The following is a 50,470-nucleotide window of genomic DNA, read 5'->3' as shown; positions in this document are numbered from 1 at the left end:
GGTGTCGTGCCCGGTGTCGTGCCCGGTGTCGTGCCCGGTGTCGTGCCCGCCGCCGTAATGGCCGCCGTGCCCTTTGCCGTGAGTGTCAGTTCGTTCGCGGCTGTTACCGAGTACTTCAGCGTCAGCGTATATTCTCCCGCGACGGCTTTGGCCGGCGTGCCGGAAATGACGCATTTGCCCCTGTCGTCCGACAGATTGGCGGAAAGACCCGCTATGCCCGTGAGCGTGCAGGACACAATATTGGCTTTTCCGGGATTGTTTATGGCAATCTGCGTATCTGCCGCCTTCACACCCGTTTTCCCTGTAATTTGGGGCAGAGTGCCCAAGGTGGGCGGAACGGAACATCCCTCCGTGTTTACTTTCGCCCCGGCGGGAGTATTCGGACATTTGTCGTCGGTGTCGGAAACCCCGTCGCCGTCGGTGTCCTTATCCGGAGTAACTGCCCTGATGTAGGCGCGAATCATAAAGTTGCCTTTTTCGCTTGGCTCGTTGAATGCGCCGTTAATCATCTTGAAGGATGTTTCTCCCACGCCGGGATGCGAATCCGTGGCGAGCAGAGCCACACCGTCTGCCGGTTCATCCTGCTGAATATAGGAAACGAAGAAGTCGCCTTTCACTGTGATCGCAGTGGGGAGGGTTATCTCCGTCCAGGGGTTGTCTGCCGTCGGGTGTGCCTTTGCCGTAAACGGTCCGGAAAGAACTTTCGTGGGCAGGCCGTCTGCGTCGTTCGCGCCCCAAACGGCCCATTTGAAGGTTGTTTCTTTGGCGTTTCCGCTGAGTGTTCCCATTCGGAATCTGATTTTTTCGATCCTGCCGAGCTGTGCCGCGTTAAATTTGACGGCGACCTGCTGACCGGACCTGAGCGTGTTCAGCACGCCTGCGGCAGTTCCGTTGTCGTTCTTTACCTCGGCGGGCGCATCTGGGGAAACAACAGCTTTTTGCAGCTGTGCTTTCACTGCGTTGTGCGCGGCGTCAACGGTGATTTCCTTTTCGTAGGGCAGATAGCCTTCCGCTTCCGCGCGCAGAGTGTATTTTCCTTCCGCCAGAGTCGTGGCGGCTGTTTCGGATTTATCGCTGCACGAGAAAACCGGTTCGCTCTGTCCTTTGGCGTAAACAGAGATCTGAGCCTTAACGGCCTGTCCCCGGGCGTCGGTAACGGTCACGGAAAGAGGCTTGGAAGCCAGTTTCTTTAACCGGAAATCCTGCGTTACGGTTTCTCCGGCTTTAAGCGTGACCTTCTTTTGCTGAACTTCGTATCCCGGAACATCTGCTTCCAGGGTGACTTCTCCGGCCTTGCCGCGAAGTGTGTACGCGCCGCTGCCGATTTGCGGGGAAACGCCGTTTCCTTCTCCCAGGATTCTGATTTTTCCGGTTCCGGCCGGAATCCACGACTCGCTTTCCGTGGCAGATGTGCTGCCCGACAGAGTATGTGAAGTGCCGGTGTTCGGCACACCGGGGCGCAGATCCGCACCGGAGACATTCGGATTGTAGATGTTTTGCGGGTTGGGATCGACAAACGAAATATCGTCGAGATACCAGCCGCCCGAATAGTCGTCGTAGTTATCCGTGCCCGTTTCCAACACGAAACGGATTTGGGTTGTCGGCGACAGATATTCTTTGGGCAGCTCAACATGATCCAGATACCATGCGTTTCTTGTGCGCAGTTTTCCGTTTTCCGCCTCAATCGTCTGTGCGTTCAGATCGAAAATCTTATGCCATGACGTGCCGTCCCTGCTGATTTCGATTTTCCCCAGATCGTTGTTGTCTATGCCGTATTCCCCGCTTCCCCTGCGGCCCGCTGTGTTGTACCAGTTTTGCCAGTAAAGAGTGATCTTTTCGTGTCCGCTCAGATCAACCTTGGGGGAAGTGAGTGTATATGTGGCATTCGTCTTGCGGTACGTGTTCAGTTCGGTGGCAAAGACGTAATCTCCCGGGTTCTTTCCCTTAGACTGATATTTTGTCGGTGCCTGTCCCTGGTTTTGGTCGTCGGCCAGGGTTTGCTTTCCGCGCTCGAATTTGTGGCCTTTGGCGTCGGGAGTGCTGAACCAGCCCTCGTCGCCGCTTTCAAAATCGAACTTCTTTACCGTTTTCCCCACACTGAAAACGTGTGTCATGAGTGCGGAGCGGTCGGATTCGGCACTGCCGGAAAGGGCAGTCACATAGTAGCTGTAGCTTCCTTCCTGCGGTATCGGATAATCGGTCATGCGTACCGAATACCTGCCTGCTTTGGACTTGTCCAAAACGGATATTTTTTGGAAATCCCCGTTGTTGTGCGCACGGTAAAGCGCATATCCCGTGATCTGTTCGCCGCTTACGGGCTCGAAACTGATCACTGTCCGTCCCCCCGGATATGCACGCAGTTCCAGATCTTTGGTGACGGGTGCCGGCTTGTCCGCCGCAGCCTGTTCAATGGCGATATCGTCGATAAACCATCCTGCGGTTGCCTGCTTGGACAGCCATCCGCCGCGCATTCCGAACATAACCCGAATCTTTTTCCCTTTGTATGCCGAAAGGTCAATATATTCGCGTTTGAATGATTTTTGGCTGTTTCTGTAGATCCGCTTCGGTTCCGCTTCCCATTTCACGCTGTTGTCTGCGGGGCTGACTTCCCCGATCCAGACTTCCGCGGTGTCGAAGAACGCGTTCTCGCCGTTGTCCAGATCGTAGTAGTGCCGGAACGTCAGTGCAGCGGGCTTGGTTTCGGCAGTCAGATCAATGGGCGGCATAAGGAGTGTGGATTCTTTCAGTCCCCTGTATCCGGCCGCGTCAACGCCCACACCGATTACTTTCTTTCCCGAGGGGGCGGCGGCTGTGGCCGGTGCGGCGCCGATTTTCCACAGCGGAGTCTGCCCGCCGTTTTCAAATCCGTCGCTGCCGGCTTCAAAATTCTCTTTGTATCCGATACCCACGCCGGCTTTTATTTTAACGGCATACGTCTCTGTGGAAGTTTCCTTTCCTTCCTGATCTGTGGCGGTAATGCGGTATGAGAAGGATGCTTTTTCAAGATCTTTCGCTCCCGGCGAGAAGGAATATGTGCCTTTTTGCCGCGTTCCGGCCTGCAGCTTCATTTCCCTTTCTTCCCATTTGTCGGCACCGTCGAATTTAAGCGAGACGGTGACTTTCTTAATCCCGGTGTCGTCGGAAACTTCGGCCGAAATCTCGGTTTCGCTGCCCCGGTAAATATTTTTCAGCGCGGTGTGTGCGATCTTCGGTGCTTCGGTATCCGTGCCCGGAATATACACATGCCCGGAAACGGTTCCCGCTGCGGGTGCGCTGCCCGCGTCCTCCAGTGCTTTCTCCACTGCCAGACGGGCATTTATTTTTCCCGCTCCGTAGCCGTTGTTGGGTGACGAGACGTAAACTTCGTCGGTGAGCGGCGTAGCCGTCTGCATGATAATTTCCTGCAGACGGTCCACAGTCAGATTCGGGTTTGCCTGCAGTATCATTGCCGCCACGCCCGACACGTGGGGTGCGGCCATGGAAGTACCCGTGCGCAGTCCGTATTTCCCGCCCGGCAGAGACGAACGGATATTGACGCCCGGAGCTGAAATATCCGGTTTTTTCCGGTCGGTAAACTTCGACGGGCCGCGCAGCGAGAATTTGGCGACGCGGTCGTCTGCGCGCAGTGCCCCCACTGCGAAAGCTTCGGGGAACGACGCGGGCGTGGCAATCGATCCTTCTCCGCCCCCGTTGTAATCCGTGATGTTTCCCGCGGAAAACACGGGAAGAATTCCCGCTTTGCGCCACTGCTGCATAACGGGACGGAAGAACTGGCTTTCCGAAGATCCTCCCCAGGAGCTGTTGATGATTTTCGGAGCCAGTTCGGGATGGGCTTTGCCGGCCGCGTCCACGGGGGCAAGCATCCACTGTGCCGCCTGAAGCAGACGCGAATCGCTGGTCTCGCCGTGTTCGTCGAATACGCGGGCTGCGATCCACTGTGCGCCGCGGGCAATGCCGATTCCGGAACCCAAAATCGTTCCCGCCACGTGTGTGCCGTGACCCGTGGAATCTACCGGCGTGGGCGTGTTTGCTACCGGATCATACCAGCTTGTGTGGGGATCTGCGGATTTTCCGCGCCATGCCGCCGCAATCTCCGGGTGTGTTGCGTCAACGCCGGAATCGATAATTCCCACCGTAACGCCTTTGCCGCTGTATTTTTCCCGCAGTTCGGGCGTGACCGAGACAGATATCAGATTCCAGGGCAGCCGGGCGGAGGCATTTTCCGTTGCGGAAGAACGTGTGCTGAAAGTGAGTGCGGATCTTGCCGTGCGTACTTTACCTTTGGTTTCCGTGCCCTCCCTGACAGGATCCATCATGCGCGTGGCGTCCGGAACGATTTTTTCCACTTCCGGGAGCTGTGCCGCGCGCAGGAGCGTGCTTTTCGGCACGGTTGCGCCAACGCTGTTGACGATGAAGAATGGCCGGATGTTCTTTGCTTTTTCTCCGTTCAGCAGCTGCATGAGACGCTGCTGTGATTCCTGTGCGGTTTTCGCCAAAGAACGTACATAATTTTTCCCGTCTGCGGGCGGGGTGCTGTTTTTCAGTACAAAAATTACGGGAACTTCTTTATCTTCCGTTATTTTTGCAATCCGGGAGTCTATTTTTTCCGCAGGCTTTTGCGTTTCGGAAGCCGCGGCGGACAAAGTGCCGCCGAGACACATTCCGAGCGCGGCAAAAACTGCCGGAAACAGTCGGAGATGTCGTTTCATTGTTCTCTTTTCTGATGTTTGTGAAAGACCGGCCGAAAACGGCCGTAGACGCCGTAGTCAAATAACTGATAATGGTATCGTCCTGTCGTTAGAGCGATATCTTCCGCGTCGGCGGAACAGACTAATTGTAGTTCATTAAAATTAGGGTAGGCAAACATAATACATGGGAAAAGACGGGATCCGGCCGGTGCGTGCGGGCGAAGTTTGCGTCAGTCGCGGCGTGGACGGTGCGATTTTTTTCATTTCGTTTTAGTGTGGGAAAGTGGTATCAAAAAATCAGGATAAGTCCCGTATGCCGCGCCCCGTGCCGAAGCGCGATTCCCGCGCCCGCGGGGAAGAGGCAAAACGGATCCGGCGTCCGCAGGCGCAGGCGGAATCCGGCCGGCGCCCGGTTCGGGAAAAGCCGGGCGCCGGCGCGGGAAATGTGCGCCGCCCGAAATATGCCGGGTCCGCCGGCCGGCTTGTGGGCAGGCGAAATGTTTCTCCCCGTTTTTCTTCGCGGGGCGCCGGCGGAAAACGCCGGGGCGCAAAAGATTTTCCCGGCTCGCTTCTCACCTCCCGGGTGCTGTTTTATGCTTTGCGCAGATACAGAAAACCGCTGGCTGCGCTCGTGGTGGTTGTGTTTGTTGCCGCGTGTGCGCTTGCGGTGTCCAGGCTGACGGCACGTTCTTTGGTCTCGTTGGACAATAAACGCCGGGCGGCTGCGCAGCAGACAAAAATTTTCGAACCGGTTGCCTGCACTCCGCAAATGCTTGATTATCGGATAACCTATACGGGCGACGCAGCGGGGAAGCCGGTCACTTTCCGGCTTGATATTACCAACACCGGTCAGCGGCCGTGTTTTACGGATGTCGGTTATGAAAACGTTTCGCTTCAGGTGCGCAGCGGAAGTGCCGAGGTATGGAATTCTTCCGCGTGCCGGATCCCCGAGGCGAAAAAAATGTTTCTTCTTGACAGAAGATTTACCGGACGAAGTTCCTATACATGGCCGGGAACCGCGGCCGGGGAAAAATGCGCGGGAGGTTCCCCTGTTCGCCCCGGCACTTATCTGGTGCGGGCAACGGTCGGCGGGAAAACAGTGGTTCCCGATCAGCCTTTTGAATTGCACCCCGCAGGTTTTCGGGGTGGGGAAGGTGTTTCTCCCGGTTCCCAAGGCGGTCCTCAAGGCAGTCCTCAAGGCGGTTCCCAAGACGGGAAAAGTGCTCCTTCGGGCGCGGGGGCCGGTTCTTCCGGAAAAAATATGACGGCGGACGTTCCGAAAAAATAGCCGCGGATGAAAATCTGTACGTAAAAGCCGTGCTCCGCGGCGTGCATGAAGATGCTTGGAAAATTTTCCAAGCCGGGAACGGGATTGCGCATTTCGCGGTGTGCACGGAAACGCTGTGTTGCGGCGGGAGTTGCTGATCTGCGTGCGGGATTAGGTGGTGCACAGAGCGGCTTTGGCTGCGCCATTCAGATCCGCAACGGGTTTCAGCACCATTTTCGGGGGCACTTTCACGGTTTCGCTCTGCGCGGGAATAACCGCGGCAGTGAATCCCAGTCTGGCCGCTTCGTTCAGTCTCCGCTGCAGCCCCGCAATCGGACGCAGTTCCCCGGTTAAAGACACTTCGCCCAGGGCGACTGTTCCCGGGGCAACCGGCAGATCTGCCGCAGCTGAAGCAAGCGCCAGAGAAACCGCAAGATCGGCAGCGGGTTCCGGTGTTTTGGCTCCGCCGACGGTGGAAACGAAGACATCATTTTTCTCGCACGCGATGCCCAGCCGGGAGCGGATAACTGCCAGCATCATTGACACCCGTGAAAAGTCGAGCCCCGAAGTTGTGCGTTTGGGCGGCCCTGCCGCGGGGACGATCAGCGCCTGAACTTCCACAGGCATCGGTCTTCTGCCTTCCAAAGTGACGGTTACGCAGGTGCCCGGAACACTGCTGCTGCGCGCCGACAAAAACACTCCCGAAGGGTCGCTCAGCTCGCGGATTCCGGATTCGCCCATTTCGAAACATCCGATTTCGTCCGTGGGTCCGAAGCGGTTTTTCACTGCCCGGATCATTCGCAGCTGTGAATGTCTGTCTCCCTCAAACTGGCAGACGGTATCCACGAGGTGCTCCAAAGTGCGCGGCCCGGCGATTGCGCCTTCTTTGGTAACGTGCCCGACAAGGATTAGGGGGACGGCGGAGGTTTTTGCGTAGTTCACGAGAGCGGCTGTAACCGCCCGGACCTGGGCAACTCCGCCGGCTGTGCCTTCGGTTTGCGGATCGGAGACTGTCTGTACCGAATCGATGACCGCCAAATCCGGGTGAACCGCATTTAAGTGGCCGAGAACTGCGGGGAGGCTGCTTTCCGAAGCGAGAAGAAGTCTGTTTTCCAGCGCCCCGATCCGTTCCGCTCTGGCACGCACCTGAGGCGCGGATTCCTCCCCGCTTATATACAGCACCGATGCTCCGCCGCCCGTTTTTGCCGCTTTGGCGGCGACATCGAGAAGCAGTGTCGATTTTCCGATCCCGGGTTCCCCGGCCAGCAGAATCACCATTCCGGGGACCGTGCCCCCGCCCAGCGCCCGATCCAGTTCGCCGACGCCTGTGGGAGTTTTCGTGCTCGCCTGCGCCGATATTTCGGTGATTGCCCGTGCCGGGGTGCCGGGTGCGGCCGGTCCGCCGCCGGAAGCGGATACGGGCTGTGCGGCAACCGTGCCCCACGATTTGCACCCGCCGCAGCGTCCGATCCATTTTGCGCTGCCCCAGCCGCATTCCGTGCAGATGTAACGAATACTGTTTTTAACCATAACCCAAATATAGAAGATGCTCCCACAGGAATTTTCTCTCCGGACGCGCGCTTCGGAGTGTTAGGCCGTCCGCGCCGCCTGTTTTCGCCGTTTTGTATCTTCTGATCCGCTGCGGCGGGGATTGTCGGGAAGGGCGGCAATGCGCCGGCCGGGTGCCCGTTGGCACTTAACGGCAACTGCAGGGCGGGAAACGGACGCACTTTTTCCGGGTAAGTATTTTCGCCCCCGGCAGGAGGGATGTGTGCGTACGGCGTTAAAACAGATGAGAAAGGAGAGGGAGATACGAAACCGTGTGGGATGTGATACAAAAGTAATTTTTGAGTTTTATGTGACATATGGCAACTATTTCGTTATCATAAAGAGTGTTTCCGGGGTGCTTTGCGCCCGGAACTGTTTATACAGTAGCGAACAGGGGAAACACAGGATTTTGCACAGCCGGCACGGATCATTTAAAGGATGGTTAAGATGGCTCAACTTTCGGCAGCAGCGCCACAGTTCCTAACAGTGGCCGAAGTGGCACAGTTAGCCCGTGTTTCCAGAATGACCATTTACCGCATGGTCCACTCGGGAGAACTGCCCGCCGTGCGTGTCGGAAGTTCGTACCGTGTGCCGATGTCTGCGGTGCAGCAGCTGCTTGCCGGCAGCTCCGAAATACAGGCTGCGGGTGAGTAGATAAACTTTTGTACGCATAATTGCCGGTTTCGGTTAAAAATAAGGTACTATTTCTACTTGTTAAGAAATTTTCGGGATAACCGTTTAATACCAATCGTGGAGGTGACCTCTTGGGTTCCGTAGTAAAGAAGCGTCGCAAGCGCATGTCGAAGAAAAAGCATCGTAAGCTGCTGCGTAAGACGCGTCATCAGCGCCGTAACAAGAAATAACGTGTGAAAGGGATTTGGGTTTAAAAACGCAAATCCCTTTTTTCCCGATTTATCCCCGGATTCATTCCCGCTTTTGCCCCGCAGGGCGCGGATTCGTTTTTACAGGAGTATGCATGACTGATCTGACCACGGTGCATTTGGTACGGCACGGAGAAGTGGACAATCCGACGGGAATTCTCTACGGCAGACAGCCCGGATTTCATCTTACCCGGCTTGGAAGGGAAATGGCTGCCGGTCTGGGGGAAGCCTTTGCCGACCGTGATGTGCGCGCGGTTATCACCTCCCCGCTGGAGAGGGCCTGCGAAACGGGACTGCCTACGGCGCGCAGATTCTCTCTGAATGCGCAAACCGATCCGGCACTGATTGAAGCCGACAACAAATTTGAGGGAATCGCGGTGAACGACAGCAGGTGGGTACTCCTTAATCCGAAGTTTATCCCGCTGTACGCGAATCCGTTCCGTCCCTCATGGGGAGAACCGTATACACAAATCGTGACGCGAATGTCGGCGGCGGTAAGAAGGGCGCTGAGGGCGGCGCGCGGCGGAGAGGCGGTTCTCGTATCCCACCAGCTGCCGATTTGGGTCTTCCGCCGTTTCGTGGAGGGGAAACATCCCGCACACGATCCGCGCAAAAGGCAGTGCGCACTTGCTTCGGTGACGTCGTTCTGCTTTACGGGCGATGTGCTTACGTCGTGGAACTATTGGGAGCCGGTCGGGGATCTGCTGCGCGAAGCCGGGGATATGGTACCGGGGACGTCTGCGGCAAAAACGAAGAAAAGCGGAATTCAGCCGTAAAGCCCCCGGGAAGTGTCGTCTTCGTCTTCCGTTCCGCTATTTTTTTCTTCCCGCTTCTGTGGTTTTTCCGCGGACTTACGCTGTTCGTATGCCCGCCGGCGGTTGCGCGCCTCCAGACGCGCGAGAAAATCCGGATCGTCGTCCGGTGCCGCAGGGGTCTCGGGCGCGTTTCCGTTTCCCCATTTTGCGCCGTATCCTCCCGCGCTGTTAAGCGGATTGGAACTGCTCAGCAGATCCCGGTATTTCATCAGCATCCAGCCCGCAGGTCCGATCAGGGGAACGACGGCAATGAATATAACCCACAGCGGTTTTGAAATTTTCCCCGGGATCTGTTCTCTTTCCGTGCGGCAGCAGTCAATCAGCGTATAGATTGAAAACGCGAGCAGAAACAGTACCAAAAAAACTCTTGCCATATTTTTATATTAGTCCGGGATGCGAAGCATTCATAACACATATGCTATCGGCAAAGGCGGTGTGTGCGCAGACCCGCCTGCGGAACAGCCAGGCACAGCAGCGCCAAAAATACGGGTGCCGCACCCGGAACGCCCGGAACGGAACCGGGGAAGAAGCGGGCCGTTGCCGTAATTCCCGCAGAGAGAACCAGGGCAAAAGTGAGCTCGTATATTCCGGTCTGTTTCAAAACCGGAATCAGATCCGCGCCCTCGGCCTTTTTTCTCCTTCCCCTGCCGGTCACGGGAGCGCAGATCGCGATAATCTGTGGGAGAAGAACAGGCAGAATCAGCAGAAACGGATAAAGGAAACCAAGCAGCACGCCCAGGGCAAGGGGAAGGGTGAGCATAAAAACAAAAATGCCGCGCGCGCGTCTGTCGCCCAAAAAGACGGCGAGAGTGTGTTTGCCCGCTGCCGTATCGGTGGGAATGTCGCGGATATTGTTGATCATCAGCAGCGCGCAGGCAATCAGTCCGACCGCCGCCGCGGCAACCCACACCTGCGCCGGGGCGGATCCCGTTTGGGTGTATGCAGTGCCGACGGTGGCCACGAAGCCGAAAAAAACAAATACGAATACTTCTCCCAGGCCGCAGTAGCCGTAGGGGTGCCTGCCTCCCGTGTAAAACCAGGCCGCGGCCACGGCCGCGCCGCCGATTCCCGTCAGCCACCATTTTCCGCTCAGCCAAACCAAAAGAAAGCCCGCCGCACATGCCAGTGCGAAACACAGACAGGCCGCTGCCAGCACCGTTTTTGGGTTGGCTTTTCCCCCTCCGGTAAGCCGCGGCGGTCCGGAGCGGAAAGTATCGGTTCCGCGGATTCCGTCGGAATAATCGTTTGAAAAATTTACCCCGATTTGGAAAAAGAGAGCGGTCAGAGCGGCAGAGAGCGTGCGCAGCGGCGAAAAGAGGCCCGCGTCGGCGGCGAACGCCGCCCCCACCGCCACCGGGGCAAGCGCGGCGGGCAGTGTCCTGATCCGCAGGCCTTCGGCCCAATCCCGTATGCACGCCATAAAAAGTCCTTTCACGCAGCGCGTCCGCCTCCTGCGGCGGACAGTCCCCGTTTATTCTACCCGACGCCCTGTTCCCGTTTTGCATATAATCGTTATTGTGAAAGCAGGAAAACAGTCCGAAATGCCCGGGCACGGCCGCACCTTCCGGAAAACATCCGGGAAATGTCCAAAATCTCTCAAACCGTGTATTTTACACTGTGGCTGAATGCAGGAATATAAGCGAGAAAGCATACTGAGACGGAAGATGCCCGGAGCGGCAAAATTTCGGGAAAGAGAAGCAGATGAACGAAGAAAATCGGTATGAACAGGGAAAAGACGGTTTAGACGGGGAGAGGGACGTGAATTTCGTGCTCCGGCGGGATCCCGATGATCTGCCGCCGGCCCCGCCGGCCTGCGAAGAAAACCGCACCTGCGACAGCACATTTCATCCGGGAAGTGCCTCCGGCGCTCCTCTTCCTGCGGATGCCGGGTCCCACCGCACCGCGGAAACGGACTGCCCGCCGCAGCCGGAAGCGGCGGACCCGAATGCCGGAAAAGCCAAAAAACGGAAAACTCCCGGCTGGTCCGCACTGGTCGGTGCGGTGGCGGTTGCCGCGCTGCTGGGCGGGGCGCTGGGCGTAGGGGTGATGACACTGCGTTATGACGGCACGCGCCCGGCAGGCATTGCCGAGCCTGCGGGGCCGACCGTGGCCCCGGTTGTGAAATCTTCCCCGTCCGCGGCCGCAAACTGGCAGACAGTGGCAAAGACGGTCGGTCCGTCCGTGGTGGCAATCAGTACCGAATCGAATCGCGGCGCGGCGCAGGGCTCCGGCGTCATTATCGATGTGAAAGGGCATATCCTGACCAATAACCACGTGATTGCGGGGGCGAAGGAAATAATGGTGACGCTTTCGGACGGGCGTCTGTACGAGGCAAAGCTCGTGGGAACCGATGCCGCCACGGATCTGGCGGTTATCCGGCTGAAGAACCCCCCGAAGAATCTCACCGTTGCCGCGCTCGGCAACTCTTCGGATCTGCGGGTCGGACAGCCGGTTGCCGCAATAGGAAATCCGCTCGGTCTTTCGTTTACCGTTACCACCGGGATAGTTTCGGCTTTGGACCGCCCGGTGCAGACGGTGAATCAGGAAGCGCGTTCCATGGCCGATGCACGGGTGGTCACAAATGCGGTACAGATTGACGCGGCGGTAAATCCGGGTAATTCGGGAGGTCCGGTGTTCGACGCCGGGGGGAGAGTAATCGGCATCGCCTCTTCGATCGCCACGATCTCCTCCGCGGAAGGAAAACAGGGCGGTTCGATCGGTCTGGGATTTGCCATTCCGATTAATCTTGCCAAACACGTGGCCGAACAGCTGATCGCAAAGGGCGTGGCGGAGCACGCATATCTGGGCGTGACGGTTTCCAACGGCGTGGCGGAATACGGAAACAATTCGCGTCTGGGTGCAACCGTGGAGTCAATTCAGCCGGACACTCCCGCGGCGCGGGCGCGGCTGCGCAGGGGAGATGTGATTACCGCAGTGAACGGGCGCAGCGTGGTTTCCGGCGTGTCGCTGACCGGTTATATCCGTCAGTACAGATCCGGGGAGAAAGTTACGCTGACGATTGCCAGAAACGGAGAATTGCAGGAACTGGACGTCACTCTTGCCACCAAAGTGGACGACAGCCGCGGATAAACCGAAACCGAAGCGTATCGCGGGCATTGCGGAAACGCCCGCAGCGGCGTGTAAACTAAACACAGTTGCGAAACAGAGGAAGAAAGCAGGAATCCGATGACCCGTGCCGGTCTTGAAAAAAATCCCGGGGAAATAGCGGCGATGTTTAACGATGTGGCCCGAAGATACGATTTTATGAATACTCTGCTCACCGGGGGACTGGTAAAAACATGGCGAAAATCTGCCGTGAGGGCTCTGGAAATCGTCCCCGGGGAAAAAATTCTCGACGTGGCCGCGGGCACGGGCACTTCCGCGGCGGCGTATGCGGCGGCGGGTGCGCAGGTGGTTGCGTGCGACATTGCCCGGGAGATGATTGCCCGGGGCAGAAGACGCTACCCCGGAATAGAATTCAGAACCGCGGATGCGATGAATCTGCCTTTTGCCGACGAATCCTTTGACGCCGTAACAATTTCCTACGGGATACGCAACATTCCCGATCCGAAAAAGGCTTTGGAGGAGATGCTCAGAGTAACGAAACCGGGAGGGAGACTGGTTGTATGCGAGTTTTCAAAACCCGTGAATCCGCTTTTTGCCCGGCTGTACGCACTGTTTCTGCGCCGTTTGATGCCCCGGCTTTCGGCACTGTTTTCCTCCGATGCCCCGGCTTACGACTATCTTGCCGAATCCATTGCGTGCTGGTACGGGCAGCGGGAATTTGGCTCTCTGATCAGGGAGGTAGGCTGGAGCGACGTGTACTGCAAAAATCTTACGAACGGAATTGTGGCCCTGCACAGGGCACGGAAAATGTAACCGTTGATTTTTACGGTCTCCGGGCAGGGAAATTAACCGGAGCCATTCGGAAAAATGTATTACGCACGCAATTTGTTGCGTAATAAGGCCTCCCGAAAGTGTCATTAGTGCATAAAACAACGTAAAATTTCTAAGGATAAGGATATACAAAAGAGCGGAAATTGCGTTGGAAGTGGTGAGTGATGGCCTTCGGCGAGATGGCTGATGTGGTGATTGTGGGTGCCGGCCCGGCCGGTTCTTCCGCCGCACACTATCTCGCGCAGTACGGTCTGGATGTGCTCGTCCTGGAAAAAGCCGTGTTTCCGCGCGATAAAATATGCGGCGACGGCCTTACCCCGCGGGCCGTGTCGGAACTGATTCGGATGGCATTTCCGATTCCCGAGTCCGAAGGGTGGGTGCGCAATTACGGCGTACGTGCCTACGGCGGCGGGCATATGATCGAAGTTCCCTGGCCCGATCTTGTTTCGCAGCCCAATTACGGCTCGGCCGTCCCCCGCCTGGATTTTGACTGCCGTCTCATCCGCCATGCGCAGAAATCGGGCGCCCGGCTGCGCGAAGGGGTAACGGTTACGTCCGTTGTGAAAGACAGCCGCAGCGGGCGGGTAATCGGCGTAAAAGCCCGCAATACGGCGGAAAAGGGCACGGAATTTACCGTTCGGGCACGCTATGTGGTAGACGCGGGCGGTGTTTCGGCGCGGATTGCCACGGCTGCCGGAAGGGAAAAGAATCCCCGCCGTCCGATGGGCGTGGCGGTAAGAACCTATTTTGAATCGCCTCTTGCCTCCACAGACATGATGGAATCCCATCTCGAACTGTGGGCGGGCAAACCGGGCAGCTCGGAACTGCTTCCCGGATACGGATGGGTGTTTGCCGTGGGGAACGGATTGGTGAATGTCGGCCTGGGAACGCTTTCGTCCACCGCCAAACCGACCGGAATAGATTACCGCAAAATTTTCCGGACATGGATCGAAAACGTACCCGAAGAGTGGGGACTGAACGAAGAAACCCGGCGCGGAAAACTGCGCTCGGCCGCTCTTCCGATGGCTTTTAACCGTAAACCGCATTACGCGGACGGGCTGGCGCTGGTCGGAGACGCGGGGGGAATGGTTTCCCCGTTCAACGGGGAGGGAATTGCCTATGCCCTGGCCTCCGGCAGAATACTGGCCGGATATATTGCCCAGTCCCTGGGACGGATGACGCTCTCCCGGCAGGACAGAGTAATGCGCGAGTATCCGCGGGAACTGCGCGCGGAATTGGGCGGATACTATACGCTGGGCAGGGTTTTTGCCGCACTTATCGGGCGTCCGGAGATTATGCATCTGTGCGTGAAATACGGCCTGCCGCATCCGACGCTGATGAAACTGGTGATGAAGCTGCTTTCGGATACCTACGACAGGCACGACGGCGATTGGATGGACAAACTGATTACCGCGCTCACAAAGGCGGTGCCAAAAGCATGAATATACGAAAGACGGTTAAAGAGATACCCGTAGCGACAAAATTGGTGGAGGCATGATGAATCCTTACGTTCCGCTGTTGATTATGATTGCGGCGGCGGCGGCGGTCGCCGTCGGCGGTTTGGTTGCCTCGGCACTGCTCGGCCCGAAAAAAGCCAACCGGGTAAAGGTGCTGAACTACGAATGCGGTCTGGAAGCGACTCCCGGCGGCGGCAGCTCCAGACGTTTTCCGATCAAGTATTTTCTCACGGCAATGACTTTTATCGTTTTCGATATCGAAGTTGTGTTTCTCTATCCGTGGGCGGTAAGCCACGAACGGTTCGGCCTTTTCGGACTGGCCGCAATTGCCTCTTTCGTGGTTCTGATTACGATTCCCTTCATTTACGAGTGGCGCCGCGGCGGATTGGATTGGAGCGAATAAATGGGTCTGGAGGAAAAACTGCCCCAGGGCATTGCCCTGACCACGATGGAAGCCGTGCTCGGCTGGGCGCGCGCGCGTTCGCCGTGGCCCGTGACGATGGGTTTGGCCTGCTGTGCGATTGAGATGATGTCTTTCGGCGCGGTGCGTTACGACGCCTCGCGAATCGGCATGGAAGTTTTCCGTGCCTCTCCCCGCCATGCGGATCTGATGATCGTCTCCGGGAGAGTGAGCCATAAAATGGCTCCCGTTGTGCGAAACGTATACGACCAGATGGCCGAACCCAAATGGGTTATCTCGATGGGGGCGTGCGCATCCTCCGGCGGGATATTCAACAATTATGCCGTGGTGCAGGGAATAGACCATATTGTTCCCGTGGATATTTATCTGCCCGGCTGTCCCCCGCGCCCGGAAATGCTGATTAACGCCGTATTTGAGCTGCGGCGGCAGGTGATGGAAAAAGCACCGCTGGGCAAAGACCGGATCGATATGTGCAGGGCGGCGGAAGCGGCGGCACTGAAGGCCGAGCCGCTCGAAGACCGGAAAGGGCTGTTGGCATGAGTGAAGAGAACGAATTATCCGTACCCCACTCCGCCGCGGAAAACGCTGCGCCGCCCGCGGAAACAATTGCCCTGCGCAAAGGGATGTGGGGAGTCTCCGGCCAGCCCGACACAACCGGGTTTTCGCAGCAGAGGGAAACGGTGGGGATTTCCGCTCCGTCCGCCCGTCCCTACGGCGGATGGTTCGACGAAGCCGTGGATATCATTTTGGAGCTGGCGGCGCACGACGGACTGAAAGCGGGAGACGTTATCGAAAAAGTTGTTGTGGACCGGGATCAGCTGGTGATTTTTGTTCCGCGCGGCGCGGTTCTTACCGTGGCGAAATACCTGCGTGACGATCGGGATCTGCGTTTTGAAATGTGTCTCGGTGTTTCGGCCGTCCATTATCCGCACGACCGGGGCAGGGAACTGCACGCGTATATTCCCTTCTTTTCCATTACGCACAACCGGCTTCTTGCCCTGGAAGTGGCAATCCCCGAATCCGATCCGCATATGCCCTCCCTTACCTGCGTGTACCCCGGAGACAACTGGCCGGAACGCGAGGCATTTGATCTGATGGGAATTATTTTCGACGGGCACCCGGGTCTTTCCCGTTCCGCACTGCCCGACGATTGGGTCGGACACCCGCAGCGCAAGGACTATCCGCTGGGAGGGATCCCCGTTGAATACAAGGGAGCGGTGGTTCCGCCCGCCGATACCCGGAGGGAGTATAACTGATGGCACGCACACCCCATGCAACAGGGGCTTTTATCGAAGACCCGAACAATCCCTATCCCGAGTTTGAAGCCGTCGGCGGGGACTGGGACAAACTGGTCAAAGAAGCGGAAGAAAACAGCGACGAACACGTGGTGATCAATCTCGGGCCCGTTCACCCGGCAACCCACGGTGTGTTGCGTCTGCAGGTGGACCTGGACGGAGAGACAGTTGAGGAAGTCCGTGCCGCCACTGGATTTCTGCACACCGGTATTGAGAAAAACATGGAGTACCGCACGTGGACGCAAGGCGTTGCCTACTGCACGAGAATGGACTACGTGGCACCGATTTTTCAGGAAGTTGCCTATTGCCTGGCGGTGGAGAAGCTGCTGGGAATCACCGACAAAATTCCTCCGCGGGCGAATGCGATCCGCGTGCTGCTGATGGAAATCGGCAGGATCAATTCACACGTGGTGGCCATCGGATCCGGGGGAAACGAGCTGGGCGCAACCACCATGCTGACTCTGGGTTTTAGGGCGCGCGAAGACTGCCTGCGGATTTACGAAGATATCACCGGTCTGCGGATGAACCACGAGTTTATCCGCCCGGGCGGGGTATTGGAAGACCTTCCCGCCGGCGGGATCGGGTATATCCGTGAGCTGCTTCCGAAAATCCGCAGAACCGTATCGGAAATGCAGGATCTGACGATGCAGAATCCGATTTTCAAACTGCGGCACGTGAACGTGGCCGTTTCCCCGCTGTCTTCGATGATGGCCCTTTCCATGACCGGCCCGTCGGTGCGCGCCGCCGGCCTGCCGTGGGATCTGCGCAAATCCAGGCCCTACTGCGGATACGAAAAATATAATTTCGATATCCCCGTGGGAGACAAAGCCGATGCGTACAACAGGGTAAAAGTCCGGTTTGAGGAATGCTACCAGTCGCTGCGGATCATCTATCAGGTGCTGGACGAGCTGGAAAAAACCGAGGGCGAACCTGTGATGATAGACGACAGAAAAATTGCCTGGCCTGCCCGGCTTTCCATTATGGGAGACGGACAGGGACAGTCCGCGGAGCACGTACGGGAAATCATGACCGAGTCGATGGAATCGCTGATTCACCACTTTAAGCTGGTAACAGAGGGATTTAGGGTGCCGGCCGGTCAGGTGTATCAGATGATTGAGCATCCGAAAGGCCTGATGGGCGTACATCTCGTTTCCGCAGGCGGAACGAAACCCTACAGAGCGCATTTCCGTGATGCTTCGTACAGTAATTTACAGTCTTTAAGCGTGATGGCAGAGGGCGGAATGCTTGCCGATCTGATTGTTGCGCTGGCAATGATTGATCCCGTGATGGGAGGGGTGGACCGCTGATGAACGAAACTTATTCCGCACAGACGGAGGCACGTCTGCGTGCCGATGCCGCCGAAGTTGTGGCACGTTATCCTCATTCCCGCTCGGCGATTATGCCGCTGCTGCATTTAATCCAGTCCGAAGACGGTTTCTGCTCGCCGCGCGGAATTGCCCTGGTAGCGGATATTCTGGGACTTACGAAGGCCGAAGTTTCCGCTGTGGCTACTTTCTACTCGCAGTACCGGCGTCATCCCAACGGCGAATATAACGTCGGCGTGTGCACGAATGCCCTGTGCGCGGTGATGGGCGGAGACATAATCTGGGACGAGCTGACCGAGTACGTGGGCGTGGGGCATGACCAGACCTCCGCCGACGGGAAAATCACGCTGGAACGTCTGGAATGCAATGCCGGGTGCGATTATGCGCCGGTGATCATGGTCAACTGGGAATTTTTCGACAATCAGACTCCGGCTTCGGCGAAACAGATTGTGGACGATATTCGCGCCGGCAGGGATATTCATCCCACCCGCGGAGCCGCCAAAGCCCATACCTTCAGGGAAACAGAACGTGTGCTGGCCGGTTTTGAAGACGGTCATGCCGACGAGGGCGTTTCCGCGGGTGAGGCTTCGCTGCGGGGACTGAAAATTGCCCGCGAACATAACTGGACTGCTCCGCAGGCGCAGGAAGGAGAAGAAAAGTGAAAGAATTTTCCGCTCCGGGTCTGCTTGCGCCGGTTTTAAGCGATATCTGGGACCGGGACCGTTCCTGGACGCTGGACGTGTACCGGGCGCACGGCGGTTACCGGGCAATCGGCAAAGCCTGGGAGATGAAATCCGGGGACGATTCGGCAATTACGAATTTCATCAAGGAATCGGGACTGCGCGGGCGCGGGGGAGCCGGTTTTCCCACCGGTCTGAAATGGTCGTTTCTTCCCGCGCCGGACGGCGGGCCGCGTTACCTGGTGGTGAATGCGGACGAGTCCGAGCCCGGAACCTGCAAGGATATGCCGTTTTTGATGGCGAATCCGCATCTTCTGCTGGAAGGAATGATGATCTGTATGCTCGCGATCGGCGGGCACAGAGGGTTCGTTTATCTGCGCGGCGAGGTCGTGCACGTTTACCGCAGACTTCTGGCTGCCGTGCGCGAAGCGCGGGAAGCCGGGATTCTGGGCACCGGGCGCGGTCCGAACGGCGATTACGATCTGGATATTACGGTCCATGCCGGGGCGGGTGCTTATATCTGCGGCGAGGAAACCGCGCTGCTGGATTCCCTGGAAGGGTATCGCGGCCAGCCCCGTCTGAAACCGCCGTTCCCCGCGGTGGCAGGTCTGTATGCCCGTCCCACGGTGATCAACAATGTCGAATCCATTGCCTCGCTGCCCGGAATTATCAATAACGGAGTGCAGTGGTTTACCGCAATGGGCGCGCAGACGAAAAATTCCAGCGGGCACGGTATTTTCTCCGTGTCGGGGCATGTGCGCAACCCCGGTCAGTTCGAGGCACCGTTTGGAATTACAATGCGTGAAATTCTGGATCTCGCCGGCGGAATCCGCCCCGGGCATAAACTGAAATTCTTCGTGGTAGGCGGATCGTCCGTGCCGATTTGGACGGCGGAGAAGCTGGATATTCCCCTTGGCTACGAAGAAGTGATGGGCGGCGGGTCGATGCTTGCCACCCGTGCAATTCAGATTTTTGACGAAACCGTTTCGGTAGTGCGCGTGATTTCCCGCTGGGCCGATTTCTACCAGCATGAGTCATGCGGAAAATGTACGCCCTGCCGCGAGGGCACATTCTGGATGAGACAGATCATGCACCGGCTGGAGGCGGGCAAAGGAAAAGAAGGCGATGTGGATCTCCTTTACGAAATTGCCTGTAATATCGCCGGAAGGTCTTTCTGCGCATTGGGAGACGCGGCGTCCACCCCGATCCGTTCGGGAATCGAAAATTTCCGCGAAGAATTTGAGCTCGGATACCATACGCCGGCCGAAGAACTGTTTCCGCGCGCGAAGTCCGCTCTGTTTGGTGAGGTAGGTGTGAAATGACGGGAACCGACACACTAACGGATTTGATTACGGTCCGGATTGACGGAAAGGAAATCAGTGTGCCCAAGGGGACTCTGATTATTCGTGCGGCGGAAAAAGCCGGCGTGCATATTCCGCGTTTCTGCGATCATCCGCTGCTCAAACCTGTTGCCGCCTGCCGGCAGTGTCTGGTGGAAGTCGCCATGCCCAACAGGCAGGGCGAAGTGGCAAAAATGCCGAAGCCGCAGCCGGCGTGCGCCATGACGGTAGCCCCGAAAATGGAGGTTTATACGGCGGCGGCCTCGCCCGTTTCGCGCAAAGCACAGCATGGCGTGATGGAGTTTTTGCTGATCAACCATCCGATGGACTGCCCGGTCTGCGACAAGGCCGGTGAATGCCCGCTGCAGAACCAGGCTCTGGGGGAGGGGCGCACTTCGTCGCGTTTTACCGATGTGAAACGCACATATCCAAAACCGGTTGCCCTTTCGCCGCAGATTCTTCTGGACCGTGACCGCTGTATTCTGTGCCAGCGGTGTACGCGCTTTTCCCGGCAGATTGCGGGGGATGTGTTTATCCAGCTCCAGGGACGCGGCGGCGGTACGCCGGGAATGGCAATACACAGTCTGAACGGCTCGCAGATCGGCAGTTTCGATGCCGCAACGCTGAACTTCTCCGATTCGAACGGCACGCAGGGGCAAAAACCCGGCTGTGAGTATGTGGGTGCCGACGGGCATCGCGGAGTCCGGGGAGGATGCATGGCCGGACCTGTGAATCCGGCGGATGCGGACGTGGAGGGAAAGCCGTTTGCCTCCTACTTCTCCGGCAATGTGATTCAGATCTGCCCCGTGGGCGCACTGACGTCGGCTTCATACCGCTTCCGTGCCCGGCCCTTTGATCTGGTTTCCGTGCCTTCGGTGACCGAGCATGACGCTTCCGGCGCGGCAATTCGCGTGGATTACCGCCGCGGAACGGTTGTCCGCCGTCTGGCGGGAGAAGATCCCGAAGTGAACGAAGACTGGATCACAGACAAAGACCGGTTTGCCTTCCGCTGGCAAAACGGCCCGGACCGTCTGCGTCATCCCCGTGTTTCCGGCGTGGGTGACGTCTCCTGGCCGGATGCCCTGGAAACCGCTGCCGCCGGGCTGCGCCGGGCAAAGAACCCGGGCGTGATTATCGGCGGACGCCTGACGCTGGAAGACGCATACGCCTATGCGAAATTTGCCCGCGTTGTTTTGGGCACAAACAATATAGATTTTCGCACGCGCGCCGGCAGTACGGAGGAAAATGATTTTCTTGCCGCCGCTGTTGCGGGCAGAGGCCTGGGCGTGACGTATGCCGATGTGGAATCTGCGGGGCACGTGGCGGCAGTAGGCCTGGAGGCGGAAGACGAATGCGGTTCGCTTTTCCTTAGGCTGCGCAAAGGCGTACTGGCGGGAAAGACCTCCGTGACGGTGATCTCCGCATACGAAACCGCAGGCACAAAAAAGATGCGGGCGCGTTTTATCCCCGCCGCGCCGGGGGACGAAGCCCGAATACTGAACGATGTTACCGAAGGGCGCACGGATATACAGGGTGAGCTCTATTCCGATCTGTGCAGGGAAAATTCTGTTTTGCTGATCGGGGAGCGCACGGCTTTGGTGCCGGGTGCGCTGAGCGCGGCCCTTGACCTTGCCCGGCGCACGGGTGCGAAACCGGTCTGGGTGCCCCGGCGTGCGGGAGACAGAGGCGCGGTCGATGCAGGCGCGCTGCCAAACCTTCTGCCCGGCGGACGTCCGGTGACGGATCGCGCCGCGTGTGTCGATACGGCTGCGGTATGGGGTGTGGACAGTATTCCACAGACTCCCGGCATGACCACCGGCGAAATGCTGAAAGCAGCCAAAGCAGGCGAAATCGATGCCCTGCTGTTGGCGGGTGTGGAAGACGATGATCTGCCGCAGGGAGCGCCTGAGGCAATGGCCAATACCTATGTGGTGCAGCTGGAGGTGCGTGACACGCCGACCGCGAAACGCGCGGATGTGCTGATTCCCGTTGCCCCGCCGGCCGAAAAGGGCGGTACGTTTGTGAACTGGGAAGGGCGGATGCGTCCCTTCGGACAGGTGCTCGCTTCCGTATTCCTTCCCGACCGGCAGGTAATTAACGAACTGGCTGCCGAAATGGGTGTGGATCTGCATTTGGAAACGCTTGCCGACGTTGTGCGCGAATATGTGCAGCTGCAGGCATGGGACGGCGCACGTGTGCAGCCTCCTTCGGTGCCGCCGCGAAGTGCGGAGAAACATTCCGTGGTCCTGGCTACGTGGAAGCAGATGCTCGACGGAGGGTCGCTGCAGTCTTTCGAACCCCACCTGGCGCGCAGCGCACGTCTCCCGGTTGCCGTGATGTCGCCCGAGACGGGGGAAAATGCGCATGTGGGCAGACGTGTGGAAGTAGTCGGCCGCCGCGGAAGTTTTACATACGACACGGTGTTCGCGCCGATGCCCCCGGGCGTAGTCTGGGTGCCGCAGAATGCGGTCGGCCGTTGTCTGGCGGAGATCGGAATCGCGGCAGGCGACTGCGTGGAAATCAAGAATGCGGAGGTGGCGTAGATGAATCCGGCGACGGGTCTTGCAGCGGCGAATCAGGTGGCTGATTTTTCCCGCGACACATGGTGGATTTGGGTAATAAAAGCCGTGTTCATCATCGTATTTCTGATTTTTTCGGTGATTTTTGCGCTGTGGTTTGAACGCAGACTGGTGGCGAAAATGCAAAACCGTCTGGGGCCCAACACCGTCGGCCCCCTGGGTCTGCTGCAGTCTTTCCCCGATGCAATTAAGCTGCTTTTCAAAGAGGATTTTAATCTGAAAGGCGCCGACCGGTTCGTCTATCTGACCGCTCCGGCGATTTCGGCGCTGTGTTCCTTCACTCTGATGGCAGTAATTCCGATGGGGCCGCAGGTTTCCGTTTTCGGAATCCGCACGCCCCTGCAGCTGACCGATACCCCGGTCTCCATGCTCTTTATCCTGGCTGTTGCGGCTCTCGGGGAATACGGTTTGGTGCTCGGCGGATGGTCGGCAAGGTCCACTCTGCCCCTTTACGGTTCGGTGCGTTCGGCAACACAGATGATTTCCTACGAATTGGCGCAGGGTCTTTCTCTGGTGACGGTGTTTATTCTCAGCCGGACGATGGCGACATCCGGAATCGTTTCCTCACAGGCCGAGCTGTGGAATGTGCTTCTTCTTCTGCCGGCTTTCCTGGTCTATCTGGTAACGATGTTCGGCGAGTCGAACCGGCTGCCCTTTGATCTGCCGGAAGCGGAAGGCGAAATTGTGGCAGGTGCGCACACCGAATATTCTTCGATGAAGTTCGGCTGGTATTATCTTTCGGAATACGTGAATATGCTGAATCTGTCGATGGTGGCGACCACGCTGTTTTTCGGCGGCTGGCGTGCCGGTCCGGTGCTGACATGGATTTATTCGCTGTGGGGCGGAGACCCGAATACGGGATGGATCCCCATGCTTTGGTTCGTGCTGAAAATGTGGACGTTTATGGGCGTGTTTGTGTGGGCGCGCGGCACCCTGCTCCGGTTCCGCTACGACCAGTTCATGCGTCTTGGCTGGCGCGGACTGATCCCCGCCGCGCTCATCTGGCTCGCAATCGTGATGACGGTGATCGGGATCGACATGGTGTTTCCGCTGAACGTGCACAGCGTGCTGATTATCCTTTCGCTTGGATATTCCGCCATTTTGCTGATTTGGGCTCTGGGAGACGACACCGTAAAGCCTTCGCAGGCGGATCTGATCCGGATGCGCGGAGAAGAGGAATTTACCGGTTTTGAATACGGTTATCCCGTTCCGCCGCTGCCCGGGCAGCATCTGCCGCCATCGAAACGGGAAACCGTGCGCGGCAGTGCGGCGGATATTTCCGTAACGGAAGAATTGGAGACGAAGAATGTCTGAGAACCGGGAATACGGCTTTGAACAGCCGGATACTGAATTGTACGGACCGATCCGCAAGAGCGCGCTCGGCCGGATTGCGGCTCCGGTGGCAGGTTTTGGCGTCACGCTGTCCACGATTTTCCGTCCGACGGTAACCGAGCAGTATCCGTATGAAAAAATTCCGCCGCGTCCGCGCTATCATGGTCTGCACAGGCTCAACCGCTATGCGGACGGCCTGGAAAAGTGCGTCGGCTGCGAACTGTGCGCATGGGCGTGCCCGGCGGATGCTATTTTTGTTGAGGCGGCGCCGAACCGGGAAGGGGCACAGTATTCTCCCGGTGAGCGTTTCGGACGTGTATATCAGATAAATTATCTGCGCTGCGTGTTCTGCGGTTACTGTATCCAGGCCTGCCCGACACGGGCACTGACGATGTCCACGGAGTTCGAGATTGCCGACCGGCACCGTGAAAACATGATTTACGAAAAGAAAGACCTGCTGGTTCCCCTGTCCGAGGGGATGCTCAATCCTCCGCATCCGATGCCCGAGGGGACGACCGACGCGGATTATTACCGCGGCAGAATCACCGGTCCGACCGCGGATCAGGTGGAGTGGATGAAAAAGAACCGGCCGGGCGACGAATCCCTGAATGCGGCTTCGGCTGCGGTAAGCGAACTGCGGGAGGCGGAAATAAAATGAACCCGATGCTTCAGCCCGTGGATATCTCCGTGGGGGAAACGATTTTGTTTGTGCTGCTTGCGGTGTCTATGACGGCAGTGGCGTTTTACGGACTGCTGATTACCCGCCGGGCGGTGTACACGATTATTTCGGTAATTTTCGTAATGGTATGTCTGGCATTTTTGTATACGATGCTGGAGGCTCCGTTTATGGGAGTTGCCCAGGTGGTTGTGTATACCGGCGCAATTTTGATGATGTTTTTGTTTGTACTGATGCTGATCGGCGTGGACAGTGCGGATTCGGCGCATGAAACGCTGCGTTCGCAGAAAATTATCGCCGCCGTGGGCGGATTGGGTATTCTGGGCGTAATCGGCGGACTGATGCTGACGCGCTACAGCTCGAATATGGCGGGTCTGAAAGAGGCAAATGCGCAGACCAATCCCGTCGGGGTGGCAAAACTGATTTTTTCAAATCATGTTCTGACGCTTGAGCTGACCGGTACGCTGCTGATTGTGGCGGCTTTGGGGGCGATGACCCTCACGCACCGCGACGCCGTCAAAAAACGCAGAACACAGGAAGATCTGGCAAAAGAGAAAATGCTTTCCTTTGCCGCGGCGGGTAAATCTCCGTGCGTGCTTCCCAATTCCGGCGTGTATGCCGAATCGAATTCATCGGTCAATCCCGCGCTTACGGCTTTTGGCAGACCGCTGATCAATTCCGTGAACAAAGTGCTCAGAATACGCGGACAGATGCGTTCGGTAGCGGAGATTTCCCCCGCCACGGCAGAGCGTATTAAGCGGAATGATATTTCCGGGCCGGCAACATACGGGCAGATCGGCCGGGCGCAGACTGCCGGAATGCCGGGCGGGGCCGCGCCGGACTATGCGGCGGCGGAAGCGGAGTTTAACGCCTGCGGAAAACTCCGTGCCCGTACGGAGGAAACATCTGTTTCGGAGGTTGAATCCGCCGCGGAGCAGAGCGCGAAGACGAAGGAGAATGAGTGATGAATCCTATCTGGTATGTGATTCTGGCGCTGGTGCTTTTTGCAATCGGCGGCGCGGCCGTGCTGATCAGGCGCAATGCGGTGATTGCTCTGCTGGGCGTGGAGATGATGCTTAACTCCTGCAATCTTGTGTTCGTCACGTTCTCCCGCATCTGGGGCAATCTGGAAGGCCAGGTATTTTCTTTCTTTGTAATGGTCGTGGCTGCCGCGGAAGTTGTGGTGGGCCTGGCAATAGTAATTTCGATCTTTCAGAGCCGCCGGTCGTCTTCTCTTGACCGTGCCAATCTGATGAAGAACTAGGAAGGGGCGTATATCCGATGAACGGACTTCTTCCGCTGTGGACTGCGCAGCCGGTTTCCGTGGGCGAGGCCGCGGGCGCGGCGGGTTTTATCTGGCTTGCCGCGGCGATTCCGCTGTGCAGCTGCGCATTGCTGCTTCTGCTCGGCCGTCGGGCAGACAAATGGGGCCACCTGCCCGCAACCGCCGCTTCCTTCGCTTCGTTCTGTATCGGTCTTGCGGCCGCCGTGCAGCTTCTGGGAATGGATCCCGGGCAGCGGGTGGCGGAGTCCTTACTGTACAGATGGGTGGCGGTTCCCGGGCTGACTGTTGATCTGGGCACCCGCACGGATCCTCTTTCGGTTACTTTCGTGCTGCTTGTGACGTTCGTGGGAACACTGATCCATATTTATGCCGTCGCCTACATGGCACACGATACGGATCGCCGCCGTTTCTTTGCCTACCTGAATTTCTTCGTCGCTTCGATGCTGCTTCTTGTGCTCGGCAACTCCTATCTTGTTCTCTTTGTCGGATGGGAAGGCGTCGGACTGGCTTCGTATCTTCTGATTTCGTTTTGGAATTTTGTGCCCGAATATGCGGTGGCGGGCAAGAAAGCATTTGTGATGAACCGTGTCGGTGATTTGGGAATGCTGATTGCGATGATGGCAATGGTCGCTTCCGTCGGATCGGTGAAGTTTACGGACGTATCTGCCGGGGCGCCGGCGATGAGCCCGGCGACGGCCACATTCATCGGCATTTTTCTTCTGCTTGCCGCCTGCGGCAAGTCCGCGCAGTTTCCGCTGCAGGCATGGCTGGGCGACGCGATGGCCGGCCCGACTCCGGTGTCTGCCCTGATTCACGCGGCCACGATGGTTACGGCGGGCGTTTATCTGATGGTTCGCTCGGGTGCGGTGTATGCCGCCTCTCCCCATGCCGCGGCGGCGGTGACGGTCGTGGGCCTGATCACGCTCACGGTCGGTGCGGTAATCGGTGCCGCGAAGGACGATATGAAAAAGGTGCTGGCCGCTTCGACGATGTCGCAGATCGGATATATGATGCTTGCCGCCGGTCTGGGGCCCCTCGGCGCCGGATTTGCCATCTTCCACCTTGTTACGCACGGTTTCTTCAAGGCGAATATGTTCCTCGGAGCAGGTGCGGTAATGCATGCGATGGACGACGGGGTAAATATGCGTAAATTCGGTGCGCTGCGCGGAAAGATGCCCCTTACTTTCTACACTTTCATGGCCGGTTATCTGGCGATTATCGGATTTCCGTTCCTCTCCGGCTATTTTTCAAAAGACAAAATTATTGAGGCGGCCTTTACGGGAGCGGGCGCCGGCCCCTGGATTTTCGGCCCGGTCACCGTGGCCGTTGCGGGTCTGACGGCGTTCTACATGTCCAGGCTGGTGTTTATGATTTTCTTCGGTGCTCCGCGGTGGAAAAAAGAGGGCGCGGGGGCAATGCATCCCCATGATCCTTCGCCCCTGATGTGGGTGCCGATGGCTGTTTTGGCAGTCGGATCACTGGTTCTGGGCGCGGTTTTGAATTTTGTCGGATTCCTTGACTGGCTTGCGCCGGTGATCGGATCGCCCGCGCACGGCGAACCCGTGCTTCCCCCTGCCGTAATTACGGTGCTTACGCTCGCCGTGGTTGTCTGCGGCGTGGCAGTGGCGTGGAGAATGTATCTGCTTTCTCCCACGCCCTCCGCCTCCCCCGTGGGAAGTATGCTGACCAGGGCGGCACGTCGGGATCTGTATCAGGATCTGCTGAATGAGTCGATTTTCATGTCTCCCGGGCAGACTTTGGTGAAAACAGTAACGGCAGCGGACGGGCATGTAATTGACGGGACCGTGGAGGGCAGCGGGAAACTTCTGTCCGGACTCGGAAAAGTTTTGGGGGCACTGCAGAACGGATACGCGCGCAGCTACGCGGGCTATATCGTTATCGGCGTTGTGGTTGCCCTGGGTGCGGCACTGGTGTCGGTGCTCTAGCACGGAAGGAATGAGAAAATGCAAAATGTAACTGCTTTTCCCTGGCTGACGGTCATTATTCTGCTTCCGCTGGCGGGAGGCGTGCTGCTGGGGCTGGTATCCGGCCTGGCACGTTACGCGAAAATTTTCGCCTTCGGTCTGTCGGTATTTGTTTTCGTGCTGTATATCGGAGTTTTGTGGGCATATTTCTCTCCCGCCCACGCTTCGCAGGTGCAGCTCGCAGAGCATTACCGCTGGATTGACGCACTGGGAGTTTCCTTTGCCTGGGGGATTAACGGTATGGGCGCGGTGATGACCGCTCTCGCCGTTTTTCTGGTTCCGACGGTGATCGCCGCTTCGTGGAATTCTTTTGATATCGCCCGTGAACGGGGATATTTTGCCTGGATTCTGGTTTTGGAGGCAATTATAATTGCTCTCTTCGCGGCCCGTGACGTGTTTGTGTTTTATATTCTGTTTGAGGCAATGGTTGTGCCGATGTATTTCCTCATCGGCCGTTACGGAATGCCCGGAGCGAAACGCGCGGCAATGAAATTTCTGCTGTATTCCCTGTTCGGCGGGCTGATCATGCTTCTGGGCGTGATCGCGCTGTACGTGTTCGGCCCCGGCGGGAAAGACGCGTATCTGCTGGATACGCTGAGTGCGGGCGCGGTCCCGGGCGGTTCGGCGCAGATGTGGATTTTCTTCGCGTTCTTTATTGCCTTTGCGATTAAGGCCCCGATGTGGCCGCTGCACACCTGGCTTCCCGACACTGCGGAAAAAGCACCTGCCGGCACTTCCGTTTTGCTCGTGGGCGTGCTCGACAAGCTGGGCACATACGGGATGATCTCGATTTGCGTGCCCCTTTTCCCGCAGGCTGTACGGGCGGCAGCCGTTCCCGTGACGGTGCTGGCCGTTATTTCTGTGCTCTGGGGGGCCCTGATGGCAATCGGCTCGGATGATTTGCTGCGTCTGGTGGCCTATACTTCCGTGTCCCATTTCGGATTCATGATAATGGCAATTTTTTCCGGCTCGCCAATGGCTGTTTCCGGAGCGATTCTGTATATGGTTGCGCACGGCGTATGTACCGCAGGGATGTTCCTGATTGTCGATTTTCTGCGTCTGCGCGGAAAAACGACGCTCATTTCCCGTTACGGCGGATGGCAGCGGGTTACGCCCGTACTCGCGGGCTGCTTTTTCACGGTGGGTCTGGCGGCCATTGCGCTGCCCGGTCTGTCCGGATTTGTGCCCGAATATCTGGTTTTGGTCGGTACTTTCCGGGTCTTTCCGTGGGCGGCGGTGGCTGCGGTAATCGGTGTTGTGCTCGCGGCGCTGTATATGCTTCTGCCGTATCAGCGGGTATTTACCGGGCCCCGTCCGCAGATAATGGTGCACGATCTGAACAAACGCGAAAAAACTGTAATGGGAATTTTAATTGCGGCAATGCTGTGCCTCGGATTCTTCCCGGCGGCGGTACTTGACTGCGTAAACCCTGTGGCTGAGGAAACGGCGCAGCTGACGGAAAGCGGGCAGGCCGGCGCCGTCCCTGCGGCGGAAGGGTCCGCGCCGGCGCAGGCCGTGGCGGATGAAGGGAGCGGAAAGTGAACAATACGGTAATTTTTTGGAGCACGCTTACGCCGTTGCTGACCGTGCTGGGCGGCGGTGTGCTCTCCACTCTGCTGGAAGCGTTTTTGCCGCGTTCGGTCCGCCGCGGTTTCCAGGTCGTTTTTTCGCTGCTTGTTTTGGCCGCGGGGCTGATCGCGGTGGTGTGGCGCTGGACGGACGCCTACACGGATAAGGGTATCCGTGCCACGCCGGTCTCCGCCGTGCGCGAAGGACAGAACATTACGGGCATTGCCTTTGTGGAAGACCACCTTTCGCTTCTGGGCCAGGGTGTGATTCTGGTTGCGGCCCTGCTGGCGTTCCTCATTATCGCCGACCGTACGGAAGTCGGCGACGGGGCATTTGCCGCCTCCGCGGCCGCGCCTCCGGGATCGGGAGAGGAACGCGAATCGGTTGCCGCCGCGCGCTCCCAGAGCGAGATTTTCCCCCTTGCTCTCTTTGCCACGGGCGGAATGATGGCTTTCACTTCCGCTTTTTCCCTGCTGTCGCTGTTTATTGCGCTGGAAGTACTTTCGCTGCCGCTGTATGTTCTGTCTGCCACTGCCCGCCGCCGCCGTCTGCTTTCGCAGGAAGCGGCAGTAAAGTATTTTTTGCTGGGCGCATTCTCCTCTGCCGTTTTCCTGATGGGTGCGGCGTTGGTGTATGGGAGCACGGGAGCATTGGGATACAACGATATCCTGTTCCGCGTGCAAAATAATCCCGCAATTGCGCCCATGCTGGTGCTTGGTGTTTCGATGGTGATGATCGGTCTGCTGTTTAAGGTGGGCGCGGTTCCCTTCCATGCCTGGACGCCCGATGTTTACCAGGGAGCACCCACGCCGATCAGCGGTTTTATGGCGGCGGGCACAAAAGCCGCTGCCTTTGTTGCCCTGCTGCGGGTGGCGATTTATCTCGGGGGACCGGTCCACGGGCAGACTTCCGTTTTTCTGCGGATTGTAATTGTTGCCACGGTTGTGCTGGGAACGGTGATCGGTCTGATTCAAAGCGATATAAAGCGTCTGCTCGCATATTCGGCGATCGCGCATGCGGGATTTATTCTGATTGCCGTGGCTTCGGTCAATCTGTCCGCCTCGCCGCAGACGGTTGTGGCGGCACTTTCTTCGGTGATCTTTTATCTGCTCGCCTACGGAATTTCTTCCGTAGGTGCGTTCGGCATCGTCACCCTGGTGCGCGAGAAAGACGCGGAAGGAAACATCGGCGCGGAAGCCACCCGGCTTTCCGCATGGGCGGGCCTTGGCCGCCGCAGTCCGCTTCTTGCGGGCGCAATGGCTGTTTTCCTGCTGTCTTTTGCCGGAATTCCGCTTACGGCGGGTTTCATCGGAAAATTTGAGGTGTTTCGCGCCGGCGTGGCTGCGGGAAACACGGTGCTGACGGTGATTGCGGTCTGTGCTTCCGCGGCAACGGCATTCTTCTATTTCCGTCTGCTGCAGCTGATGTTCCTCACCGAACCCGACGGGCATACGGCTGTGGTAAAATCTGAGGGTCTGAGCGTTATCGCAATTACTGTTGCGGCCGCACTTACTGTATTGTTGGGGGTGTTCCCAGATCCCATTCTTGAGATGATTCGAGGCTCGTTCGCGTGAATTCTCCGGTTTCTCTGCTGCCCAACGACTCCGGTCTCGGCGACCGTATTGACCGCCGCATGGCCGAAGTCGAGAGCAGACTGCGGCAGGTTGTCCGTTCAAGCAGTGCTTTTGTTGACAAAGCGACTTCATATCTGGCATTGGCCGGCGGAAAGCGTCTGCGTCCGCTGCTGTGTCTGCTGGCTGCGGAATTGGGCCCCCGGCCGGAATCGGAACGCGTGTATGACGTTGCGCTGACGGTAGAGCTTACCCATCTGGCTTCGCTTTATCATGACGATGTGATGGATGAAGCTCCGCTGCGCCGCGGCGTGCCTACCGCGCAGCGTCTTTTTGGGAATTCGGCGGCGATTATGGCCGGAGATGTGCTGTTTGCCCGGGCTTCGGCTTTGGTGGCTCAGGCAGGCCCGCAGGCCGTTCTCCTTCATGCGCAGGCCTTTGAGCGTCTCTGTGTGGGGCAGCTGAACGAAACGGCGGGTCCGGTGCCCGGCTGTGACCCCATCGACCACTATCTTCAGGTGTTGGCCGACAAAACGGGATCGCTGATTGCCGTTTCCGCCCGTCACGGTGCTTTGGCCGGCGGGGCTTCGGAGGAGATTGCCCGGGCTGTGGCAATGTACGGGGAAAAGATCGGTGTTGCTTTTCAGCTTGCCGACGATGTGATTGATCTTGTCTCGGATCCGCAGCTGACCGGGAAAACACCGGGCACGGATCTGCTGGAAAACGTATCCACGATGCCTACGCTGCTGCTGCGCAGGCAGGCTGCGGACGGGTCTTTGGACGGTGAGGGAAAAGAAATTCTGCGTCTGCTCGACGGCGGCCGGCTGCGCGAGGATCACAATCTGGAACGCGCAATGGATCTGCTGCGTGCACACAGTGTGGTAGACGAAACCCGTTCGCTGGCGGAAAAATGGTCCGCGCAGGCCCTGGAACAGCTGGAAATACTGCCCGATTCCGAAGTGAAACAGGCTTTTTCCGCGTTTGCCGGGGCAATGGTTCATCGCATGGCGTAGAAATAAGTGATTTTCCGCAATTGGCGTTAGTATAGATTCTAGTCAATATAAAGATTTGATCGTTTAACGACGGGAGAAAAGCGTGCGCGGGCTGATAAATAAAATTTTGCGGGCGGGAGAAGGGAAAACCTTAAAGCGTTTGCAGGCACTGACGGAGCGGGTGAATGCGCTGGAACCCGATTTCCAAGAGATGACCGATGAGGAGCTGCGCTCTTTGACCGATGAATTCCGCAAACGCTACCTTGACGGGGAAACGTTGGACGATCTCCTGCCGGAAGCCTTTGCGGCCGTGCGCGAAGCGTCTGTGCGTACTTTGGGGCAGCGCCATTACGATGTGCAGATTATGGGCGGTGCGGCCCTGCATTTGGGAAATATCGCGGAAATGAAGACAGGCGAGGGAAAAACCCTTGTGGCAACGCTGGCGGCGTATCTGAATGCCATTCCCGGACGCGGTGTGCACGTGGTAACGGTCAATGATTACCTTGCGTCCTACCAGTCGGAGCTGATGGGCAGAATTTACCGTTTCCTCGGGATGACAACCGGATGCATCACCACCGAGCTGACGCCGGAACAGCGGCGTGCGGAGTATGCCGCGGATATTACCTACGGCACCAACAACGAATTTGGATTCGATTTCCTGCGCGACAACATGGCAACCGATGTTTCCGGGCTGGTGCAGAGGGATTATTTCTTTGCGATCGTAGACGAGGTGGATTCGATTCTGATCGATGAGGCGCGCACGCCGCTGATTATTTCCGGTCCTGCCGACGGGGATGCCGACAAATGGTATGTTGCTTTTGCCCGGGCGGTGCAGAATCTGCACCGGGGGATAGACTATGAGGTGGACGAAAAGAAACGCACGGTCGGAATTTTGGAGCCCGGTATCGATAAAATAGAGGATCTGCTGGGAATCGAAAATCTTTATGAGTCGGTAAATACGCCGCTGATCGGCTATCTGAACAATGCGATTAAAGCGAAAGAGCTGTTCACAAAGGATAAGGATTATATTGTGGACGGCGGGGAAGTACTTATCGTAGATGAGCACACCGGGCGTGTTCTTCCGGGCAGACGCTACAACGAGGGTATGCATCAGGCGATCGAAGCCAAGGAAGGCGTGGAGATCAAAGCGGAGAATCAGACTCTGGCAACGATCACGCTGCAAAACTATTTCAGAATGTATGATAAGCTCTCCGGAATGACCGGTACTGCGGAAACGGAAGCCGAGGAATTTGCCTCCACCTATAAGCTGGGTGTGGTTCCGATCCCCACAAACAAACCGATGATCCGCGAAGACAAAACCGATTTGGTTTATCCCACGCAGGCGGGAAAATTCAGGGCGATTGTGGCCGACATCAAGGAACGCTACGAAACCGGGCAGCCTGTGCTGGTGGGCACGGCGTCGGTGGAAAATTCCGAGAAACTTTCCGCAATGCTGCGTAAAGCCCGTGTGCCGCATGAGGTGCTGAACGCGAAGCAGCATGCGCGCGAAGGCGCGGTGGTAGCGATGGCCGGACGCAAAGGCGCGGTGACGGTGGCAACCAACATGGCCGGGCGCGGTACGGATATTATGCTTGGCGGAAATGCCGAGCATATCGCACTGGCGATGATGGAGAAGCTGGGGCTGAATGCCGAGGAAAATGCGAAAGAGTATGAGGAAAAATGGCCCGAGGTGCTTGAGCAGGCGAAAGCGACGGTAAAAGCGGAGCACGACGAAGTTGTTGCTTTGGGCGGGCTGTATGTGCTGGGCTCGGAACGCCACGAATCGCGCCGAATCGACAACCAGCTGCGCGGGCGCAGCGGGCGTCAGGGGGATCCCGGGGAGTCGCGCTTCTATCTTTCGCTGGAAGACGATTTAATGCGGCTGTTTGCCAACAGCCGGGCAACCGCTCCGTTCAGGAACGGCCCGGAGGACGAAGCCTTGGATTTCAAGATTCTCTCGCGGGCAATCCGCAGGGCACAGGGCGCGATTGAGGCGCGCAACGCGGATATCAGAAAGAACGTGCTGAAGTACGATGACGTGATGAACGAACAGCGTACGGCGGTATATGAGGAACGCAGAAGGATTTTGGACGGGGAAAATCTGGATCGGCAGATTCAGTCGTTTATTGATTTTGTGGTCGATGACGTTGTGACTTCCGAGACTTCCGGCGCGCCGGAAGACTGGGATCTCGATGCGCTGTGGCAGGCAATCCGCACATACTACAAGCCGTCTTTCACGGTTGAGGAATTTTTGCAGGAGCACGGCAGCCGGCGCAATCTTTCGCGCTCGGAGATTGAAACCGAATTTCTCAGCGACGCGCACAATATCTACGAAGAGCGCAGCGAGGAACTCGGCGAAGATCTGATGCGTCAGGTGGAACGGCAGATTCTGCTTAACGTGCTGGACCGCAAATGGAGAGAACACCTCTATGAGATGGATTATCTGAAAGAGGGTATCGGTCTGCGCGCAATGGCACAGCGTAATCCGCTTGTGGAATACAAGCAGGAGGGTTACGAGATGTTCCAGTCGATGAATGACGCAATCCGCAGCGAAACGGTGCAGTTCCTGTACAACTTTGAGCTGCCCAGCGAGCAGCAGTCACGTCTGGAAGAGGAAGCGGCGGCGCAGGCGCGGGAAGAAGCTCTGCTCGATGAGCAGAACCGGATGCGCTCGTCCCTGGAGACCGCCGGCCGCAGCCGTACGGGTGAGGAGCTGGCAAAGAAGATGCTGGGCGTGAAAGAGGCGCCGGAGAGAAAGCTGAGCTATTCCTCCTCGGAGCAGGGGCCCTCGTTCTCCGCGCAGGAAGAGACCGGAGGGAACGCCGAACCGGCAATGAACCGGGAGCAGCGTCGGGCAGCGAAAAAGGCCGCCCACAAACGCCGCTGAACGGATTCGTTAAATTATTTCCAGCGCATGAATATGCCAATGGCGGTGCTGTGCCGCGAGACGCAGTGCCGCTGCCCGGGTTTTGCGTCCGTCGAACACGACTGCGCAGGCTTCCGCGATCCGCGGCCGGGGGCGAAATACCCTGATCGCACGGATGCGCGGGGCGCCGCATTTGGCCGGTCCGCCGCATAACTTTTGCCCCAGTTCGGCGCGGCGTGCAAGTGCCTGGTAAATAGCGGGCGTGAGCCATGTGCGCAGCTGGCGGAGAGGTCTTTGCCCGTTCAGAACATCGACTACGTGGAGAGTGAGTATTTTTGCCTCCCGCTCCGGGTCGGGAAAATCGCGGGGCAGCGGGCAGTCCGCGGACTGTGCGTGGGTCTGTGTTTTGCGGCTCTGCACGAAAGTATGGGTGTTTACATACAGTTTTGTGCGGTCAAATTCGCTTTCCTGCTGAGGCGGTGCCCAGCCGGCCGGAGGAAAAGACGCCGTTTTGGGCGGACGGATACCGTCTTTTCCTATCCGAAACGGGAAGGGGCGTTCCGCCTGCGGCGCGGAAATCCGGGGATTTTGCAAAAGATTTGAAAAACGTGACAGATCCTGATTCCCGCGCCAGGTCAGAGCGTCGGATGCGGATACTGCGCACTGCGGGTAAGTACGGGTTTCCAACTTTTGATTCATTTTTATCCTCATCGCAGATAACTTGTTTTTGGGTAGTTTTTAGAATAAAAGTCGCTTTTCTTTTCGTTTCACTGTGTATGCACGGTTACGTTTCTGTAATTTTCGGTGTATCGGACCGAGCAGGAAAAATTCACGGGTGTAATTTTTTCACTCCCGTATTTCTGTGTCTCACACTCCGAAAGGGCTGTTTTTCATATAATGGGGATATGCGTATTTATATTCCGCTTTGCGTTTCGGATTTTTCCCGGGAAGCGCTTTCCCCGCGTTCGGTGCATGGGGTGACACATGAGCTGCGCAGGGTATTTCCCCGGGCGGATGAGGAAGGTCTTGAATACGCGGCGACTATGTCTGCCGCGGATGATTCCCTGCGCCGGCTTTCGGCTGCCGACCGTGTGCTGCGCAGAACTGTGGCGGTAGCCGAAGTGCCGGGAAAAATTTTGGCACTGCCCGCCCCCGCCGGTTCGAATGTACCTTCCGTGCTGCTGCTGCGCGAAGAACTGCCGTGGAATTGCGTGGAGTCGCTGCTGGTTGACGAGCCCGGGAATGAATCTTTGGTGCGCAGGGCACTGAACGGGGACGAAAATGCTTTTCTGCTCACCGGGGAAATTGAGCTTCTGTGGTACGACATATCGGAGCGTGCTCTTCTGCGCGAAGAACTTAATCCGCCTGCCTAAGAGCGCAGAGCAGAGCTTCCGTCGGCTTTTTTCTCCAGTGAAATTCTGTTTGGAATAAGCTGTTTCAGCTCCGAAACATGGGAAATGATACCGATTACCCTGCCGTGTGCGCGCAGAGTGTGCAAAGTTTTCATTACCGCTTCGCGCACTTCGTCGGAGAGTGTGCCGAATCCTTCATCGATGAGCAGGGTGTCTATCCGTCTGCCGCCGTTTTGTTCCTGCACCGTTTCGGCCAGAGCCAAAGCCAGCGAAAGCGAGGTGTAGAACGTTTCGCCGCCCGACAGGGAGGAAACGGAGCGGCGGATTTGCCCGTGTGCGGATCCCTCGTGATCGATTATTTCCAGTCCCAGGCCTTTTTTGCGCGTTCTGCCTTCCTCTTGCGTGCGCCGCAGTTCGTAGCGTTCGTTTGAAATCTCCTGCAGATATTCGTTTGCCCGTTCGACTACCTGCTCAAACTGCCGGAACAGAACCCACATTCCGAGCGGGGTGTCGATATTTGTGCCCGGATCGGCGTTTGCGATTGCCGCCAATTGCAGCAGTGTGCCCGCGTCTTCTGTTTCCCGGTGCCACCGCTTTGAAAGCCGGGATATTTTTTCGGCGAGACTTTCGGCTTTTTGGGCTTCGTATTCCGATTTGACGGCTTTTTGCGCTGCGGAAACAGATTCTTTTTCCGTTTTTGCGTATTCTTCCTCAAGTTCGGCTACTTTTGCGGGCGGTGCGGCGAGTGCCTCTTTTATTTCGGGCGCGGCAAGCGCTTTTTCGTTTGCCGCCGCCGCGCGGTAGTATTTTTCCGTTTCCCCGGCATATTCCTGCCGTTTTCCCTGCGGCAGGAGCGCCGCATTTACCTGCGCAAAGTCTTTGAACGGCGATTCAAGCAATGCTTCGCGGGCGGCTTGGCGCGCGTCGTTTACGTTTTTGCACCGCTGCCTAATTTGTCTGAACCCGGTGCACACAGCCTGCAGGCGGGAAATTTTTTTCTCTGCGGCGGAAAGCGTTTCGCGCACCGTTTTGCCGTCCATGCGGATTTCGTCCAATTTTTCCGTCAGTTCCCCGATCTGTCTTGTTAACAGATTATGTGCGGCGGTGTGTGCGCCGATTTGCGTCTCGGTTTGCAGACGCCGGTGCGTCAGATCCTGCGCGGCCTGTTCCAAATCCGAAAGCGCGCTTTCCAGAGAGGGGATTTTTTCCCGTTCCTTTTCCGCTTCCGCTTTTTCCGCACTGTATTTTTCTTTCAGGGCCCGCAGGCGCTCGGGATCCGGGTCGGCGAGATTTTTTTTCAGTTCTTCCATTCGTCCGGCAAGCTGTGTCAGCTGTTCGCGTTTCCCGCCGTAAAGAGCGAAGTATTTATCCGTTTCCTGCCGGGCTTCTTCCACGGCGGCGCGGTCCGTCTGTTCCCCACGCTTTGGGGCGGGGGCGGGATGCACGGTACTTCCGCATACCGCGCACGGTTCGCCGGGTTTTAATTTTTCCGCCAGGGATGAAGTAAATCCCCCCACCCATGAGGCAAGCAGTTTTTCGCAGTGCTCCTGTGCGTCAAGATAGCGTTTTTTGGCCGCTTTTACCCCCTCGGCCAGATGCAGTGCCTCCGCCTGCGCTTCCCGCAGCAGGCGGCACTGCTCTTCGGCGTGTTCGGTCTGTGCCGTCAGGCGGTTTAATTCGGGCAGTTTTTCGCTGCGGCGGACTGCATTTTTAAGGCGCATGCGCAGATCTTCTTCCTGCCGCGGAAGTTCTGCGTGGGCGCGCAGGATATTTTGCAGATCCGCATTCAGCATTTTAAGCTCTTTTTGAACGGCGGAATCCTCTTCCCGCAGACGGGAAAGGTTTTCCTCCGCTTCCAGGTAACTTCCGATCCGTCCTTTTTCCTCCCGGGCGGCAGCCGTCAGGGATTCGTATTCTGTTTCCTGTGCCTGCGAAAATTCGGCCAGTGCCTCGGCGTCAAAAGATTCGTTTTGAATGCAGCTGCGCAGTGTCTCGGGGATTTGCGCGGATATTTCGCCCGAAGCACACAAAGCGTCGGCCAGGTCTGCGGCGGAGTGCGTTTCCTGCGCAAGCATTTCCAGTTCCCGCCCGACCGCGGTATTTTTTTCGCTGACCGGGCGGGCACGGCTGTCTGCCTCCAGTTTTGCGGAAATTGATTCGATCGCGGCGCGCTGCCGGCCCAGGGCTTCTTTTTCCTCCGCGTATTTTTTCGCCTGCAGCTGCCGGGAAGCAAGTATCTTTGCCCCGGTGAGTTTGGCCCGTGCTTCTTTTTCCGCTGCCAGATATAGGTCTTTTGCGGCCGTGAGACGGGCGGATTCCTCTTTTTTCCGCCGCACCGCCGCCGCGATCAGTGCCAGCAGCCGTGCATCGCATTCCGGGGTGGGCGCAATGGCACAGACAAATGCTTTTTCCGCTTCCTCCTGCAGGATTTCGCTTTCGCCGGCGGAGAATGCATCCTGCCCGTTTCCCGTTTGCACGCAGAATTTCAGTTCCGCGTGCAGCTGCGCGATTTCGTTTCGGCGTTCTTTGGCTTTTTCGTTCAGCATTTCGGCAAACCTGCTGTATTGCCCGGAATCGAAGAGTGTTTCCAGCAGCGGAAGGCGCTCGGGGGAAGAGAGTTTCAGGAATTTTTCGAACTCTCCCTGCGGGAGTATCACCGTTTGCGAAAACTGGGAAAATGACAGGCCGATTATGCGTTTTAATTCAATTCCCACTTCCCGGCTTTGTGTGCACAGCGGTTCCCCGGCGTCCCACGCCTCTTTTTCCGCCGCCGCTTCCGATATTTTCCATAGGGCGGCGTGCGGTGCCACCCGTACCGTTCCGGTGCCGCGTTGTTTGGGCCGTTCGTAGGCGGGAGAGCGTTTTACGCGGTAAGTGTCTGCGCCGACAGTGAAAACCAAATCCACCCATGAGGCTTCGGTCGGCGAGGAATGTGTGGAGCGGAGCCGTTCCGGGGTATTTTCGGAATTGGCGGTCCGCCCGTAAAGGGCAAACACAATGGCGTCGATAATTGTGCTTTTCCCGCTTCCCGTGGCGCCGTCCAAAAGAAATATGCCGTCTGCGTTAAACTCGTCGAAATTTAACGCAACCGTTTTCCGAAAAGGGCCAATCCCCGAAAAAGTCAGACGGCGGAAAATCACTGTGTGCCTCCTTTGCGCAGTTCTTCCCATGTTTCGCGCAGAAGATCCGTTTCCTCGCCGGTCAGGGGGCGGTCCCGGGCGATGGTGAAGAAATCGGTCAGAGTTTCCAGCGGAGTCTGTTTTATGCTGCGGGCACGGTTCATTTTTTCCCCCGCGCCTGCGCCGGCAAATTTCAGTTCGCTCAGATACGGAAAATACTTTTTCAGCTGCAGCCTGAGATTCTCCGGTCTGACGGGATCGGTGACGGTGATGCGGACAAAATCATCGGATGCGGAGGAATATCTGCCGTCGGTTATTTCCGCCAGCGTTCCGTGAATCGATGTCAGTCTGCGCAGCTGCGGAACCGGGACGAGACTTATTTTCGGTGTGCGGAATTCTTCGGCGTTTGCCCCGGTGGGGGAAGAATGTGGAAAGTCGAGCCGGACAAAGCTCTTTTTTTGATTTTCCTCGGAAAAAGACAGTGCAATCGGGCTGCCGCTGTAGCGCATCGGGGGATCTCCCGCCATTCCCACACTCTGCGGGCCGTGCAGATGCCCGAGGGCGATATAGTCGGGGATGAGTCTGCCGCCGCGTTTTAACCGGAAAAGAGAGGACGGAACGCAGTTCACGCCCCCAACCGTGATATCGGCTTCCGAATCGCTGCCGACTCCGCCTGTGACGAACGTATGTGCCATCACAATCCGGGGGACGTCCAAATCCGCGTATTTTCCGGCTGTCATATCGCTCCGGATGTTTTGCAGGGCGGCTTTCATCACCGCCTCGTGCGAACGCGCCGGAAGCGGCCGGGACTGCGGGGCGTTCGCCTGTGCTTCATGCTGAATATTTTGGCGGACCAGATCGGGATCGAGATAGGGAATGCCGTACACCAGTGCGCCGATATCTCCGTTTTTGCGCCGCAGAACACAGGGATCGGCGCACTGCGCGGGATCGGTGCGGAAGTGCATCTGCGGAATCATAAAAGAAGAACCGAAACTGAGGCGCCCCGGAGCGTCGTGATTCCCCGAAATACAGACAACCTGCGTCGTTTCCAAAAGTTTTGACAGTGTGTCGGAAAGCAGTCTGACCGCGGGCAGGGGCGGGATTCCGCGGTCAAAGACGTCACCGCAGATCAGCACGGCATCAATTTCCTCGCGACGGACGTATCCGACAAGAAAATCACACCATGCGGCATAGGCGGCAGACAGGTCCGTGCCGTGGAAGGTGCGTCCGAGATGCCAGTCCGAAGTGTGAATTATTTTCATAGATAAACCGTAACCGTCTTCCCCACAGAATTTTCATTTCCGCTCTTTTGCCCTGCGCAGAATTTCCGTCCTAACCCCACTGTGTTCTGACTGCGGCGCAGAGAAGTCTGCGAAAAGAACGGATCCGCCCAAGCGCTGCGGGTTCGGAAACGGTGTCAAAAGCACAGCCGGGATCCTCCGGACGGTGTCCGCAGCCGCGCGGACAGGACGCGGCGAGCTCCGCCAGATCCGGAAAACCGCGCAGAAGCCCTGCCGCATCGACGTGTGCCAGGCCAAAAGTACGCACACCGGGCGTGTCGATAACCGTGCCGCCGCCCGGCAGCTCAAATGCCACCGCCGAGGTGGATGTGTGGCGTCCGCGCCCGGTAACGCTGTTTACGGCTGAGGTTGCGCGCGCGGCGCCCGGCACAAGAGCGTTGATCAGAGTGGATTTTCCCACTCCGGAATGGCCGACCAAAACCGATATATGCCCTCTGAGCAGGGATTTGATTTCCCGCAGTGACCCGGCGGACACAGGCACGCTTTCCGCCGTGCCCCCACATTCCGTTTTATTCGCGTTTTCCGTTTCCTCCCTCTCCGGTGCGGAACAGACAATGCGCAGGCCCAAATCCCGGTAACGGTCCAGTATGGGCTGCGGATCGGCCAGATCGGTTTTTGTAAGGATTAAAACAGGAGTCATTCCCGCATCGTAGGCGGCGACCAGACAGCGGTCTATCATGCCGTATCTGGGAGTGGGCCGCGCGGCCGCGCTTACAATCGCCAGCAGGTCGGCATTGGCCACGATTACCCGCTCGCTGCCCGCCGATTCTCCCTCTTCCGCAGTTCTGCGGAGCACGGTTTTGCGCGGATCGACGCTCACAATCCGTGCCAGGGTGTCTTTGCGTCCGCTCAAATCTCCGTTGAGGGCGCAGATATCTCCAATTGCCACGCTGCCGTGACGCAGCTCGCGTGCTTTGACTGCCGTTACCTGCGCCGCGCTTTGCGAAATCCGGACACCGTACCTGCCCCGGTCGATGCGAAATACACGGCCCCGGGGAAGTTTTGAATAGTCCGGGCGGATTTTCGTGCGCGGACGCGAACCCCTGCCGGGGCGGACTTTCACCCGGCAGTCGTCTGTTCCGATATCGCGCCGCGTCATGGTTACTTTTTAACTGATTTTGCGGCTGCTTTTCCCACGAGCAGTGCGGCCGCCGCGGGGCCGAGATGATTCACACAGCGGACGAAGCAATGGCGCCGCTGCCCGGAATCGGCGTACGTCCAAAACGGATTATTGGCAAGTGCCAGCGGGATCTGCAATGCCGCCAGTGCGAACCCCGCCGCGCGTACGGGGCCGGAATTGCGGACAAGTGCCGCACTGCCTGCAATAAGCAGGGCCCCGGTGAGACGGGTGAGCCTGTCGGTGTCCTTTCCCCGGAGCGGTTTCAGCCCCAGAGCTTCGGCAGGGGCAGTCAGGTGTGCCGCCCGTTCCCGGTGCGGCTGCGGATCCAGCAGGGCGTCGAGTCCGCAAATCGCGAAAGGAAGCGCGGCGGACAGCTTTAACGGAAAACAGACTTTCATGGATTGCCCTCTCTGACGTCAATACCCGAAACACTGTTATTTTAACCGGGAAATTGCCCGAAGGTGTATCCGCGGGGAAAAGTCAATACAATTGAGGAAAGAAAGAATTTTACGACAGGGAACTTCACCGATGACGGCCGACAGACAGCAACCGCTTGGGGAAACGCAATCCGCTGCCCTCATTTCCGGGCGCGGCGCGGGCGGATCTTTGCAAAACGCACAGGATCCGGGAGCGGAAAAAACAGAAAATACTTCGGATTCGCAGCAGCTGCGGGAGCGGTTCACCCGGGAGGCGCTGCCTCTGCTGGACAGGATTTACAGTGCGGCACTGCAGCTGACGCACGACCGCTACCGTGCCGAGGATCTGACGCAGGAGACTTTTGCCAATGCCTACCGTTCTTTCCGTCTGTATCGGGAGGGGACGAACATCAAGGCATGGCTGTATCGGATTTTGCATAACACATTCATCTCCGAATATCGGAAAATGCAGCGCAGGCCGCGTACCGCGGACATAGAGGAGATAGACGACAGGCAGGAATACAGGGCTGCGGCGCATTCGGAAGTCGGACTGGAGTCGGCGGAAGTGCAGGCGTTGGAGAACCTTCCGCACCGGGAGATCCGGCAGGCATTTGCCGGTCTTACGCCGGCGCGCCGGGCGGTTGTGTATCTGTCGGACGTGGAAGGGTTTTCCTATCGGGAAATTGCCGAAATTCTGAATCTTCCGATAGGCACGGTGATGTCGAGACTGAACAGGGGACGCCGTCAGCTGCGCGATATTTTACGCGTGTATGCCGGGGAACAGGGATTTGCGGAGGCGAAAAAGAATGTGTGAAACAGGAGAAAACGCGGAGGATCTGTTTCGGATGCTGTGCGGATCTGCGGCGGCGGGAAATCCGGCCGGGGATCCGCCCGGGGAGCGGATATGCGAAGAACTGCCCGCGCTGCTCTGCGATCTTTTGGGAGGGGTGCTGCCCGAGTCCGGCGCGCGGCGTTTTTTGCGCCACGGCGCACAGTGCCCGTCCTGCAGGGATGTATTTGAGACGGAATTTGCGCTGCGCAGGATTATGCGCCGCTCCTGTGCCGCACCCGCGCCGGAAAGGCTGCGCGCCGTGATTTACGAAACGCTGACCGAAGAAATACGGACGGAATTATAAATTGGCGCCGGCGCCCGCAATTCGTTAGAATAATGAACCGGTGCTGCGCAAATACGCAGTCTCAACATCAAGGAGTGGAAATGTCGAAACGCGCAAACAAACGCCGCACACGCAAAAAGGGCGGCGCAAATCACGGTAAGCGTCCAAATGCTTAATGTTTGCGAAACCGCAGACCGGGTTTGCAAACGGGTTTGGGGAGCTTCGCGCTCCCCAAATTTTTTTATCTTTTACGCCGCATTTTTGCCTTTTCTCCGCCGCGGATTTCCGCCGCCGGCGCGCCGGTGCGCTGCCTCAGCTCTCTTCCCGCTCGCTGATCCCCAGCCATCTGTGCCAGCCGTTGTGCAGCACGATCCAGGCCATCAGACCATAGCCCGTCTGCAGCGGAGTGTATGAACCGGAAAGCGAAGTATCCGTATTCCACTGTTCGTGGTGCAGCAGAGGGGTAAACAGATCCACATACGGTGCGGAACGCCTGGCGCAGACATCGGCATAGGAGGCGGAGAGTTCGGCCAGTTTCCGCGTGCTGCAGTCGGGGCGCGGCGGAGGGCCGACCACGAAGGGCGAAAGCTGCATCCGCTCGGCGTTGTCCAGCAAATTTGCCAGGTACAGGCGGGAACGCGCCGAGCTCAGGCCGGCATCGATGTCGTGGGATCCCAGTCCGATCACGAGTCTGTTTTCCGTTTCCCCGTCGAGGCGCGGTACCACTTCCGTTTCCCAGCGGCTGAGGAGTCCGCTGATATTTTCCCCCGGAAACGGAAGAACAATCGGAAGCAGGGGAGGTTCGGTTACGCTGCGGGCGAGAACTCTTCCGACCCATCCCAGGGCACGCGCATCCCCCAAACCCGCAGTGAGTTCGTCGCCGACGAAGAAAATCCGTTTATTGTGTGCCATATGCCCTTCCGCCCCGGTTTAATTTCATCTTCATATACAGCTTACAGTCTTTTGAGAGGAAATTATGCGTTCTTCTTCCGGCGCGCGAAACCTTTCTCCTTTCGGCAAAACACTGCGCACGGTGTTTTCCTGCGCGGGAAGGGCTGCCCGCGCAGGAAGAAATTTGACCCGGCTCTCAAATTGCAAAAAGGATAGATCCGGCGTTATCAAACCGTTACCATATAGGTTGGGAACGGTGCTTCGCGGACCGCTTTCCCGTGAAAGGTTATCGGTTACGGACGGTGTGAGGAGCTGCCTTGTCTGCCTGCGAAAGCAAAGAAATCAATAGACTGCCTTCGCGCAGAGAGCTGCGTATGGCGCGCGTTCGCCGCGGCGGCGAAGAAGAACGGGAAGCTTTGCGTTCTTCGCGCGAGGAACGTCTGAGGCAGATGCTTGAACGCAGTGCGGGAGAGCCCGCCGTGCGCCGGCGCAGCGACCGCAGAAAATCCGAATGCGCTGCGCGGGAAAACGAAAAACCGCAGTTTTGCGGGACTTTTGCGGCTGCCGGAGAAATGTGGGACAACGGCTCCGATGAAGAGCCGGACCGGCCCACGGAGTATATTTATCCGGTTTCCTCCGCATCGGCCGCAGCGCGGCAGGGCGAACGGCTGAATGCAAAATTTTTAAACGCCCCGCGGCGCGGAAACCCGTTTTTTGCCCATGCGCTGCGCCGCAGTCCGGTGCTGTCTGCCATTCTTTTTTCTTCCGTGATTGCGGTGAGCCTCGCGGCGGTGTTTAATTCCAGATCGGCAGTGGCGATGAGCTCCGCTTTCGACGATTCCGTGCTGCAGCATGTCTCCCACGGCAAAAACGCCTCGCGGGCGGGGAGCATTCCGCGCGCAATAGCCGCAGTGCGGGGCGCGGAAGACGAAGCGCAGACACAGACCCTTATTTCGCAGAGCCGCCGCGGGGAATACAAATGTGCTCCGAAAACAGGCGCAAACAGTATTGTCGGGGCGTATCTCGACACCGCCGCGAACCTTTATTATCCGATGCCTGCCGGGAGTTACACACTGTCTTCTCCGTTCGGCTACCGTATCCATCCGATCACCGGGGAGCGGAAACTGCACACCGGCCAGGATATGGCTGCGCCGGTGGGAACTCCGTTTTACGCCGTTGCCGACGGCGAGGTAGTCAGCGCGGGGGTCATGAAAGGCTCGGCGAACAACGCCATTATTGTCCGGCACAGCGTGCGGGGAAAGACGTTTTATGCGTGGTACCTGCATATGTGGAACAACGGTATTTTGGTGAAGCCGGGCGATAGGGTCAAAGCCGGACAGAAGATCGGACTGGTCGGATCCCAGGGCCGTTCCACCGGTCCGCATCTGCATTTTGAAATCTGCGACGGGGCAGATTACAACGCCGCCGCAGTGGATCCGATGAAATTTCTGCGCGAAGCGGGCGCGGCGGATTTGTCGCAAAACTGTGGCTGAGTGCCGCTAAAATGGTATGATTGCCGCGAATCCGGCATAAAAGGCGGGAGTGCGAAATGGCGGAGCGGATTTGGAACGTTGGCGGCAAACCGGTGGTTTTGGCGCATCGCGGCGGCGGAAACGAAGCCCCGGAAAATTCCCTGGCGGCTTTTTCCAATATGGACCGTCTGGGATTCCGTTATGTGGAAACCGATGCCCACGCCACAAAAGACGGAGCAGTAATTTTATTTCACGACGCAACTCTTTCCAGAACCACCGCGGCCGAGGGCAGAATCCGGGACTACACCTGGCAGCGGCTGCGGAAAATTACAGATCCTTCCGGAAATCCGCCTGTGCGCCTGGATTTGGTATTGGAGTCTTTTCCGAACCTGGTGCTGAACATCGACGCGAAATCCGAAGACGTAATCTCCCCGCTCGTGTGGACTTTGACCGCGCACGGCGCGCAAAGGCGGGTTTCGCTGGCGTCCTTTAGCGAGAAAAGGCTGCGCAGACTGCGGAAAATGCTTCCCGGTGTCTGCACCTCCCTCGGGCGGAGCGCGGTGGTGTTTCTGACGCTGGCGGCAAATATTCCTGTTTTTATGCGCATTTTGGAGCGGCTGCGTCTGCTGCGCAGATTTATTCCCCTTCCCGAAGACGGCGCGCAGGCGGTGCAGGTGCCGGTCCGTTTTTGGAAGATAAGGGTGGTCAGCGGGAGGTTTGTCGGATTTTGCCACCGGCTGGGTTTCGCCGTTCACGTGTGGACGGTCAACGATCCGCGGGAAATGCGCATGCTTTTGGAACTGGGCGTGGATGCTCTGATTACGGACGAGCCAAGCAGGGCACGGAGAATCATAGACGGATTTTGGGCGGAAAAAACCGCGGCGAAAGAAAACGGGAAGAACACCCGGCGCGGCAGAGCCGAAAATCCGGGTGCGGACGCGGAATAAACGAAAGCCGGGAGTGGAAAACACTCCCGGCAGATGTGCCCCAAACAGGATTCGAACCTGCGGCCTTTCGCTCCGGAGGCGAACGCTCTATCCCCTGAGCTATTGGGGCGGACTTCTAAAGTCTAACGGATAAAACCGAAAAACCGAATTTACCGGCGGTGAATGTAGCCATTTGCACAACCGCGGCAGAAGGTGTCCGTGAAGTTTTTATCGGATTGCCCGCTGCGGTTAGAATATATACATGACTCCAGAAGAACTTTCACTTTTAATCCGCAGCTGCCTGGACAACGCTCTTGCGCAGGGAAAACTTCCCCTTACACCGGCAGATCTGCCCGAGACGGTCAGGGTGGAGCGTCCGCGCTCGCGCGAACACGGGGACTGGTCGGCGAATACGGCGCTGCAGCTGGCAAAGAAAGCGGGAATGAATCCGCGTGACCTGGCCGAGATTATCGCCGCCGGTCTGCGCGGGCACACAGGCGTGAAAAAAGCCGAAGTTGCCGGCCCGGGTTTTGTCAATATCACACTGGACGCCGGTGCCGCCGGGGAGCTGGCGCGCACGATTGTGGAGGCGGGGGAAAAATACGGAAACAGTGAAAGCGGCGCGGACGGCCATGTGAATCTGGAGTTTGTGTCGGCCAATCCCACCGGGCCGATTCATATCGGCGGTGCGCGTTGGGCGGCGGTGGGCGATTCCCTGGCGCGTATTCTTCAGGCTGTGGGAGCGAAGGTAACCCGCGAATATTATTTCAACGACCACGGCGCGCAGATCGACCGTTTCGCGGCCTCGCTGCTGGCGCGGGCCCGTGGAGAGGAAACACCTGCCGACGGTTACGGCGGGGAGTATATTTCCGATATTGCCGATGCTGTTCTTGCCGCCCATCCGCAGAGGGATCCGCTGCGGGAGGACGATGATACCGCCCGGGAATTTTTCCGTGAATACGGCGTAAAAATGATGTTTGCGGAAATTAAGCGCGAGCTGCTTGATTTCAGGGTCCGTTTCGACGTGTTTTTCCACGAGGATTCCCTGCACGCATCCGGAGCTGTGGCCCGGGCCGTCGACCGCTTGGAAGCTGCGGGATTTATTTACGAAAAAGACGGGGCGAAGTGGGTGAAAACGACCGCTTTCGGAGACGACAAAGACCGCGTGGTTGTAAAATCCGACGGCGAAACAGCCTATTACGCCGGGGATATCGCCTACTACCTGGATAAACGCGCGCGCGGTGCCGACCGGGCGATTTATCTTCTGGGTGCGGACCATCACGGATATATCGGACGGATGTATGCGATGGCAAGGGCTTTCGGCGACACCGCAGGCAAAGGCGGAAATATCGAGATCCTGATCGGGCAGCTGGTGAACCTGGTGAAAGACGGAAAACCGGTGCGGATGTCAAAGCGCGCGGGAACGGTGGTGACGCTGAGTGATCTGATTGACGCGGCCGGGGTGGATGCGGCGCGGTATTCCCTGGTCAGGGCGGCAATGGAGACCACATTGGAAATTGATTTGGATCTGATCGCCTCGCACACGAACGAAAATCCCGTTTACTATGTGCAGTATGCGCACGCGCGCACAAAGTCGGTGGACCGCAATGCCGAAGAACACGGCGTGACGCGCGCGCAGTTCGACCCCTCTTTGCTGAATACGCCGGCAGACGGCGAGCTGCTGGCGGTGTTGGCAAAATTCCCGGAGACGGTGCTGCAGGCCGCGCAGCTGCGTGAGCCGCACCGGGTGGCGCGGTATCTGGAGGATCTTGCGGGTGCCTACCATACGTGGTATGCGCGTTCCCGCGTGACGCCGCGTGCGGACGAAAAGGTAACCGCCCTCCATCAAAGCCGTCTGTGGCTGAACGACGCGGCCGGGCAGGTGCTGGCAAACGGATTGCACCTGTTGGGCGTGAGTGCCCCGGACAAGATGTGAAATGCGCATTGCGAAAGAATATGCGCGTGTGCGGGTTCCTGCGGTTGCCGCACACACGGGTGCCGGATACGGTTCGATGGCGCTGGCTGTCGGGATTTGGGATGAAATCTCGGTTACTCTGACCACCGGGGAGCCCAAAGCGGTGGTTTTGGGCGAAGGAAGCCGGGATATTCCCAAAGACGGGCGTAATCCCGTTATTGTCGCTTTGCGAAAGATGCTTGAGGAACTCGGGCTTCCGCAGACGGGGATGGAGCTGGTGTGCAGAAATTCGATTCCGCGCGGATGCGGGCTGGGGGAGAGCGCCGCTGCCCGCGCGGCGGCGGGAATGCTGATTAAGGCTTTGGCAGACAAACCCGATCTGCTTGATTTTTCCCGGCTGCTTGCGCTGTGCGCCCCGGATGCGCACAGCGCGGTGGGCGTGTCGGCCGCACTGGCGGGCGGCGTGACGCTGACGCTGGAAGAAGACGGAGGGTTTCGGGCGCTGTGTTTCGATCCGCATCCGCAGCTGAAAATTTCGGTGATTCTTCCCTCCGCCGATCCCCTGCCCGGTGTGTCAAACGTAGTTTTGCCGCAGCAGGTTTCGCGCCCGGACGCCGAATTTAATTCTTCCCGGGCGGCGCTGCTGCTCCATGCGCTTACTTCCGCTCCGCAGCTGCTCCGTTCTGCCGCGCAGGCGCGTCTTGCCTATCATTACCGGCACGACCTGATGCCCGATTCCGTCCGTCTGCTGGAGAGGCTGCGCGCCGCCGGGTGGCCGGCACTGTTTGCCGGCAGCGGACCGGCAATTCTGGTATTCTCCCCGATTCCGCAGTCTTTGGCGGACTCTTTGCGGGGGAACGGTTTTCGCGTGCTGACGGCGGATCCGGTGCCCCGCAGGGCGCAGTGAGCCGGATCTGTGTGTCAATTTTGTCTTTGGCGGGAAAGCGGATAGACTGGAATGCGGACGGAAAGTCCGGTTTTCCGGATGTTTTTTCCGAAGTTCATGCTTCATAAACGTTTTTGTACGTGCTGTTCCGTCCTCAGACATTCGCATTTTTATAATGCATAAATCCATTATTATCTACATATCCCTTACGGATATCGAGGAAGGAACCTCGTGAACGAAACCTCTGAAGGATCGGCAAAAGAACTGGCAGGAAAACTGCTGCCCGAACTGAAACGAATGGCGGCGGATCTGGGAATAAAAATGCCGATCAGATCACGGAAAGCCGATTATGTGGCGGCGATCGCGGCACACCGGGACGGCGCACGGTCCGAAACACCGGAAAAACAGGAGAAGGAAGAAAAGCGGGAAAACACCCGCGCCCGCAGCCGCGGCGGCAGCAGGCGCCAGCACAGGGAAACGATGACGCCCGAAGAAAAGCAGGCCGCACTGGACGCATTGGGTGACGTTGCCGAACGCCGCGCGGAATCCGTTCGCGGGAAGGAAGAGGACGATTCGCACGAGCGCTTTGACCGGCGTGCCCGGCGGACCCGGCGCGACCGGCGCGAGCGGCGCGAGCGCACAACCCGCGACAGTTTTGAAAATTCCGCCGAGCAGGAGGAACAGCAGGGAAGCGCGGAACGCGGCCGGCAGGGAAACGGTGAGGATACGCTGATTCCCGTTGCGGGCATTTTGGATGTTTCGGGGAATAACTGGTATATCCGCACGGGCGGCTACCTCCCCGGGAAGAATGACGCATACGTTTCGCAGCAGACGATCCGCAGGTTCGGTCTGCGGCGCGGAGACGCGGTTGTGGGCGCGGTGCGTTCGGTAACCGACTCTGTGCGCCGCGGCCAGCGTCAGCACAAGTACAATCCGCTGGCGGAAGTGACGGCGATTAACGGTATTCCGTTCAGCGAAGGGATGGAGCGCCCGGAATTCAGCAAACTTACACCGCTGTATCCCAACGAAATGCTGCGGATGGAAACAGGGAAAAATTCCCTTACCTCGCGTGTGATTGATCTGGTTGCGCCGATCGGGAAAGGCCAGCGCGGACTGATCGTTTCTCCGCCGAAAGCCGGAAAAACGATGGTGATGCAGCAGATGGCAACCGCAATCGCAAACAACAACCCGGATGTTCATCTGATGGTTGTGCTTGTAGACGAACGCCCCGAAGAAGTGACCGATATGCAGCGTCTGGTGCAGGGCGAAGTGATTGCCTCCACCTTTGACCGTCCTGCCATGGACCACACCATCGTTGCCGAACTTGCCGTGGAACGCGCCAAGCGTCTCGTGGAGCTGGGGCAGGATGTGGTGATTCTGCTCGATTCCCTGACCCGTCTTTCCCGCGCCTACAACCTCGCCGCACCGGCCTCGGGACGTATCCTTTCCGGCGGCGTGGACGCGGCCGCGCTGTATCCGCCGAAGAAG

General features: G+C 57.9%; 42 protein-coding genes and 1 tRNA gene (1 of these 43 running past the window's edge). 32 read left to right on the top strand and 11 right to left on the bottom strand.

Going from position 1 to position 50,470, the window contains the following annotated elements:
* The coding region (locus HMPREF1631_RS01930) for a S8 family serine peptidase (RefSeq protein WP_034231743.1) at positions 1 to 4,709 on the bottom strand (4,709 nt) is incomplete at its 3' end.
* 304 nt (positions 4,710 to 5,013) lie between these two features.
* Between HMPREF1631_RS01930 and HMPREF1631_RS01925 the strand changes: the two genes are divergently transcribed.
* On the top strand, positions 5,014 to 5,976 hold the full coding sequence (locus tag HMPREF1631_RS01925; RefSeq protein ID WP_232215395.1) for a hypothetical protein: 963 nt from the start codon (positions 5,014 to 5,016) through the stop codon (positions 5,974 to 5,976).
* A 150-nt stretch (positions 5,977 to 6,126) separates the two neighbouring features.
* Here HMPREF1631_RS01925 and radA read toward each other — a convergent pair whose 3' ends face one another.
* Positions 6,127 to 7,485, bottom strand: a complete 1,359-nt coding sequence (gene radA, locus HMPREF1631_RS01920) for a DNA repair protein RadA (RefSeq protein WP_034231739.1) — start codon at positions 7,483 to 7,485, stop codon at positions 6,127 to 6,129.
* A gap of 465 nt (positions 7,486 to 7,950) precedes the next feature.
* On the opposite strand from radA, the gene HMPREF1631_RS01915 reads away from it, so the two are divergent.
* The 3 genes from HMPREF1631_RS01915 to HMPREF1631_RS01910 all read left to right on the top strand — a co-directional run bounded on the left by HMPREF1631_RS01915 (position 7,951) and on the right by HMPREF1631_RS01910 (position 9,160).
* Positions 7,951 to 8,157 (top strand): helix-turn-helix domain-containing protein, encoded by a 207-nt coding sequence (locus HMPREF1631_RS01915; RefSeq protein WP_034231788.1) that lies wholly within the window; start codon positions 7,951 to 7,953, stop codon positions 8,155 to 8,157.
* A 110-nt stretch (positions 8,158 to 8,267) separates the two neighbouring features.
* Positions 8,268 to 8,366: a 30S ribosomal protein bS22 gene (locus HMPREF1631_RS06925; RefSeq protein WP_019174583.1), complete on the top strand. Its 99-nt coding sequence runs from the start codon at positions 8,268 to 8,270 to the stop codon at positions 8,364 to 8,366.
* Between the two features lie 113 nt (positions 8,367 to 8,479).
* Positions 8,480 to 9,160 carry a histidine phosphatase family protein gene (locus tag HMPREF1631_RS01910; protein WP_034231737.1) on the top strand — a complete coding sequence of 227 codons (681 nt, stop codon included), beginning with the start codon at positions 8,480 to 8,482 and terminating at the stop codon, positions 9,158 to 9,160.
* Here HMPREF1631_RS01910 and HMPREF1631_RS01905 read toward each other — a convergent pair.
* Positions 9,151 to 9,573 (bottom strand): PLD nuclease N-terminal domain-containing protein, encoded by a 423-nt coding sequence (locus HMPREF1631_RS01905; protein WP_034231735.1) that lies wholly within the window; start codon positions 9,571 to 9,573, stop codon positions 9,151 to 9,153. The two genes, HMPREF1631_RS01910 and HMPREF1631_RS01905, sit on opposite strands and share 10 nt — an antisense overlap.
* A 44-nt stretch (positions 9,574 to 9,617) precedes the next feature.
* Positions 9,618 to 10,619, bottom strand: a complete 1,002-nt coding sequence (locus tag HMPREF1631_RS01900) for a 1,4-dihydroxy-2-naphthoate polyprenyltransferase (RefSeq protein ID WP_084707322.1) — start codon at positions 10,617 to 10,619, stop codon at positions 9,618 to 9,620.
* A gap of 281 nt (positions 10,620 to 10,900) precedes the next feature.
* Here HMPREF1631_RS01900 and HMPREF1631_RS01895 point away from each other — a divergent pair, with 281 nt between their 5' ends.
* The 19 genes from HMPREF1631_RS01895 (at position 10,901) to secA (ending at position 34,490) form a co-directional block, all read left to right on the top strand.
* The gene (locus tag HMPREF1631_RS01895; protein WP_052046949.1) at positions 10,901 to 12,289 is read left to right on the top strand and encodes a S1C family serine protease; all 1,389 of its coding nucleotides are present in this window, start codon (positions 10,901 to 10,903) and stop codon (positions 12,287 to 12,289) included.
* Positions 12,290 to 12,385: 96 nt separating this feature from the next.
* A complete protein-coding gene (locus HMPREF1631_RS01890; protein WP_034231733.1) occupies positions 12,386 to 13,078 on the top strand; it encodes a class I SAM-dependent methyltransferase in 693 nt (230 codons plus the stop codon).
* 182 nt (positions 13,079 to 13,260) lie between these two features.
* The gene (locus HMPREF1631_RS01885; protein WP_034231731.1) at positions 13,261 to 14,538 is read left to right on the top strand and encodes a geranylgeranyl reductase family protein; all 1,278 of its coding nucleotides are present in this window, start codon (positions 13,261 to 13,263) and stop codon (positions 14,536 to 14,538) included.
* A 52-nt stretch (positions 14,539 to 14,590) separates the two neighbouring features.
* Positions 14,591 to 14,956, top strand: coding sequence for an NADH-quinone oxidoreductase subunit A (locus tag HMPREF1631_RS01880; RefSeq protein WP_034231729.1), 366 nt, complete (start codon positions 14,591 to 14,593; stop codon positions 14,954 to 14,956).
* Positions 14,957 to 15,514 (top strand): NADH-quinone oxidoreductase subunit B, encoded by a 558-nt coding sequence (locus HMPREF1631_RS01875; protein ID WP_034231726.1) that lies wholly within the window; start codon positions 14,957 to 14,959, stop codon positions 15,512 to 15,514.
* Complete coding sequence (locus HMPREF1631_RS01870; RefSeq protein ID WP_034231723.1) at positions 15,511 to 16,230, top strand: NADH-quinone oxidoreductase subunit C; 720 nt, start codon at positions 15,511 to 15,513, stop codon at positions 16,228 to 16,230. Before HMPREF1631_RS01875 ends, HMPREF1631_RS01870 begins: the two co-directional genes overlap by 4 nt.
* On the top strand, positions 16,230 to 17,576 hold the full coding sequence (locus HMPREF1631_RS01865) for an NADH-quinone oxidoreductase subunit D (RefSeq protein ID WP_034231720.1): 1,347 nt from the start codon (positions 16,230 to 16,232) through the stop codon (positions 17,574 to 17,576). Before HMPREF1631_RS01870 ends, HMPREF1631_RS01865 begins: the two co-directional genes overlap by 1 nt.
* Positions 17,576 to 18,256: an NADH-quinone oxidoreductase subunit NuoE gene (gene nuoE / locus HMPREF1631_RS01860; RefSeq protein WP_034231718.1), complete on the top strand. Its 681-nt coding sequence runs from the start codon at positions 17,576 to 17,578 to the stop codon at positions 18,254 to 18,256. Before HMPREF1631_RS01865 ends, nuoE begins: the two co-directional genes overlap by 1 nt.
* The gene (nuoF, locus tag HMPREF1631_RS01855) at positions 18,253 to 19,596 is read left to right on the top strand and encodes an NADH-quinone oxidoreductase subunit NuoF (RefSeq protein ID WP_034231716.1); all 1,344 of its coding nucleotides are present in this window, start codon (positions 18,253 to 18,255) and stop codon (positions 19,594 to 19,596) included. Before nuoE ends, nuoF begins: the two co-directional genes overlap by 4 nt.
* Positions 19,593 to 22,157, top strand: a complete 2,565-nt coding sequence (locus HMPREF1631_RS01850) for an NADH-quinone oxidoreductase subunit G (RefSeq protein WP_034231715.1) — start codon at positions 19,593 to 19,595, stop codon at positions 22,155 to 22,157. Before nuoF ends, HMPREF1631_RS01850 begins: the two co-directional genes overlap by 4 nt.
* The gene (nuoH, locus tag HMPREF1631_RS01845) at positions 22,158 to 23,507 is read left to right on the top strand and encodes an NADH-quinone oxidoreductase subunit NuoH (protein ID WP_034231713.1); all 1,350 of its coding nucleotides are present in this window, start codon (positions 22,158 to 22,160) and stop codon (positions 23,505 to 23,507) included.
* Positions 23,500 to 24,183 (top strand): NADH-quinone oxidoreductase subunit NuoI, encoded by a 684-nt coding sequence (gene nuoI, locus HMPREF1631_RS01840; RefSeq protein ID WP_034231711.1) that lies wholly within the window; start codon positions 23,500 to 23,502, stop codon positions 24,181 to 24,183. Before nuoH ends, nuoI begins: the two co-directional genes overlap by 8 nt.
* A complete protein-coding gene (locus HMPREF1631_RS01835; RefSeq protein ID WP_052046948.1) occupies positions 24,180 to 25,166 on the top strand; it encodes an NADH-quinone oxidoreductase subunit J in 987 nt (328 codons plus the stop codon). Before nuoI ends, HMPREF1631_RS01835 begins: the two co-directional genes overlap by 4 nt.
* Entirely contained in the window at positions 25,166 to 25,465 is a 300-nt protein-coding gene (gene nuoK / locus HMPREF1631_RS01830) for an NADH-quinone oxidoreductase subunit NuoK (RefSeq protein ID WP_034231709.1), read from the top strand. Before HMPREF1631_RS01835 ends, nuoK begins: the two co-directional genes overlap by 1 nt.
* Positions 25,466 to 25,482: 17 nt before the next feature.
* Complete coding sequence (nuoL, locus tag HMPREF1631_RS01825) at positions 25,483 to 27,432, top strand: NADH-quinone oxidoreductase subunit L (RefSeq protein WP_052046947.1); 1,950 nt, start codon at positions 25,483 to 25,485, stop codon at positions 27,430 to 27,432.
* 18 nt (positions 27,433 to 27,450) lie between these two features.
* Positions 27,451 to 29,013, top strand: coding sequence for a NuoM family protein (locus tag HMPREF1631_RS01820; RefSeq protein ID WP_052046946.1), 1,563 nt, complete (start codon positions 27,451 to 27,453; stop codon positions 29,011 to 29,013).
* Positions 29,010 to 30,614: an NADH-quinone oxidoreductase subunit NuoN gene (gene nuoN / locus HMPREF1631_RS01815; protein WP_034231707.1), complete on the top strand. Its 1,605-nt coding sequence runs from the start codon at positions 29,010 to 29,012 to the stop codon at positions 30,612 to 30,614. Before HMPREF1631_RS01820 ends, nuoN begins: the two co-directional genes overlap by 4 nt.
* Positions 30,615 to 30,673: 59 nt before the next feature.
* Complete coding sequence (locus HMPREF1631_RS01810) at positions 30,674 to 31,624, top strand: polyprenyl synthetase family protein (protein ID WP_084707318.1); 951 nt, start codon at positions 30,674 to 30,676, stop codon at positions 31,622 to 31,624.
* Between the two features lie 82 nt (positions 31,625 to 31,706).
* On the top strand, positions 31,707 to 34,490 hold the full coding sequence (gene secA / locus HMPREF1631_RS01805; protein WP_034231701.1) for a preprotein translocase subunit SecA: 2,784 nt from the start codon (positions 31,707 to 31,709) through the stop codon (positions 34,488 to 34,490).
* Positions 34,491 to 34,499: 9 nt separating this feature from the next.
* Here the strand turns inward: secA and HMPREF1631_RS01800 are convergent, their stop codons facing one another.
* The gene (locus HMPREF1631_RS01800) at positions 34,500 to 35,168 is read right to left on the bottom strand and encodes an Rv3235 family protein (RefSeq protein ID WP_034231698.1); all 669 of its coding nucleotides are present in this window, start codon (positions 35,166 to 35,168) and stop codon (positions 34,500 to 34,502) included.
* A 206-nt stretch (positions 35,169 to 35,374) separates the two neighbouring features.
* Between HMPREF1631_RS01800 and HMPREF1631_RS06735 the strand changes: the two genes are divergently transcribed.
* Entirely contained in the window at positions 35,375 to 35,842 is a 468-nt protein-coding gene (locus HMPREF1631_RS06735; RefSeq protein ID WP_052046945.1) for a hypothetical protein, read from the top strand.
* Here the strand turns inward: HMPREF1631_RS06735 and HMPREF1631_RS01790 are convergent.
* The 4 genes from HMPREF1631_RS01790 to HMPREF1631_RS01775 form a co-directional block, all read right to left on the bottom strand.
* Positions 35,839 to 38,961 carry an AAA family ATPase gene (locus tag HMPREF1631_RS01790; protein ID WP_034231695.1) on the bottom strand — a complete coding sequence of 1,041 codons (3,123 nt, stop codon included), beginning with the start codon at positions 38,959 to 38,961 and terminating at the stop codon, positions 35,839 to 35,841. The genes HMPREF1631_RS06735 and HMPREF1631_RS01790 overlap by 4 nt on opposite strands.
* A complete protein-coding gene (locus tag HMPREF1631_RS01785; RefSeq protein ID WP_034231692.1) occupies positions 38,958 to 40,202 on the bottom strand; it encodes an exonuclease SbcCD subunit D in 1,245 nt (414 codons plus the stop codon). Before HMPREF1631_RS01785 ends, HMPREF1631_RS01790 begins: the two co-directional genes overlap by 4 nt.
* 70 nt (positions 40,203 to 40,272) lie before the next feature.
* Positions 40,273 to 41,340, bottom strand: a complete 1,068-nt coding sequence (gene rsgA / locus HMPREF1631_RS01780; protein ID WP_034231681.1) for a ribosome small subunit-dependent GTPase A — start codon at positions 41,338 to 41,340, stop codon at positions 40,273 to 40,275.
* Positions 41,341 to 41,342: 2 nt separating this feature from the next.
* A complete protein-coding gene (locus tag HMPREF1631_RS01775) occupies positions 41,343 to 41,759 on the bottom strand; it encodes a hypothetical protein (protein WP_052046944.1) in 417 nt (138 codons plus the stop codon).
* A 130-nt stretch (positions 41,760 to 41,889) separates the two neighbouring features.
* On the opposite strand from HMPREF1631_RS01775, the gene HMPREF1631_RS01770 reads away from it, so the two are divergent.
* From HMPREF1631_RS01770 to HMPREF1631_RS07295, 3 genes are all read left to right on the top strand, one after another.
* Positions 41,890 to 42,591: a sigma-70 family RNA polymerase sigma factor gene (locus HMPREF1631_RS01770; RefSeq protein WP_034231678.1), complete on the top strand. Its 702-nt coding sequence runs from the start codon at positions 41,890 to 41,892 to the stop codon at positions 42,589 to 42,591.
* The gene (locus HMPREF1631_RS01765; protein WP_034231675.1) at positions 42,584 to 42,913 is read left to right on the top strand and encodes an anti-sigma factor; all 330 of its coding nucleotides are present in this window, start codon (positions 42,584 to 42,586) and stop codon (positions 42,911 to 42,913) included. Before HMPREF1631_RS01770 ends, HMPREF1631_RS01765 begins: the two co-directional genes overlap by 8 nt.
* An 80-nt stretch (positions 42,914 to 42,993) precedes the next feature.
* Positions 42,994 to 43,068, top strand: coding sequence for a 50S ribosomal protein bL37 (locus HMPREF1631_RS07295; RefSeq protein WP_369794720.1), 75 nt, complete (start codon positions 42,994 to 42,996; stop codon positions 43,066 to 43,068).
* Positions 43,069 to 43,204: 136 nt separating this feature from the next.
* Here HMPREF1631_RS07295 and HMPREF1631_RS01760 read toward each other — a convergent pair whose 3' ends face one another.
* Positions 43,205 to 43,804: a GDSL-type esterase/lipase family protein gene (locus tag HMPREF1631_RS01760; protein WP_034231667.1), complete on the bottom strand. Its 600-nt coding sequence runs from the start codon at positions 43,802 to 43,804 to the stop codon at positions 43,205 to 43,207.
* A gap of 296 nt (positions 43,805 to 44,100) precedes the next feature.
* On the opposite strand from HMPREF1631_RS01760, the gene HMPREF1631_RS06730 reads away from it, so the two are divergent.
* Positions 44,101 to 45,276 carry a M23 family metallopeptidase gene (locus HMPREF1631_RS06730; protein WP_052046943.1) on the top strand — a complete coding sequence of 392 codons (1,176 nt, stop codon included), beginning with the start codon at positions 44,101 to 44,103 and terminating at the stop codon, positions 45,274 to 45,276.
* A 56-nt stretch (positions 45,277 to 45,332) separates the two neighbouring features.
* On the top strand, positions 45,333 to 46,202 hold the full coding sequence (locus tag HMPREF1631_RS01750) for a glycerophosphodiester phosphodiesterase family protein (RefSeq protein WP_052046942.1): 870 nt from the start codon (positions 45,333 to 45,335) through the stop codon (positions 46,200 to 46,202).
* A 36-nt stretch (positions 46,203 to 46,238) separates the two neighbouring features.
* Here HMPREF1631_RS01750 and HMPREF1631_RS01745 read toward each other — a convergent pair.
* Positions 46,239 to 46,311 (bottom strand) — tRNA-Arg (locus HMPREF1631_RS01745).
* A gap of 132 nt (positions 46,312 to 46,443) precedes the next feature.
* On the opposite strand from HMPREF1631_RS01745, the gene argS reads away from it, so the two are divergent.
* The 3 genes from argS to rho all read left to right on the top strand — a co-directional run.
* Positions 46,444 to 48,117, top strand: a complete 1,674-nt coding sequence (argS, locus tag HMPREF1631_RS01740) for an arginine--tRNA ligase (protein ID WP_034231665.1) — start codon at positions 46,444 to 46,446, stop codon at positions 48,115 to 48,117.
* Position 48,118: 1 nt separating this feature from the next.
* Positions 48,119 to 49,003: a homoserine kinase gene (locus HMPREF1631_RS01735; RefSeq protein WP_034231662.1), complete on the top strand. Its 885-nt coding sequence runs from the start codon at positions 48,119 to 48,121 to the stop codon at positions 49,001 to 49,003.
* Positions 49,004 to 49,213: 210 nt separating this feature from the next.
* Positions 49,214 to 50,470, top strand: the 5' portion of a protein-coding gene (rho, locus tag HMPREF1631_RS01730) for a transcription termination factor Rho (RefSeq protein WP_034231659.1). 384 nt of this gene lie beyond the right edge of the window; the window shows 1,257 of its 1,641 coding nt (coding positions 1–1,257); the start codon lies at positions 49,214 to 49,216; its stop codon lies off the right edge, out of view.

The sequence above is a fragment of the Arcanobacterium sp. S3PF19 genome (assembly GCF_000758825.1).
Taxonomy (GTDB): Bacteria; Actinomycetota; Actinomycetes; order Actinomycetales; family Actinomycetaceae; genus Arcanobacterium_A.
Note: the sequence above shows the minus strand (reverse complement) of the source record. Positions and strands in the feature narration are given on the sequence as shown.

What these genes read in the sequence shown, in the direction of transcription:
- HMPREF1631_RS01895 (WP_052046949.1), top strand. Translation starts at nt 10,901, where the DNA reads ATGAACGAAGAAAATCGGTATGAACAGGGAAAAGACGGTTTAGACGGG.
- HMPREF1631_RS01905 (WP_034231735.1), bottom strand. Translation starts at nt 9,573, where the DNA reads ATGGCAAGAGTTTTTTTGGTACTGTTTCTGCTCGCGTTTTCAATCTAT.
- HMPREF1631_RS01890 (WP_034231733.1), top strand. Translation starts at nt 12,386, where the DNA reads ATGACCCGTGCCGGTCTTGAAAAAAATCCCGGGGAAATAGCGGCGATG.
- HMPREF1631_RS01910 (WP_034231737.1), top strand. Translation starts at nt 8,480, where the DNA reads ATGACTGATCTGACCACGGTGCATTTGGTACGGCACGGAGAAGTGGAC.
- HMPREF1631_RS01785 (WP_034231692.1), bottom strand. Translation starts at nt 40,202, where the DNA reads ATGAAAATAATTCACACTTCGGACTGGCATCTCGGACGCACCTTCCAC.
- radA (WP_034231739.1), bottom strand. Translation starts at nt 7,485, where the DNA reads ATGGTTAAAAACAGTATTCGTTACATCTGCACGGAATGCGGCTGGGGC.
- nuoE (WP_034231718.1), top strand. Translation starts at nt 17,576, where the DNA reads ATGAACGAAACTTATTCCGCACAGACGGAGGCACGTCTGCGTGCCGAT.
- HMPREF1631_RS01865 (WP_034231720.1), top strand. Translation starts at nt 16,230, where the DNA reads ATGGCACGCACACCCCATGCAACAGGGGCTTTTATCGAAGACCCGAAC.
- HMPREF1631_RS01775 (WP_052046944.1), bottom strand. Translation starts at nt 41,759, where the DNA reads ATGAAAGTCTGTTTTCCGTTAAAGCTGTCCGCCGCGCTTCCTTTCGCG.
- HMPREF1631_RS01835 (WP_052046948.1), top strand. Translation starts at nt 24,180, where the DNA reads ATGAACCCGATGCTTCAGCCCGTGGATATCTCCGTGGGGGAAACGATT.
- rsgA (WP_034231681.1), bottom strand. Translation starts at nt 41,340, where the DNA reads ATGACGCGGCGCGATATCGGAACAGACGACTGCCGGGTGAAAGTCCGC.
- HMPREF1631_RS01900 (WP_084707322.1), bottom strand. Translation starts at nt 10,619, where the DNA reads ATGGCGTGCATACGGGATTGGGCCGAAGGCCTGCGGATCAGGACACTG.
- nuoI (WP_034231711.1), top strand. Translation starts at nt 23,500, where the DNA reads ATGTCTGAGAACCGGGAATACGGCTTTGAACAGCCGGATACTGAATTG.
- HMPREF1631_RS01870 (WP_034231723.1), top strand. Translation starts at nt 15,511, where the DNA reads ATGAGTGAAGAGAACGAATTATCCGTACCCCACTCCGCCGCGGAAAAC.
- HMPREF1631_RS01735 (WP_034231662.1), top strand. Translation starts at nt 48,119, where the DNA reads ATGCGCATTGCGAAAGAATATGCGCGTGTGCGGGTTCCTGCGGTTGCC.
- argS (WP_034231665.1), top strand. Translation starts at nt 46,444, where the DNA reads ATGACTCCAGAAGAACTTTCACTTTTAATCCGCAGCTGCCTGGACAAC.
- HMPREF1631_RS01765 (WP_034231675.1), top strand. Translation starts at nt 42,584, where the DNA reads ATGTGTGAAACAGGAGAAAACGCGGAGGATCTGTTTCGGATGCTGTGC.
- HMPREF1631_RS01885 (WP_034231731.1), top strand. Translation starts at nt 13,261, where the DNA reads ATGGCCTTCGGCGAGATGGCTGATGTGGTGATTGTGGGTGCCGGCCCG.
- HMPREF1631_RS01880 (WP_034231729.1), top strand. Translation starts at nt 14,591, where the DNA reads ATGATGAATCCTTACGTTCCGCTGTTGATTATGATTGCGGCGGCGGCG.
- nuoH (WP_034231713.1), top strand. Translation starts at nt 22,158, where the DNA reads ATGAATCCGGCGACGGGTCTTGCAGCGGCGAATCAGGTGGCTGATTTT.
- HMPREF1631_RS01875 (WP_034231726.1), top strand. Translation starts at nt 14,957, where the DNA reads ATGGGTCTGGAGGAAAAACTGCCCCAGGGCATTGCCCTGACCACGATG.
- HMPREF1631_RS01820 (WP_052046946.1), top strand. Translation starts at nt 27,451, where the DNA reads ATGCAAAATGTAACTGCTTTTCCCTGGCTGACGGTCATTATTCTGCTT.
- HMPREF1631_RS01770 (WP_034231678.1), top strand. Translation starts at nt 41,890, where the DNA reads ATGACGGCCGACAGACAGCAACCGCTTGGGGAAACGCAATCCGCTGCC.
- HMPREF1631_RS01810 (WP_084707318.1), top strand. Translation starts at nt 30,674, where the DNA reads ATGGCCGAAGTCGAGAGCAGACTGCGGCAGGTTGTCCGTTCAAGCAGT.
- nuoL (WP_052046947.1), top strand. Translation starts at nt 25,483, where the DNA reads ATGAACGGACTTCTTCCGCTGTGGACTGCGCAGCCGGTTTCCGTGGGC.
- HMPREF1631_RS01760 (WP_034231667.1), bottom strand. Translation starts at nt 43,804, where the DNA reads ATGGCACACAATAAACGGATTTTCTTCGTCGGCGACGAACTCACTGCG.
- HMPREF1631_RS01800 (WP_034231698.1), bottom strand. Translation starts at nt 35,168, where the DNA reads ATGAATCAAAAGTTGGAAACCCGTACTTACCCGCAGTGCGCAGTATCC.
- HMPREF1631_RS06735 (WP_052046945.1), top strand. Translation starts at nt 35,375, where the DNA reads ATGCGTATTTATATTCCGCTTTGCGTTTCGGATTTTTCCCGGGAAGCG.
- nuoK (WP_034231709.1), top strand. Translation starts at nt 25,166, where the DNA reads ATGAATCCTATCTGGTATGTGATTCTGGCGCTGGTGCTTTTTGCAATC.
- HMPREF1631_RS01850 (WP_034231715.1), top strand. Translation starts at nt 19,593, where the DNA reads ATGACGGGAACCGACACACTAACGGATTTGATTACGGTCCGGATTGAC.
- HMPREF1631_RS01750 (WP_052046942.1), top strand. Translation starts at nt 45,333, where the DNA reads ATGGCGGAGCGGATTTGGAACGTTGGCGGCAAACCGGTGGTTTTGGCG.
- HMPREF1631_RS01915 (WP_034231788.1), top strand. Translation starts at nt 7,951, where the DNA reads ATGGCTCAACTTTCGGCAGCAGCGCCACAGTTCCTAACAGTGGCCGAA.